Source organism: Streptomyces sp. NRRL F-5650 (assembly GCF_000721365.1).
In the GTDB taxonomy this organism is placed as follows: domain Bacteria; phylum Actinomycetota; class Actinomycetes; order Streptomycetales; family Streptomycetaceae; genus Streptomyces; species Streptomyces ardesiacus.
On sequence record NZ_JOGV01000007.1, the window covers coordinates 111,882 to 168,901 of the forward strand.

Below are 57,020 nucleotides of genomic sequence, written 5' to 3' on the forward strand. Positions count from 1 at the left end.
GCCGCGTGTGGTGCCGTAGGACTCCGCGAGGTCGAGTTCGACGAGCCGCTGTCCCGGCACCAGGTCCCCGGAGCGCAGGGCCTGCCTGATGGCGTTCGCCACATACTCGCGGCCGACAGCGCCCGTAAGCTTGTCCGTCACTCCGTCGACCTCTTCCTCGTCTTCCGTCATCCGTTCCCGGCGGCTCTCGCTGGAAGAACCCTAGTGCGCGGCGCGGAGACGACAGCACCCGGGATCCCAGCAGGTGAGCATTTTCGTCGAAACATCTTGTCAACAATCTTGTTGATGATTTAGCTTCTCGTGCACCGGCCCACGCCGCTCACCCAGACCGATCCAACGATGCTCACCCAGACCGATCCACAGCGAAGGAGCGACCATGCCCGCCGTCGCAGCCGCCCGGGCCCCCGAGGTCACCCGACGCGGCTCCCAGACCGCGATCCCCTGCCTGTTCATGCGAGGCGGCACGTCGCGCGGGCCCCTCTTCGACGCGCGGCTGCTGCCCGCCGACCCCGCCCGCCGGGACGCCGTCCTGCTGGCGGCGCTGGGCTCGCCCGACCCACGGCAGATCGACGGCATCGGCGGGGCACACCCCCTGACCAGCAAGACCGGTCTGGTGCGCCCGAGCACGCAGGCCGGGATCGACCTGGAGTGGACCTTCGCGCAGGTGCAGCCCGACGGGGACACCGTCGACACGTCGGCCAACTGCGGCAACATGCTCGCCGCCGTGCTGCCCTTCGCCGTCGAGACCGGCATGGTCGTACCGGCCGGGGACCGCACGACGGCACGGGTGCTGACCCGCAACACCGGCATGGTCGCCGAGATCACCGTCGCCACACCGGCCGGCCCGTCCGGGATCCGGCACGTCGCCTACGAAGGCGCCGCCCGCATCGACGGTGTCCCCGGCACCGCCGCCCCGGTCGAGATCGGCTTCGTGGACACCGCCGGTTCCGTCGCGGGCGCCCTGCTGCCCACCGGACACGTCCGCGACACCGTGGAAGCGCCGGGGCTCGGCCCCGTGGACGTCACCCTGATCGACAACGGCCAGCCGCTGGTGATCGTCGAGGCCGCCCGCCTGGGCGCGACCGGCTACGAGTCCCCGGACGACATCGACACCGACGAAGCGCTCAAGGCCCGCGTGGAGGCGCTGCGCCTGGTGTGCGCAAAGGCGATGGGCCTGGGCGACGTCGGCGAGCGCAACTACCCGAAGATGACCCTGGTCGCGCCGCCCCGCGACGGCGGCACCCTCAGCACCCGCAGCCTCATCCCCCGGGTCTGCCACCGGTCCATCGGCGTGCTGGCCGCCGTCACCGCCGCCACCGCCTGCGTCATCGAGGGGACGGTCGCCCGGGACGTGGCGGGCGGGGTGTCCGGCGCCGAGCCCACCGTCTCCGTCGAGCACCCGTCCGGTGAGTTCAGCGTCACGCTGGGCCTCGACCCCGCCGACCCGCAGCGGGTGACACGCTCGGCGCTGCTGCGCACCGCCCGGCTGCTCATGGCCGGCGACCTGCTCGTCCCCCGATCCGTCTGGGACCCCACTCCCACCTCTCAGGAGAAGCACGCGTGATCATCGACATCCACGGTCACTACACCACGGCCCCCGCCCCCCTCGGGCAGTGGCGTGACGCGCAGACGGCCGCGCTCACCGACCCGCTGCGGGCGCCGGATCCGGCGGGACCGGTGATCGGCGACGACGAGATCCGTGAGTCGATCGAGAGCAACCAACTGCGGCTGATGGACGAACGCGGCATCGACGTGACCGTCTTCTCCCCCCGGGCCTCGTTCATGGCGCACCACATCGGCGACTTCGCGACCTCCGCCGCCTGGGCGCGAATCTGCAACGACCTGTGCCACCGCGTGTCCGAGCTGTACCCGGACCGCTTCGTCCCCGGGGCGATGCTGCCGCAGTCCCCCGGCGCGGACCCGGCCACCGTGATCCCGGAGATCGAACGGGCGGTACTGGAGCTGGGCGCGGTCACCGTCAACCTCAACCCGGACCCGAGCGGGGGTCACTGGACCGCTCCCGCGCTGACCGACCGGTCCTGGTACCCGGTGTGGGAGAAGCTCGTCGAGCTGGACGTGCCGGCCATGGTGCACGTCTCCACCAGCTGCAACCCCGCCTTCCACACCACCGGGGCCCACTACCTCAACGCCGACACCACTGCGTTCATGCAGTTGCTGGAGGGCGACCTGTTCGCCGACTTCCCGAACCTGCGACTGGTGATCCCGCACGGCGGCGGCGCGGTCCCGTACCACTGGGGCCGGTTCCGGGGCCTGGCGCAGGCGCTCGGCCGTCCCGAGCCGGAGGAGTCGCTGCTGCGCAACGTCTTCTTCGACACCTGCGTCTACCACCAGCCCGGCATCGATCTGCTGTTGGAGGTGATACCCGTGAAGAACGTCCTCTTCGCCTCCGAGATGGTGGGCGCGGTGCGCGGCATCGACCCGCGCACCGGCCACCACTTCGACGACACCCGCCGCTACGTCGAGAAGGCGGGCCTCGCCCCCGAAGACCTCGCGGCCGTGCAGGAGCACAACGCCCGTCGGATCTACCCCCGCCTCGACGCCCGTCTGACCGCCCAGGGCCGCTGACCCGCCCGTCCCCGCGGGGCCGGAAGCCCTCTCGAAAGCAAGGAGCCGCACCATGCACCACCTCGGAGTCGTCCACCGGACCGTCGACCGTGCCGACCCGGCCGCCGTGGAGGCCCTGTCACGGTTCGGGGTCGCGACCGTGCACGAGGCGATGGGCCGCCTCGGCCTGATGCGCCCCTGCATACGGCCGGTGTACGAGGGCGCGAAGCTGTGCGGGACCGCGGTCACCGTGCTGCTCCAGCCCGGCGACAACTGGATGCTGCACGTCGCCGCCGAGCAGGTCCGCGACGGCGACGTGGTGGTCGCCGGCTGCACCACGGAGAGCGAGGACGGCTTCTTCGGTGAGCTGCTCGCCACCTCGCTGCGAGCCCGGGGCGCCCGGGGCCTGGTGATCGACGGGGGCTGCCGCGACGTGGACGACCTGCGCAGGATGGACTTCCCCGTCTTCTCCCGGGCCGTCAACGCCAAGGGCACCGTCAAGGCCACCCTCGGTTCGGTGAACGTGCCCGTCGTCGTCGCCAACGCCCTGGTCAATCCAGGTGACGTGATCGTCGCCGACACCGACGGGGTGGTGGTCGTGCCCGCCGCCCGGGCCGCCGAGGTCGCCGAGGCGTCCGCGCGGCGCGAGGCGGCGGAAGAGGGCAAGCGTGAGCGGTTCCGCGCCGGCGAGCTGGGCCTCGACCTGTACGGGATGCGCGGCCCGCTGGCCGAGCTCGGCCTCACCTACGTCGACTGAGATCGAGGAGCACCTCCATGACCGACCGGAACCCCACGGTCACCCCCGGCTGGCTCGACTGGTACCGCGGCCCGGCCAGACCCGCCTTCGTCCTGCCGCCGGGAGCGGTCGACGCCCACTGCCACGTCTTCGGCCCCGCCGCCGAGTTCCCCTTCGCCCCCGAGCGGAAGTACACACCGGTCGACGCCTCCAAGCACGACCTGTTCGCACTGCGCGACCACCTGGGCGTCAGCCGCAACGTGATCGTGCAGGCCACCTGCCACGGCGCGGACAACAGCGCCCTGGTGGACGCCCTGCGAACGGCCGGCTCGCGCGCCCGGGGCGTGGCGACGGTCCGCCCCGACGTCACCGACGCCGAACTGCGGCGGTTGCACGACGCCGGGGTGCGCGGAGTGCGTTTCAACTTCGTCCGGCGCCTGGTGGACGCGGCTCCGCGGCAGGCCCTGGAGGCAGTGGCCCGCCGGGTGGCGCCGCTGGGCTGGCACGTCGTCCTCTACTTCGAGGCGGCGGACCTGCCGGACCTGGAATCGTTCTTCGCCTCCCTGCCGGTACCGCTGGTCATCGACCACATGGGCCGTCCCGACGTCACCCGCGGCGCGGACGGACCCGAGTTCGCGCGCTTCCTGCGGTTCGTGGAGGCGAACGACGTGTGGGTGAAGGTGTCCTGCCCCGAGCGGCTGACGGTCTCGGGACCGCCCGCGCTCGACGGGGAGCGGCACGCCTACCGGGACGTGGTGCCGTTCGCACGCAAGGTCGTCGAGGAGTTCACCGACCGGACGCTGTGGGGCACCGACTGGCCGCATCCCAACCTGAAGGACCACATGCCCGACGACGGCCTGCTCGTCGACCACATCCCGCACCTCGCGACCACCGCCGAGCGGCAGCGGGCGCTGCTGGTCGACAATCCCCTGCGTCTGTACTGGCCCGAAGAGACCCGCTGACGTCCCCCTCGGCCCGGTGAGACGGGTCCTCCCTTCCCTGGAGCGTGCAGTGCAGCACATCCGCACCACCAACGCGGCGAACCGGCTCGACCGGCTGCCGATCACCAAGTTCCATCGGCGGACCATCCTCGCGGTGGCCTTCGCGTACTTCTTCGAGTTCGCGGACATCAACACCTTCGCCATCACGGCGCCGGTGGTGCGCGAACAGTGGGGCGCCGACGTCGACCACGTCGCCTACGTCACCTCACTGTCCTTCGTGGGCATGTTCGTCGGCGCCGTCGTGGCCGGTGGACTGGCCGACCGACTGGGCCGCAAACGCACCCTGACCCTGACCACCCTCTGGTTCACGGTGTGGTCGTTCGCCTGCGTCTTCGCCTGGAACATCTGGTCCCTCGGACTGTTCCGCGTGCTGACGTCGGCGGGCCTGTCCGCGATGACCGTCGTCGCCGTCGTCTACATCAGCGAGCTGTTCCCCAGCGCCAGACGCGGGAAGTTCCAGGCGTACGCCATCGTCATCGGCATCTGCGGCACGCCCGTCACCAACCTCATCGCCTCCGCCGTGGTGCCGATGTCCGACTGGTCCTGGCGGCTGGTCTACCTGTGGGGTTCGCTGGGCGCGCTCTTCCTGTTCCTCGTGCGCCGCCTCGAGGAGTCTCCGCTGTGGCTGGAGACACGCGGCCGGCACGAGGAGGCGGAGGCGACGCTGGCCCGCATCGAGGCCCACGCGGTGGCCGAGCACGGCCCGCTGTCCGAGCCGCAGCGGCCCAAGCCCAAGGGCCCCGTGGCCAAGCCGGGCCTGGGCATGCTCAAGGACAAGAAGTTCCTGTACCCGACGATCCTGTTGTCGGTCCTGTGGATCACCCAGACCATCGGATTCTTCGGCTACTCGAGCTGGGCGCCGACCCTGCTGGCCGCCGAGGGCGTCAGCGTGGAGAACTCGATCTTCTACATCGCGCTGACGACGGTGGGCGCGCCGCTGGGCTCGTTCCTCGCGGCGCTGGTCACCGACCGCTTCGAGCGCAAGTGGTGCCTGGTGGTGTTCGGCCTGGTCATCGCCGCGTCCGGCCTGCTGTACGGGCTGACGTTCACCCCGGTACTGATCGTCGTCTTCGGCTTCCTGGTCAACCTGTTCGAGCGGGGCTACACCGCCCTGGCGTACGCGTACGCCCCCGAGCTGTACAGCACCGAGGGCCGCTCGCTGGGCACCAGCATCGCCTACGGTCTGGGACGGCTGTCGAACGCGGCGGGCCCGCTGCTGATCGCCGGTGTGTACAACGGCGTCGGCTACCAGGCGGTCTTCATGGTCATCGCGGGAACCTGGACGCTCGGCGCACTGGTCCTGGCGGTCTTCGGACCGGCGACCCGGCGGCGCCGGCTGGCGGCGGAGGCGGCCGCGCAGCCCCGGCCGCACTCCGTCACCGCCGCCCCCTGAGGGCGACCCACGCACGACGGGCGGGCCGGAACGAACGTCTCCGGCCCGCCCGTCGTGCGTGGGGTCCTCCACCCCGCCGGCAGCCGCCCGTCGGGCCGGTGCCGGGTCCCGGTCCCGGTCAGCTCGGGGCGTCGTGTCCGGACAGGGTGCCTTCGAGTACGTCGCGGAGTTGCGAGCGGGCGGTGATGCCCAGCCTGGGGAAGACCCGGTAGAGGTGGGAGCCGATCGTGCGCGGCGAGAGGAACAGTTTCTCCCCGATCTCGCGGTTCGTCAGCCCTCGGGCCGCGAGCTGGACGATCTGCTGCTGCTGAGGGCTGAGTTCGGTGAAGGCACTGGGCACGACGTCGGTCGCTTCGACGCCGGCGGCGCGCAGTTCTGCCTGTGCCCGCTGGGCCCACGGCCGCGCCCCGAGGCGCTGGAACGTTTCCAGCGCGGCGCTCAGCAGCGGGCGGGCCTCGGCGACACGGCGCCGGCGTCGGAGCCATTCCCCGTAGTCGAGCCGGGTCTGCGCCCGTTCGAACGGCCACTGCTCGCCCGCGGACCGCGCGAGCGCCGCCTGGAAGAACGGCTCCGCGTGCTCGGGATCCGCCAGCAGGGCGCGGCCCCGGTCGATCAGAGCGGCCACCCGCGCCGACATGCCCGTACCGAGACGCTTCGCCGACCGTTCCAGCAGATGTGCGGCATGCTCCCGCCGTCCTCTGCGGACGGCTGCCGCCGCGAGATCGGCCAGGACGGTGTAGGAGACGTGGTAGTGGACCGGATCGCCGTCGTCGGTGAACGCGGAGCGGAGCTGTGTGTACGCGGTCTCGTAGTCGCCCTCGGCCACGGCCGCCATCCCCAGGGCCCGACGTGCGAAGACGGCGACAGAGCGGCTCTCCAGCGGGTCGACGAGGGACAGGGCCCGCTCGGCGAGCCGGCGTGCGGCGGGCGCGTCGCCGAGCAGTGCGACCACCGTGGCGTCGAGTACCTGGGCACACGCCTCCGCATGGTCGAGCCCGGCCGACGACGCCATGGCCGCGATGCCGGCCGCCACCGAGCGGGCCTCGGCCCATCGGCCCTGCTCCAGACGGGCCCAGCCGGCCGCGCATCCCAGTCCGTCCGGGAGCGGGCCGTGCGCCTGCCACTGGGCGAAGGCCTCGTCGAAGGTCTGGGCGGCGAGGGTGGTCTGGTCGAGCAGCCAGGCGACGATGGCGAGCGCGGTCAGATGCTGGGCGTCGCCCTTGGCCCCGGCGATGAGCCCAGGCATCACCGGTGCGAGCTGTGCTCCCGCGCCACCGGGGTCGCAGACGGCCATGACCCAGGCGTGCAGCGCCGTTCCGGCGGCGTTGTCGGGCATGCCGGAGAGCAGGCTCTGGATCTGTCGCCGCTGGGACTCCTCGCCCGAGTAGTAGCGGACCACCGCTGCTGCGGCCAGCGCGTCGAGTACGAGGGGTGACCGGGTGTCCGCCGCCTCGTCGGCGACGCGCATGAGCAGGCTGAAGGCCGCTGTGTGATGGGGGCCGAGAGACATGAGCCGGCCGGTGGCCAGCGTGGCTCTGCCCCGCAGTGCCGGGTCGTCGGTGCACTCGCGGACTGCGGCGGCCAGGTGCTCCACCCAGCCGAGCTGGCCGGTGAAGACGGCGTTCGTGGCGGCTTCGGTGAGCAGACGCGCGCGGTCCTCGCGGTGCGGGCTGAGTTCCGCGGCGCGCTCCTGGGCCGCGGCGGCGGCCGCATAGCCACCTCGGCGCCGGGCCCGGTTGGCCGTCTGCTGCAGGGCGGCCGATACCTCCTGGTCGGGGCGTACCGTCGCGGCGGCCAGATGCCAGGCGCGGCGGTCGGGCTCCGTGCGCAGCAGTTCCGCGAGAGCCAGGTGGGCCCGGCGGCGTTCCTCGAAGGACGCGCCGTGGTAGACGGCGGCGCGGACGAGCGGGTGACGGAAGGCGATCCGGGTTCCGTCCTGGCGGACGAGACCGGCACGGTCGGCCGGCTCCCAAGCCTTGTCGTCCGCCTCGGGCAGCCCCACGGCGGCTGCCCGCGTGTCCGAGGTGTCGGCGGCCGCGAGGAGCAGCAGGACGCGACGGGTCGGTTCCGGCAGGTCGGCCGCGTGTCCTGCGAAGATCCGCTCCAGCCGGTCGGTTACCGGCAGCGGGCCCGACACGCTGCTGCCCAGGGGGTTGCGGATCGCGGTGGCGTGGGCGAGTTCCACCAGGGCCAGCGGGTTGCCGGCCGCTTCCTCGAGGATCCGCGCGCGGGTCCGGCCCGTGGGGGGTGTGGGCTGCCGGTCGAGCAGCCGGTTGGCTGCCGCACCGTCCAGCGGGCCGAGTTCGAGGCGCTCGTACCCGTCGTCGAAGCCGGGCAGTGCGGCCGCGGTGCGGACTCCGAGCAGCAGGGTGACGGGCTCGCTGTCCATGCGGCGTGCCACGAAGGAGAGCACGTCCAGGGTCGCGCGGTCGATCCACTGGGCGTCGTCGACCACGATCAGCAGCGGGTCGGTCTCCGCGAGGTCCGCCAACAAGGTCAGAACCGCCAGACCCACGAGCATCCCGTCGGGTGCCTCGGCACACTCGTCGAGGCCCAGGACCGCGCGGAGCGCGGAGCGCTGCCGCGACGGCAGCCCCGCCGCCCCGCCGAGAACCGGGCGCAGCATCTGGTGAAGACCCGCGAACCCGAGGTGCGCCTCGGACACGCTCCCCACCGCCCGCAGCACCCGGTCACCCGCACTTCGTGCGCGAGCGGCCGCGATGCCGAGGAGTGTGCTCTTTCCGGCGCCGGGGTCGCCCGTGAGGATCAACACGTCACTGCGGGTCCGATCGGCGCAGACCCGCCGGACTACTTCTGCGGTCTCGCTCTCCCTGCCCACCGGCGCCGGACCGGAATTGCGCTTCGAGTGCTGCTCCCCGCGAGCCCTTCCATCGTATTCCACGAGTGCTCCAGGGAATTGGGATACCGGAGATGCTAAGGGCTGTCCCGTGACAGGACAAGTGCGGGCGTCGTCGCCTGGTCAGGGGTGTACGCACAGGTGCAGTCATGTGACGGATACCGCACACACCGCGGCTGCTCGTACGGTTGAACAAAATCCGCCCAATTCCAAGGAAATGCAAAGCAATGCAAGGTAATGCCATGGAACAGATCGCCCTCGGCAATGTGTCAGTCGCCCGGGTGTGGGAATACTACGGTTCCGTCGAAATGACGCCCGACACCTTCTTCCCGGAAATTCCGAAGGGATTCTGGGAGGACGGTTCCGACTGGCTCGCCCCACATTTTCTGGATTCCGAGACCAACATGGTGAATTCGGCGATCCAGACCTGGCTGCTGCGCAGCGAGGGCAAGACGATCCTGGTCGACACCGGCGTGGGCAACCACAAGGACCGTCCCTACGCCCCGGTCTGGAACCGCCTGGAAACGGACTTCCTGGCCAACCTCGCCCGGGCCGGTGTCCAGCCGGAGGACGTGGACATCGTGATCAACACGCATCTGCACATCGACCACGTCGGCTGGAACACCTACCTGGACGGGCGGAATTGGGTGCCGACGTTCCCCAACGCCACCTACCTGATGCCGAAGGACGACTTCGACTTCTGGAACCCCGAGAACGGCCACCGGCCGCTGCTCGGCCGCGGCAACCAGAACGTCTTCGAGGACAGCGTGGCCCCCGTGCACCGGGCCGGCCTGACGCGGCTGTGGGAGAACAACCACCGGATCGACGCGAACCTGCGCCTGGACGCCGCTCCCGGGCACACCCCCGGCTCCTCCGTGCTGACCCTCACCTCCGGAACGGACCGCGCGGTGTTCGTCGGCGACATGCTGCACAGCCCGGCGCAGATCCTGCAGCCTGATGCCAACAGCTGCTTCTGCGAGAACCCCGCCGAAGCCCGTGCCACCCGCCGCAAGGTGCTGGGCTGGGCCGCCGACAACAACGCGCTCGTGATCCCGGCGCATCTGGGCGGCCACGGCGCCACCGAAGTCGTACGCGAGGGAAGCGCCTTCGCCGTGAGGGGCTGGGCGCCCTTCGCCCCGTACGCCGAGCAGGGCTGAAGCCCGCGGAAAGGCACCCGAGATGAACCACCACCCCGAACCCGTCGTGACCACCGCGCAGGGAGCCGTCCGCGGTCTGCGCCAGGAGGACGGCACCGCCGCCTTCCTGAACATCCCCTATGCCGCCCCGCCCCTGGGCGCCGGCCGGTTCGCGCCGCCCGAGCCGCACGAGCCGTGGGACGGCGTACGGGACGCCACCGTCCCCGGACCCAACGCGCCGCAGTCCGAGCGCAGGCTCGGCAGCATCGACATGGCCCCCTACTTCGGCACCGGCTGGAGCCGCGGCGAGGACTACCTCACCGTCAACGTCTGGACGCCCGCCGTCGCGCGGAGCGACCTGCCGGTCATGGTGTTCGTGCACGGCGGCGGCTTCGTCGCCGGATCGACGCGGTCCGCGATGTACGACGGTTCCGCCTTCGCCCGTGACGGCGTCGTCCTCGTCACGCTCAACTACCGGCTCGGCATCGCCGGATTCCTGGACCTGCCCGGCGCACCGGCCAACCGAGGTCTGCTCGACGTCGTCGCCGCGCTGCGCTGGGTGAGGCATAACATCGCCGGGTTCGGCGGCGACCCGGACAACGTGACGCTCTTCGGCCAGTCGGCCGGGGCCACCGTGGTCGGCGGCGTCCTCGCCACCGCGGAGGCCGCCGGCCTGTTCCGCCGGGCGATCGTGCAGAGCGGCAGCGGACTGGGCGCGTTCAGCACCGAGCAGGCCGCCCGCGTCACCGCCGCGGCAGCCGCGGCCCTGGGCGTAGCGCCGCACGTGGACGCCTTCGCGGAGATCTCCGACGAGCGCCTGGTGGCGGCCGCCTCCGAGCTCGCGGGCATCGACCTGCAGACCGCCACCCACCGCGACCCGCTGATCGGCCTGAGCCCCTTCGGTCTGGTCCTGGACACCCAGCCCGCCGAAGCCGTCGCCGCGGGCCTCGCCGCCGACATCGACCTGCTCATCGGCACCAACACCGAAGAGGGCAACCTCTACCTGGTCCCGGTGGGCAAGTACGCCGCCTCGACCGCGGCCGACGTCGACGACGCGGCGGCGCGCTCGCACCCGGACCCGGCGCGGCTCGTCGAGACCTACCGCAGGTCCCGCCCCGAGGCATCCTTCGCGGAACTGCGCTCGGCCATCATGGCCGACGCCCTGTTCGGCGCGGGTACCCGCGCTCTGGCCGGCGCCCATGCCGCCCATGCAGGGTCCGCCACCCACGCGTACGAGTTCGCCTGGCGCTCCCGGGCCCTGGACGGAGAACTCGGCGCCACCCACGCCGTCGAGCTGCCCTTCGTCTTCGACCTCGCGGACCGGCCCGAGCTGAGAGGCCCCGCCGCCCTGCTCGGCCCCGATGAGCCCCCGGCGGATCTCGCGGACCGCGTGCACGAGACCTGGATCCGGTTCGCCGCCACCGGTGACCCGGGCTGGGACCCCTACGACACCGACCGCAGGGCCACGATGCACATCGACGCCGAGTGGACCCAGATCGACGACCCCCGCAGCCAGGAAAGGCAGGCCTGGCACTGACACTCGTAGGCTCTCAGTCCTCACGGGTACCCGCCGTCGCACCGCAGCGGCTTGCTGCACGCCTCCGGCCCGGGTCCTCCGTCTCAACCAGCGGCGGGGGACCGGCCGATGCCCCATCGTGATGCGCGGGTGCACAACCCCGTGCCGGTGCCGGCTGTCTGTAGGACGCCGGAGGGATCAGCCTTCGGCGCCATCGCGTACGGAGAGTGGGGATCAGGTGGGGAAGCAGGTCTGGAGAGCCGTCGTGGCCGGTGGTGCGGCGGCGGCGTTCACGGCCCTGGCCGCGGTGCCGGCCGGGGCGGCCGAGGGCGGGGTCTCGTTCACCCGTGTCCAGGTGAACCGCGGCAAGCCGGTCGTCATCGGGGTGTCGAACGAGGTCGCGGTGCCCGCCTCCTTCCGGATGGCGACCACGCGCCAGTGGAAGTGGCCGGCGGTGTTCCTGTACCGCGGTGGTGCGGCGGGTGAGCGGCTGTGGCACGCCATCGAAACGAGCGACTGCGTCAAGGTGGGCTCGGGAGTCTGCGACTTCAACGAGACGATGTACTTCGACCCCAGCGAGTGGGCGATGCGCAACAGCGAGGCCGGGGCCTGGAAGGTCGGGGCCGAGGTGTTCTTCAAGGGCGGTGGCGGCGACACCGACGACGAGGGTCTGACGGTGTACGTCAAGCGCAACTCCCACCTGACCGTCGACGCCTCGCCCGAACCGGTGTCCAAGGGACGGACCGTCACCGTCACCGGGAAGGTCACGCGCGCCAACTGGGAGACCAGGAAGTACGCAGCCTACGGAGGCCGCCTGGTGAGCCTTCAGTTCAAGCCTGCCGGCAGCGCCTCCTACACCACGGTGAAGAAGGTGTACGCGAACGGTTCGGGCGTTGTCCGGACGACCGTGAAGGCGTCCAAGACGGGTATGTGGCGCTGGGTGTACTACGGCAACACCACCACCGGGCCGTCGACGTCGCCCGGGGACAACGTCGTGGTGAAGTGATGTCCGCGGTGCTGCCGCGGTCGCCGGGAGGCTGACGGGGGCAGCACCGGCGGCACCGGCTGCGACGGTCAAGGCGTCGGGTCCGCCACGTTTCCGGGGCCCGACGCCTTGCGTTCCCGCACGGCGACCACATGGTCCCTGGTCGCCTTCCGAGCGTGTGAGCACACCTCACGCACCAGTGGATCCGTCGATCTGCTCACGGATGAGGTCGGCATGGCCGTTGTGACGTGCGTATTCCTCGATCATGTGCACCATGATCCAGCGCAGGGAGACTCGCTGGTCGCCGACGTGACCTGCTTCCTGTTCGGACAGGCGGCCGGAGTCGTCCAGTCCTGCGTCGGCGATCAGCTCACGGCCGCGGGAGACCTCGGCCTGCCAGGCGGTCGCCGCCTCGTCGATCCCGCGTTCGGGCTGGAGGGCGAAGCCGTCGCGGTTGCTCTCCCCAAAGACCGGTGGCACGACCTGACCTGCGAACACGCGCTGGAACCAGTTGCGTTCCACCTCGGCCATGTGCTGCACGAGGCCGAGCAGTGTCATCGACGACGGCGAGGCCGGAGCAAGCCGTACTCGGTCATCTCCGAGGCCCGAGTACTTCAGGGCGAGAGTCGCGCGATGGAAGTCCAGCCAAGCTTCCAGCATGGTCCGCTCGTCGGCCTGCGCGGGAGGAATCGGCCGCCCGTCCGGTGTCGTATGCATGAGTACACCCTGGCAGCAGCAGCCGTTCCTCACACGACCCGTTGCGCTTCTGCCGCAGGGGGCGGCCCGATGGGGACGTCGCACTCGAAGGAAGGTCGATCCCGTACCGCCGCGATCCGCCGCGGCCACCGCGGTGGGATGCGGCGGTGGGCTCTGCGGTGCACATGCATGCCACCCGGCGGACAGTGCGGAGGGCCCTGGATGGCCAGTGCCGGGCGCCCCGCTACAACTACAACGGGCCCGGCACGGTGCCGGGCCCGTTGTCATGCCGTGCTGCGACATCCGGCGAGGAGGAGGGCGACCATGCGCTTGGCGTCGGCCTGATCGTAGTCGGGGCCGGTGATGCAGAGGTTTCCGATGGCGCGCATGAGCCTGTAGGCGGTGATGCCGGGGCGGATCTCGTCGGCGGCGGCGCAGGCCTCCAGCAGCGTCGCGCAGGCCGGGACCAGGGTGTCGAGCATGAGGGCGTGGAGGTTCTCCAGACCTGCGTCTCCGGACCCCAGTGCCGCGCCGAGGCCGTGCTTGGTCACCAGGAACTCCACGAACGCGTCTGTCCACAGGGTCAGCGCGGTGAATGGCGAGGCGGACTCCTCGAGGAGCCGGGGGGCGAGAGCGGCGCAGGCGTCGATCTGGTGCCGATAGACGGCGGTGACGAGGTCTGCGCGGGTCGGGAAGTTCCGGTAGACCGTGCCGACACCGACGCCGGCGCGTTCGGCGATGTCACGGACGGGCGCCTGGACGCCCTGCTCGACGAAGACCGCCGCAGCAGCCTCCAGTACGCCGCTGCGAGTGCGCTGCGCCTGTGCTTGGCGTACCCCGACCGACTCCGGCACCGATGGCTCCCTTTGCTCGCGGAACAATGTTCCGCTAAGTTGGCGGAACGTCGCTCCGCCAAAGTATGGCAGAGCCGTTCAGCGTAGAAAGCACAGGTCTCCCATGTCTTCCCGTGCCCTCGACCACCAGATCGTCTCGATCAAGCCCATTCCCGTTCCCGCACCCGGCCGCGGCATCGACCTGCAGGTGAAGGTCACCGCCCCCTGGTCGGGCCAGGATCTGCCCGTGATCGTCTTCTCCCACGGCAACGCGTGGTCCATGGACGGGTACGAGCCGCTCGTCGACCGGTGGGCCGCCGCCGGATTCGTCGTGGTGCAGCCCACCCACCTGGACTCCCGCCGCAACGCCATCGGCTGGGACGACCCGCGCTTCGCCACCATCTGGCGCGTCCGGATAGCCGATCTCCACGCGATCCTCGACAACCTCGGAGACGTCCTGGCCCGGACCGGCCTGGAGACCCGCGTCGACCGTGAGCGCGTCGCCGTGGTGGGTCACTCCTGGGGCGCCCAGACCGCAGGCGCCGTCCTCGGCGCCCGCGTACTCGACGCCGACGGTGTTCCCGGCGAGGACTTCTCCCACTCCGCGGTGTCCGCCGGCGCGCTGATCGCCGCGACCGGAACCGGCGACACCCTCACCCCGTTCGCCGCCGAGAACCTGCCGTTCATGAAGCCGGACTTCTCCACCATGGCAACCCCGGCCCTGGTCGTCGCGGGAGGCAAGGACCAGTCGCAGCTCTCCACCCGGGGGCCGGAGTGGTTCACCGACGCCTACCACTTCAGCCCGGCGCCCAAGAGTCTGCTCACCATCGCCGAGGCCGAGCACACCATGGGCGGCATCGCCGGCGAGAGGGTCGCCGAGACCACCGACGAGGATCCCGCCCGCGTCGTCCTCGTCGCCGACGCGGTCTCCGCCTACCTCCGCGCGGCCCTGGGTCTCGACGACACCGAGTGGACCGCCCTCGGCAGCACCGCCGAGGACGGCGACGGTACGTGGAGCATCGCCGGCAAATGAGCCCAGACCGGTCCGACAGTCACCCCTGTCCGACCGGCGAGGGCGCGGCGGTGCCCGGGCCGCTCCCGCGCCTCTGCTCACACCTCGGTCCGCGCCGGGTCGCGCAGCGGCCACTGCAGTTCTCCCAGTCGGGCAGTGGCTGAAGGCCGGCGGCGTCATCAGGGCGCACCAGCACTGTGCTTGGGCAGCCGACCGGATGACGAAGCCTTCTTCGCGGCAGACCGAAGGTCCGCGCGACCGGGACAGGAGACGCGCCGGGCTCGGTGAGCTCCGGCGTGATCGCGGTGCCGCACTCGGAACAGAGAAGGACCGCGGTCCCCGGCTTGGGCCCGGTGCGGGGGAGGAGCGCATACGGCCGCACGGGTACGCCGACGGCTGCGGGACGCATCCACGGTGTGCAGCGGCCGGGCCGGCCGCAGTTCGGTGACGGGTGAACGGCCCCGCCGCGCTCGCCGGACTCTCCCCTCGGCGCGCACCAGTCGTGGGTGACGGTGCCAGTGCTGGCGGTCCAGGTGGCGAGGTGCAGCGGCCCCCACGCTCGCGGACGAGCAGCAAGGCGGGGTGGTCGTCGGACGCGGGGCCGAAGCCGAGCGCCCGCAGTCTGCCGTGCGGCCCGTCACCGGGGAGGACCGCGGCCTCGGTGCCGTCGGAGGTGAGGAGGGTGACGGCGCCGGGCGCGTCGGCGGTGCGGGTGAGGGCGAGGAGGTCGCCGTGAACAAACCAGTGGGCACCGGTTCCGGCCCGTCCGCTCAGTCGATCCGGACGCTCTCTCCCGGGGCCAGCCGACGGTAGCGGGCCGGGACCCCTGGGCCCCGTTGACCGAGGAAGCCCTCGACCATCGTCGTGCCGACGTCGTTGAGGGCGCCGTCGTGCACGGCGTAGGCATCGTGCGGAGCGACCTCGCGTACGTAGTCGATCAGGTCCCCGACGGTCGACCAGGGGGCGTGCACGGGCAGCAGCAGCGTGCCGACCGGGGTGTCGGGGACGGTCAGGGCGTCGCCGGGGTGGAACAGGGACTCGTCCACCAGGAAACCGATGTTGGGGATGCGCGGAACGTCCGGGTGGATGACCGCGTGCCAGGTCCCGTGTACCCGGATGTCGAAACCCGCGACGCTGAAGGCGTCCCCGTCCCCTGTGGTGGCGACCTGTGCGCCGAGGCCGTCCAGGCGCTTCGCGACGGAGGCGTTGGTCCAGATGCGCAAACCCGGACGCGCTGCCGCCGTCCGGCGCAGCACCTCCTCCGAGAAGTGGTCGAAGTGCTCGTGCGTGACGAGTACGGCGTCGGCGTCGTCCAACGCCCTGGGGTCGGTCAGGCCGCCCGGATCGATGACCAGGTGGCGCCCGTCCTTCTCCAGCCGCACACACGCATGACCGAACTTGGTGAGTTCCACGACCGCGACGTCCTTCCGTCTTCACTGACAATTATCTGTACAACTTAACTGTACAACTAGACGATGGAAATACGGCTAGGATGCCTCCATGGACGAAGACGTGCTGGCCGAGGAGTTGCGACGGTCGATCGGGGAGCTGGTCCGGGCGGTGCGAGCCGCGGACACCATGCCTCCCGGCGAGGCCGCAATCCTCGGATTCCTCGACCGTGACGGCCCCTTGACGACGGCCGACCTCGCCCGCCTGCGCGGCGTCACGCACCAGTCGGCCGCCAAGTCGGTCAAGGACCTCACCGCCGACGGACTGGTCCGCGGTGAGCGGCACCCCGACGACGGCCGCAAGTTCCTGCTGCGCCTCACTGACGACGGCCGCTCCCGCCTCCAGCGGGAACGCGCCCTGCGCGCGGGCGCCCTCGGCGCCGCCATCCGCGAGATCTTCGACCCCGAGGAAAGGCGCCGGCTGAGCGAGTCGGTCGCCCTGCTGTCCCGCCTGACGGCCCACCTCGCCCGGCACTGACCGTTCAAGTGAGCGCGAGGCGGGCGAGAGGCCCGCCCCGCCATTCTCCGCGTCCGCCCCCCCGGCGCCCGAACACGGCGCCTCGTTCCAGCGGTTCCCGAGACCGACGACCCCCAACTGACCTCCACCGACCAGCAGCGCCTTCTTGCAACTCCTGGGCCCGAAGTCGGCGCCCCCTCCGGGCCGTTCCTGCCCCTCGGCCCCGGCAACGGCGTGACGCTCGACTTCTACGGGAAGCGGGACGAACCGATTCACTCGCAGCACTACGCCTTCCTCGTCCCGGCCCGGGACTTCGACGCGGGACGTGAGTCCGCAGGACCGCATGCCGCTACGGAAGGTGCAACCCCGTACGCACGGCCCCGCGTCAATGAGCCCCTTCCAACCTCGGTCTGTGCATGCCCCGGTAGCCCTTGTCGGCCCGGCAATCCACCCCGGCCCCCGACGGGGCACCGATGATGCCGGGGGGTTCGCGCGGCCTCGATGTCGTGGACAGATCCCAGCAGCGCGGGTGAGGCGCACAGGGTGGGTGCGGGTGTGGGCTGAATCCGGTCGAGCTCGCGGCTCAGGACCGGCTCGGACTCCTTCCGGTGCGCCCAGCCGCGTTCAGCGAGGAGCCGTGTCGCCCGGGGGCTCCGCGCCCAGGAGCGTGAGCAGCCCGGGGAATCTCTTGTCGATCTCCGCGCGTCGTAGTCGGATGCCCTTGCGGTTGCCGTAGTCGACCTCGTCAATGAGACCTGCCTCGCGCAGGACTCGGAAGTGGTGGGTCTGGGTCTGCTTCGAGATCGGCAGATTGAACGAGTTGCAGCCCCGCTCGCTGTCGCTGCGGTCGGCGGTCAACTCGGTCATCACCGAACGCACCGCTCTGTGCTGCCGCTCCCTCAGCCCCGGCCGGCACTCGCCGGGGACCTGGTCGTCGACACTCCGGGAGGTCATCGTCATGAAGAAGCCCGAGGTGCTGATAGTCGGTGCCGGAATCGCAGGGCCCGCACTCGCGTACTGGCTCTCCCGGAACGGACCCCGGCCGACGGTCGTCGACACACGCCCGGCACCTGCGCTCCGGTGGTAGCGCGATCGTGGTGAAGGGGCCCGCGATCCCGGCGGCAGGCCGGCCCACGGCTCGGCCGGCTCCCGCAGTCCTTCCGCCGGCGCGATCAGCCCCTGGGAGCCGTCGGTGCGCACGCCCATCGGCACCAACACGGCGGAGCGGGCCTGACCCAGGCGGACTTGGGAGTGCGCGCCGTCCGCCCACACGGACGACGTAGCCGGATGCGGTCAGGTCCCGGTTCCGGCAGACGGCGTGATCCGCCTGCCTGCCGGGTCGGCCGGGTGACAGTGGCCGGTGACAGCCCGGCAGTCGAGCCGAGGAACTGCGGCAGGCCCTCCGTCGCCAGTGCCGGAGATCCTCAGTTCTCGGACACCTCAGTGATGCCGCGCTCAGGGCTGAGCCCCTCCACAGTGAGGTGGAAGACGCGGTCGGCCTGGGTTTCCGGGTCTTCGTGGTGTTCGGTGGCCAGGGCGATGCCGACGGCGAGGGTCAGCAGGTCGTGAAAGGTGACGTGCGGTGCAACCGCTTTGTCGCGAATGGCCCGCTGGAGCAGGGGAGTTCCCGCTGCTGCGATCTGGTTGCCGCAGGAGTGCGGAGAGGGTTCCTCGGTGGGAGGCTCGTAGCTGAGGGTGTTGGCGAATCCGCGGGCTGAGACGGCGTAGAGGACGAGGGCGCGGAGCCACTCCAGCAGGGCGGTGCGGCTGTCCTCGGTCGCACTCAGCCGGTGGGCGCGCTCGCACAGGCCCTCGATGCGCTCCTGGAAGACGGCTTCGAGCAGGGCGCGGCGGGTGGGGAAGTGGCGGCGCACAGTGGCAGAACCGACGCCTGCGGTGCGGGCGATCTGTTCCTGGGATGCCTCGGCGCCGTGTGCGGCGACCTCGGCTTCGGCGGCGGCGAGGATGCGCTGGTAGTTGCGTCGGGCGTCTGAGCGCTGACCGGTCATGATCTCCTCATTGCTAAACGGCGGGCCCCGCCATATCTTAGCGGCAGGCAAAAAGGCGGGGCCCCCCCCTTTTTGTTCGGCCCCCGCGGGGGAGGACAGACGCGCCTCAACAACACTGACCGTTTTGTGTCCGGCCCGTGAGGAGCAGCAATGACGCCCATCAACAGCGATACCGTTCTGGTCACCGGAGCCACCGGCCGGCAAGGCGGGGCCGCGGCCCGCGCACTCCTGGCCGCCGAGGTGCCGGTACGTGCACTCGTGCGCGATCCGCGGTCGGAGTCCGCCCAGGCGATCGAGGCGCTGGGTGCCGAGCTGGTGCGGGCGGATCTCTCCGACCGGGCCTCCCTCGGTCCGGCACTTGAGGGGGTCCGCGCGGTGTTCTCGGTGCAGACGCCGCCCATGACCGGGACCGGCGTGGACTTCGCGGGCGAGCTCGCCCAGGCCGGCAACCTCGTGGACGCGGCGAAGGCTGAGGGAGTACGGCAGTTCGTGCAGTCCTCGACCAGTGGAGTCGGTGAGCACAGCCGGGCCCCCGGCTGGGCGGAGGGCCGCTGGGCGGCGATGGGCGACTACTTCCGCACCAAGCAGGCGATCATGGAGGCGGTGCGGGGAGCAGGTTTTGCCCGCTGGACGGTGATCAAGCCCGCCTTCTTCATGGAGAACCTGCCCCTGCTGGCGCCCAGGGGGCCGCGCGGCGGACTGTTGACGGTGCTGAAGCCGCAGACCGAACTGGCCCTGGTGGCCGTGCGGGACATCGGCACGGCTGCGGCGCATGCCCTTCGCGACCCTGACCGGTTCCACCAGGTGGAACTGGAACTGGCCGGTGACCTGCGCACCATGGAACAGATCGCGCAGACCTTGTCCGCCGCCTGGGGCGTGCCCGTGACCGCGCCCTCCATGAGCCTGGAAGAGGCCCTCGACGCGGGTATGCCGGCGTGGGGAGCCGGACACGAGTGGAACAACGCGGTTCTCCAGCCCGCCCGGCCCGGGTTCGCCCGGGAGCTGGGCATCCCGGTCACCACCTTCGCCGAGTGGGCGGGTGAGCAGCCGGCACCCGTGTCCGACTAGGGCGTGTCCGACGCTGCGACGCCCGGCAGCGTCCGCCGGCGTGGACCGGGGCGAGAAGCTGGACTGGCTCCGCCCCGGCGCCCCCAGCACGGTGGTTGCCGAATTTGCCGGGCACCCATTGGCCGGACTGCCGTTCCTCACTCCCGAGACGGTGACGGTCGGCCGCCTGCTCGCCTGCCCCAACCACTGCCGGGTCGAAACCAGCGGTGACGGCAGGCCTGCCTGTACGACAGCCGGCGTGCTCCGGCTCAGGCCGTCGCCCGGTCAGTGACCACCCTGGAAACGCTCAATGGTCCATCCAGGAAAACCAGGCTCGCCCCTCAAGAACCGGCAGAGTGAAGAGTCTGCTGCGAAACATCGCCGACCCCGCGTTCGGCGGTGAGCGGGACGCGGGGCAGTTGCTCGAAGACCCCGGCCTGCCGCCACCGGTCCGGGCGCCACCAACAGGTGTGCCCTGAACCGAACCCCAGCTCCGGGGGCAGGTGTTGCCAGGCGGTGTCGTGGTGCAGGACGTACAGGACGCCCTGCAGGCACCCTCGATCCGCCACTGGCCGTGAGTCCGGCGACTTCTTTGGCCGGGGGTGAGGCTAGCGAGGTGCCGCGAGTACGTCCTGGAGCACGCTCGCGAGCGTGACGCGGGCCAGTTCGTGTCTCACCGTCTCCTCGATGCCCTCGTAGATGCTCTGCATCGCCGGCTGGATGCCGTGACCCACCACGCAACCCTGGTTCGGGGTGGCGCGGTGCATTGCGAACAGCGGGCCGGGCTCCACTGCCTCGTACACGTCGAGCAGGGTCATCGACCCCAGATCGCGTGCCAGCGACCAGCCCGCACCCACGCCTCGGCGGGACTCCACGAGCCCGGCCCTGCGCAGCTCGCCCAGCAGCCGTCTGATCACCACCGGGTTGGTGTTCACGCTGGTCGCGATCTGCTCGGAGGTGGCGACCTCGTGGCCCTGGCGCTGGTAGAGGCCGATCCAGGCCAGCGCGTGGGCGGCGATGGTCAGCTTGCTGTTGGCGCTCATGGGCTCCTCCTCTCGGCCGCAACGCCTCATTCTACTGCAGTCGTAACAGCTATGGTTGCAACAGGCTGTCGTAACAATTACTGTTGCGACAGTCGGTAGGGATCAACCAACGAGGTGAGAAGATTGAGCAAGCCACTCACGGGCAAAGTCGCCCTGGTCACCGGGGGATCGCGCGGACTGGGAGCCGCGACCGTACGACTGCTGGCCGAGCAGGGCGCCGACGTCGCCTTCACCTACGTCAGCTCCGAGAAGCAGGCGCAGGCCGTCGTCGACGAGGTGCACGCCAAGGGAGCCAAGGCCGTCGCCTTCAAGTCCGACCAGGCGGACACGAGCCGGGCGCCGGCGCTGATCGACGACGTGGTCGCGCACTTCGGCGGCCTGGACATCCTCGTCAACAACGCGGCGATCTCGGTGGAGCAGGGCCGTACGGTGGACGACCCGGACGCCGACATCGCCGCACTGGACCGGATGCACGCCACCAACTACCTCGGCGTGATCGCCGTCATCCGGGCCGCCTCCCGAGTCCTGCGCACGGGCGGCCGCATCATCACGGTGAGTTCCGGACTGGGCTCCAGGGTCGGCGTCCCGGGCGTTGCCGACTACTCGGCGACCAAGTCAGGCATCGAGAGGTACACCATGGGGGCCGCACGTGACCTCGGGCCCCGCGACATCACGGCCAACGTCGTGGAAGCCGGGCTGATGGACAGCGGCATGCAACCACCGAACCCCGACACCCTCAAGACCCTGCTCAGCTCGCTGTCCCTGCAACGCATGGGGCACCCCGACGAAATCGCCGCGGCGATCGCCTTCCTGGCGAGCCCCGCCGCGTCCTACGTCACGGGCGCGGTGCTGGACGCCCACGGCGGCTACAACGCCTGACCCCGACCACCTGCCCCGTGCCCCGTGCCCCGTGCCCCGTGCCCCGAAGAGGATCGCGTCTTCGGGGCACGCACCGCCAACGACCCGCGTGTGCGTGGACGCGCCCCGACCAGCCCAGATCGTGATCGTGTGACGAGCCGACAGAGACCGCCACCGAACCGGTCGGTCTGCTCCCGGAAGAGCTGGCAGTAGCCCCGGCGTGTACGCCCGATGACGTGAGCGCGCTCCTGTGCCGACGGCGTCGGTGCCAGGCGTACGACGCCGAAGCCCGCCAGACGATGCCTCAGCGCCGGCCTCGCCGGCACGCGGCCCGGCAGTGGCGGTCGGCTGCCGCCAGGCCGCGTGCGGGGGCTACGAGAGTGTCGGGATCAGGCCCAGGCGCTGCACTTGACCACCTTGTTGCTGCTGTTCACGGTGCAGGCGCGGAGCTTGAGGTCCTTGACGTTCACCCCGGTCTTGGAATGGGCGCTGCTGGACTTGGAGTCGCCGTTTCCGCCCTCGGCCTTGCCGAAGATGCGGGTGGTCCACTCCCAGGTCGAGCCGTTCTGCCAGTTGTAGCCGACCTCCATGCGGACGGAGTAGCCGTCGGCGGCACGGTCCCAGACGGTGCCGGAGAGGCTGACCTTGTACCCCGTCCATTCGATTCCCACGGCGGCAAAGGCGCCAAGGGTCGGGTCGGTCTGGGCGTAGCGGGTGTTGGCGTAGGCGATGTAGCCGTTGTCCCAGTGGTCGGGGCGTTCCTCGGCCGACGCGGAGGCAGTGGACAGTCCCAGGCACAGCGCTGCGCCGGCGCCTGCGATCGCGGTGGTTCTGGCCAGGCGAGAGGTCATTTCTTTGCCTTCCGTGTGCTCGTGGAGAAGTGGGCGGAAGCGGTCAGATGTCGAGGAGGCGGGCCTTGTAGAGGATCGGTTTGGTCGCGGTGCCTGACTTGGCCTCGACCTTCTGGTGAGTGGCGTCCCAGAGGAAGCGGACGAACTCGTCGCCGTAGGAGTTGCCGAGGGAGTCGGAGGTCCAGATGCCGACGCCGGAACGGTCGCGGGAGAAGGACTTCGGGGACTTGGCCGGTATGTGCCATTGGATCGTGGGGATACCGCCGGCCTTGTTGATCTGGATGATCTCGTCGGAGCTCGTCGCCCAGAGGTACTGCGGCTCCATGAGGTCGGGCTGCAGGTCGTGCCCGTTCTCGAAGACCTGATTGCGTACTTCAAGCGTCTGCTTCGGGTCGCTCGGGTGCGGGATCGTGTGCAGGCGGGTGGTTTCCCGGTAGCCGCTCACCGTGTACGGCCGCAGCTTGTCGCCGCCGTAGATCCAGACCCACTTCCTGGAGGCGTCCCAGACAACCCCGTGCGCTTGACGGAATGCCCGGTCGGCATCGGGGATGCCGGTGACCTTCTGGAGGGTGCCGGCCCCTGTTTTGCCGGGTGCGAGGAACAACTCGTACTGCCCGCCTGCTCGCTTGCCGGCCGGCGGCTTGTCCAGATCGTCCAGTCCTCTGGTACCCACGACGATGACGACATCCTGGTTGGGGAGGTACTCCAGGGAGTGCGGAAAGATCGTCAGATCGTTCCTCCAGCCGAGCGCCGCGGCGTCGCTCTGCCGGTGGATCGTCACGGCCCCCTTGTCCGGGTTGCCGCCGCAGACCAGGAAGGCTGGTTCGCTGGAACCCTGGAACGTGCGGACCTTGATTTCCAGCGGATCCCAGCCACCCGTTTCGAACTTGGCCCAGGGCTTGGTGAAGACATTGTTCTGGATGTCTGCGGTGTGATAGTTCGTGATGACCTGATTTGCCTTGTCGAGCAGAGCGACGTTGAAGCCAGCACGGGATGTACGGGCGGCCTGCGGTCTGAGGATCGCTCCCCGTGCCGGCGCGGCCAACACGCCCAGCGAGAGGGCCGACGCCCCGGCCGCCACGGTTCCCCGCAGTAACTGCCGACGGTTCAAACTCATACTTCCCCTTCCTCCCGGCGCGCCGCGCAGGCGCGCCTACGCCATCACGCACGCAGGACCGTTGCGCCCTGAACCAGCCCCGTGGCCACAGTTCATGAGCTGGCGTCTCCCGCGCGAGGACCTGCGCAGTGGTTCTGATCCGTTGCCTTCCAGAGGTGGGTACGTCCAGGGGCCGGCTGCCCGGTATGCCCGCCCCGACGTCACCTGGTGCCGCACCACGCTACGAAGGGTGCGGGTGGCTGTCGTCCCACCAAGAGTTGAGGCGTGTACCGCAGGAGGTTGACATCACTAGGAAGCCGGCAAGCGCGAACCGACGGCCCCCGACCCCACGTGGTCATGCGCGGGTGGGGTTGGCGCGGACGTGGTCACCGATCACCTCAGGCGCGCCGCCTGGCCGTCCGTCCTCCACTGCGGCATCCCCGGCCTGGAGACACCCTGGGCACCGGCGGCACGAGCGTCTCCCGGGCGCTGCCGCCGGGCCTCGCCTCGCTCGTCGACAACCTGGCCGCCAGCCCCGCCAGCCCTGCCGCGCAGCGACTCGTTCACCAGGCGACCGTCGCCAACGCCGGCGGCTTCGGCATCATCCATACCGCAACCCACCGAGCCGCGCGCCGTCCCGCACCTATGGCGTCGTGGGCCTGCAGCCTGCCTGCGCCGGTACGAGGCCGCCGCTCGCCGCTGCGGCATCCCGTGGTCGAGGTCGCCGGAGGCGTTCTCGTGCGGCGTCAGTGTTGGGCGGAGCAGTGCAACGAGTGGAGTACGGGCGGCGCGAGTGTGTTCGGATGGTCGGTGTCGTGCATCAGGTGGTCGATCCCCGGCAGTACCACCCGGCCCGGTCCACCGGCGTGCGCGTGACGCAGGGCGGCTGTCAGGGCGTTCGTCGTGTCACAAGGGAGCAGGACGTCCTGCGTGCCGCGCGTCAGCAGCACTCTGGTTCCCGGCCGGAGTGCGGCGGCGGTGGCCGGTGGGTAGACGGCGTCGTCGCTTTGCACGAACCGGGCGTTCGGTCCCTGGAACGCCTCGAAGAGCCGGGCGATCGGGGAGGGCAGATCGGCGGTGCGGACCGGTCGGCGGTCGCGCAGGGCGGTGACGGCGGCATCGACCGCCGCGTTGATGGTGCGTTGCTGCTCCGGCGTGAACTGGCCCTGTCGGGTCGCTTCGGCGATCTGAGCTCTGAGCTGGAGCGCGACGAGGTCCAGCATGTGGATTGCCTGTGGCTGCAGAAGCGCCAGGCCGGCCGGGCGCGGGTGGACGGTGCCGCCCAGCAGCAGTCCCGTCATCGCACCCTCGCCGCGTCCAACGACAAGCAGCGTGTGCGGATCGGTCTCCGGCTGGTTGCACAACGACGCGTAGGCGGCCTGTACCTGGCGGACGAACGCCGGGTAGTGCACTTCCTCCGGGCGATCCTGGTACGCGCCGAGTCCGGTGCGGCCGGTGGCGTACTTGTCGAACCGCAGCGTGACGACTCCATCCTTGCCCAGCGCATCGGCCAACTGCGCCAGGGTGTGCGGTAAGGACGCGGGCGGCTGGTTGCCGTCGCGGTCGGTGGGACCGCTGCCGGGCAGCAGCAGTGCTGCCCGCAGCCGTTGTCCGGCGCGATGCTCGGGAACGTGCAGGGTGCCGTACGCGGTCGTACCGTCGGCCGTGAAGGCGACCTCGCGATCGGCGGCAGACAGCAGCACGGGCGTTGCCTCGGCCGGAGTGACGGTGACGACGGCCAGCGTCATCACGGCCGCTGCCACGTGGCGAAACACTGGCCTACCTCCCTCCAGCGAGGAGGCCCTCGATCACGACGACGAGGTCGTCGCCTTCGATACGTATCAGTGCCAAGCCGGTTTCCTCTTCAGGTGCGCGGGCTGAGGCTTTGGGCCAGTCCGGTGGCGGCGTTCTCGGGGTTGCGGCGCAGGACGATGCCCAGCGCGGCGGCCGTGAGGGCGGTGGCCAGGTCGGAGGGGAGGCCGAGCGCGTCGGCGACCGCCTGGTCGACGGCCGCCAACGCGGCCGTCACCTCGGTGGCGACCTCTTCGTCCACCGGTGCGCGTTCGACCGCCGCGAGGAGAAGCAGGCCGAGGTCGGCCGAGGTGACGAGCCGCAGAGCGGCCGCGACGTCCGGTACGCCGGCCAGGGCCTCGAGCAACGGGCCGACGTCCTCGGCGAGATGGCGGCGCAGAGCGGTCAGGTAGAGGCCGCGTTTGCTTCCGAACGTCTTGTACAGGCTGTTGCGGTGCACGCCGAGGTGACTGACGAGGTCGTCAACGGACACGCCGTCATACGCGCGTCCCCCGAACAGAGTCACAGCGGCGCGCACCACTTCGTCTTCGTCGAATGCCCTTGGCCTGCCCAAGGTCAGGAGAGTAGGCATTTAAGGAACGATCAATCAAGAACGACCGTTCCTTTATCTCCTCGCCTCGCCCTCAGGAGGTGGGGTCTTCCACCTCCTGAGGGCCGGCCACAAGGCTGCGGTGCCGCGTCAGGCAGCCTGGGGGATTTTCCCCTTGTCCGGTGGATGGTGTACGCCTTGGGGCCCGCCGAAGCCTGCTCGACCGCCCTTGTCGGCGGTGTCCTGTGTCCGTCGCGCCACCCGCACCATGGATCCGGCCTGCTGGAAACCTCGACCGCCCACTGGAGCGGATCGTCGAACTCGAGCTTCGGGGTCCGCCACCGGTGCGGGTGCACGCGAGTGACCGCCGATCGGCGGGCAGGGCCACGCCCGGGCGGAGCGCCACGGGGCCCGCCGCCTGCACGCCGAAGGCGGGGGAGTGCGCCTCGGACCCTGTGGGATCCGCGCCGCCAGGACGCGCCCCCCACCCCTTCCGTCGGGAGTCCGACACCACGCCGGGTCGCTGACGGGAGGGGCGGGCCGGTCCGCCGACGTCGCAGCAGACCGCGGGCCGTGCAGGGTGTTCACACGGACGGTGGCGGGGTGTACTCGAACCAGTCGAAGGCGACCGTGCCCTCGGTGGCGTACATGCCGATGACACGTCCGGTGAAGCCGCAGGCGACCTCGGTGGACAGGTAGCGCCCGTCCAGTTCGGCGAGCGGCCGAGTGTCCGGGGAGTCAGGATCGTCGGACCAGAAGGCGATGGTGTCCGGCCCCGTGGTCCCGCCGTCGGTGAGTTCGGCGGACGCGGGGACGAGGCCCGCCGTCCGGATCGTCACGGTGAGGCGCAGTGGCCCGGCCGGGACCGGCCGGCGGGCGACGGTCTGGCGCAGCGGCCCGATCCGGGCGGCGACACGGACTTCCCCGTCCCCGGCCTCCACCTCGTAGTGGTGGGCCTCGTCGAGGCGTACGCAGAGACCGCCGCGTCCTGCGTCCGGGTCGATCAGGGCGGTGACGCGGCAGTCGTGTTGCTGCTGGCGCCGCCCGACGAACGTGTACCCGGGGCGGTCGAGGGTGGGGCCGGTGGCCCTGAGGAGCAGCCAGCCGGGCCGTTCCGTGAGCGACCAGGAGCTTTCCTGGCGGGCGAACGGTGAAATCCAGCGCGGTGCGAGGGCGGGCGCGTCGAAGTCGTCACGGGAGGGCGGGGGCGGCAGGGGGTGCCAGGCACCGCCTGGGGCCGCATGCGTCACTGGTACAGGTGCGGGGGCGGGCCATCCGTCCCGGTCCCACTCCACCGGGGTCAGGAACGTCTCGCGGCCGAGTACGTGCACGTCGGGCGTGAAGCCGCGGGGGCGGACACCGAGCAGCACCATCCACCAAGTGCCGTCGGGAGCCTCGACCAGGTCGGCGTGGCCCGTGTTCTGGATGGGGCGGGCGGTGCCGCTGTGGGACAGCAGGGGGTTGGCGGGTGCGCCTTCCCAGGGGCCGCGTGGCGAGCGGCTGCGGGCCACGGACACGCTGTGGCCGCGCTCCGTGCCGCCTTCCGCGATCAGCAGGTACCACCAGTCGCCGATGCGGTAGAGGTGCGGCGCCTCGGGGAACTTGAGACCGCTGCCCGACCACGTGGCGAAGGGCTTCTCCAGCACCTCGCCCCTTGCTGGGTCGATCCTGGCCATGTTGATGCCCCCTTCGGGGCCGGAGAAGGCAGACCAACAGGTGCCGTCCTCCTCCCATGCCAGGTCGGGATCGATCCCGGGCAGGTCGATCCACACGGGGTCGCTCCACGGCCCTTCCGGCCGCTCGGCCCAGACGATGAAGTTGCCGCCGCCGTCGATGTTGGTGTTGATGACCCAGTAGCGGCCGTCGTGGTGACGGATCGTCGGGGCGTAGAGGCCTCCGGACGCCTTGGCGCCGGGGATGGGGAGCGGCAGTTGCCCCGGCCGGTCGAGCACGTTGCCGATCTGCTCCCAGTGCACGAGGTCCTTGCTGTGGAAGAGCGGAAGCCCGGGAAAGTACTCGAAGCTGGAGCAGACCAGGTAGTAGTCGTCACCGACCCGGCATACGCTCGGGTCTGGATGGAAACCACTGATCACCGGATTGTCATACATGCGCACGGGAGCGCCTTCCCTTCGAACCGCCGGGTTCCGGGAGTCTAACGAGCTCACCCGCCACGCCCAGGGGACCCAGGCGGGGAACGGCGGCGCAGGTGCCTGACCTTCCGGCGGAGTTCACCACAGAGCTGCGGCGCCGTCGGCGTCCGGGTGGTGGGCTGGGTGCGTCGTCGGACGACGGCCCAGGCTCTTGCCCAGCGGTCGCGGATCGTGCTGGAGTGCGCCGAGGGACACTCGATCATGGAGGTGTCCCGCCGGTTACGGGTCACTCCGGACACGGTCCGCACCTGGCGGCGCCGCTTCCTGGAACGAGGGCTGGACGGCCTGTGTGACGACCCGCGGCCCGGCGTCCCGCGGAAGATCACCGACGCGGACGTCGAGCGCGTCATCGTCAAGACGCTCGAAAAACCCCGAAGAACGCCACCCGCTGGTGGACCAGATCGATGGCGGCCGCCACGGGAATGTCGCAGTCGACGATCTCGCGGATCTGGCGGGCGTTCGCCCTGGCCCCGCACCGCTGACAAACGTACAAGCTGTCCACCGACCCGCTGTTCATCGACAAGGTCCGCGACGTCGTCGGCCTCTTCCTCGATCCGCCGGAGAAGGTCTTGGTGCTCCGCGTGGACGGGAAGTCGCAGATCCAGGCATTGGACCGGTCTCAGCCGGTCCTGCCGATAATGCCAGGCATTCCTGAACGCCGCAGTCACGACTACGTCCGGGCCGGCACAAGACGCTCGTCGCCGCCCTTGAAGTCGCCACCGGCAAGGTCATCGGCTCCCCGCACCGCCGCCACCGAGCGGCAGAGATCAAGAACAAGCCCTCGAACGAGACATCCGGTCCTGGCTCGCCGACTGGAACGAGCACCCCAGGCCCTTCGTCTGGACGAAGACCGCCGACGAGATCCTTGACAAAATCGCCGCCTACTGCCGACGAATCTCTGACTCAGATCACTGGGCCTTGTTTGGGAAGTAGCTCGTCGTATGCGGAGCGCGCCGTCGCCCTCATCGTGCGATGTACTCATGAAGAGAGGATCATGGAATGGATTCTGAGTATCTCGATCAAGCGAGGAGCGAGGAGCCGTCCCATGGCACATCCCACCCAGCCCCCTTCGCGAGCTCTCGTACTCGGCGGGGGAGGCGTGACAGGCATCGCCTGGGAAGTCGGCGTCCTTGCAGGACTCAGCTCCCGGGGCATCGACTGGAGCAGAGCCGCCTCGGTGATCGGAACCTCGGCGGGTTCCTTCGTCGGAACCGCCGTCGCCAGCGGCTACGACCTGGAGCGCCTCTTCGCCTCCCAACTGGCCCCGGACGAAAACGAGGTGGACGCCAAGGCATCAGAGGCCACGATGGCCGCCTGGTGGGCGGCCCTCGCCGAGGGCGGCGACGATCCGCACAAGGTCGGCGCGGCGATGGGACGCATCTCCAAGGCGAACCCCGAGCCCGTGTCCTCAGCCACCCGACGGCAAGTCGTCGCCTCACGTCTGGTCACCACCGACTGGCCCGCCAGCTTGAAGGTCACCGCGATCGACGCCGATACGGGCGAGCTGCATCTGTTCGACGAGCACGCGGGCGTCTCGCTGACCGACGCTGTTTCCGCCAGCGGTGCGGTCCCCGGCGTCTGGCCTCTCGAACACTTCTTGGGCCGTTCCTGGGTGGACGGCGGCATGGTCTCCACCACCAACGCACGCCTGGCCGCCGGCCACGACAAGATCGTCATCCTGGCGCCGATGCCGGACGGCTACGGACAGATTCCCGGTGCTGCCGCGGATGCCGAAGCCTTGGCCGAGCAGGCCGAGGTATGTCTCATCGTGCCGGGCGAACAGAGCGTCGAAGCCATCGGCCCCAACCCCTACGATCCCCAGCGCCGCAAGGCCGCAGCATAAGCCGGCCGAGCCCAGGCCGAGTCCCTGGCCGACAAGGTCGCGCTGGTGTGGTGAGAAGCCGCGCCACCCGCAGAGGGAACGGCTGTAGCCACTCGCCGAACGCAGCGATCAGAACGGTGGCTTGGAAGCGGACCGCGACTTTGTCGAACCGAGTGGCGGCCGCCCGGTTGCGCTTGAGCCGGTTGATCCCGCACTCGACCGCGTGCCGGGCTTTGTAGTCCTAGCGGTCGAAGGCAGGAGGCCGCCCGTCGGCCGTCCCGCGCCGTTTGCGGTTGGCGGCCTGGTCGGCAGGCTCCGGGATCGTGCAGGGGATTCCCCGCTTTCGAAGTGGATCTTCGTGGTGAAGCCTCCCCGGTACCGGCCCAAGTCATGGTCCTCGGGTTCGGCGCGGGTACCGCCCGGTGGCTCGTTCTGGGCATGGCCGTCACGGCGGGCGCCCGCAGAGTGCTGATGGGCCCGACAGATCGTGGAATCGACGTTGACCTCCCACGTGATCAACCCGGCCGCGTCCGCCCGGACCTGCAGTCCGGTCAGCAGTTCGCACCAGGTGCCATCCCGCTGCCAGCGGCGGAAGAGTCCGTAGACCGTCTGCCACGGTCCGTACTCCTGCGGCAGATCCCTCCACGAAGCCCCCGTCCGCACCCGCCACCGAATCCCATCGATCAGTCTCCGCCGACCCAACGGCGGCCGCCCCAACACCGCAACCGGCAGCAACGGCTCCAGCACCGCCCACTGTTCGTCAGAGAGATCCCCTCGCTCCACACCGAGATCATCACAATGCGGAACGAGGGACAGGATCGACTCTCCAAAACACGGCCTAGCTGCGGTGGCCGAGATCGCCGTCGTCAAGCCCGGCACAGCAGCTCGCCCGTATTCGTTGTGTTGCGGGTTGCGGGTTGCGGGTTGCGGGTTTACTCGTTCTCCTTGAAGACTCGGGAGACCACGCAGGCGCCACCGCCGTTCCAGCACAGCACCATGTCATGGGCGGTGTTGCCGCGGACGTCGAAATTGCCGCCGTCGCAGCCGCTGTCACCGCCGTCGTCCCAGCTCTTGAGAGTGACGATCTTGCCGGTGAGGTGGTTGAGGGCCCTTAGATATCCGGTGACGCCATGACCGTCGGCCCTGGTGTCGCAGACCGTGAAGCGGTCCCCGTCGTCAATGAACCTCATCTCGCCACGATCGTAGGGCAGCTCGACACCGACGTTCGCAGCCGACGCCGGAGCCGCCGCGAAACCGATCGTCACAGCAGTCGCTGCACCGATCAGGGCCCCACGTTTTAAGATTCTCTTAGCCATTTGATTCCCCCAGTTTCGGACTTTTGCCCCAGGCGCCGCGGGTTCCGCTCGGCGTCCGAGACCAGGCTCATCTGCTCATGGCATCCGCGGGGATCGGATTGGAATCGACAGAAATGGCCGGTACCGGTGGCGTATGTGTCTGAATCCAGCGGGGCTGCTACCGCGTGCGATCTGGTGAACGAGTTCGTCACCCCCCTCGACGACGACAGCGAGCCGGAGTTCCTGCCCGTAGTCTCCGAGCCCGCCCGCGCCAAGCTGAACGCCATTGCCGCCCGCAAAACTCGCCCGCCCAATCAGTCAGCCCTGCCGCTGGCGTAGCTGCGCGCGTGGTGGGAGGCCATCACCCCAGGTCAGCCGGTGCCCGAACGCGCGGACACAGCCACCGGGCGGCTCCTGGAGATGCGCTCCGCCGCCGCCTGGCACAGCCGCAGCGTCGACAAAGGCGAGTGTGACGAGGTCAGCCGCGACCCGCAGGGCTGGGGAGTTCCAGCAGCTCGCCGCCAGCCACCGCGCCCAGTCCGCCAACCTCCGGGTCCGGCAGACGACGGCACGCTGTGCCCTCCGGCAGGAGGAGGCAGAGCGGTCTGCGCAACACCGGCAGACCGCCGTCGTGAACCCGCAGCCGACGCAGTCCATTGGGTAGAGCAGGAGGTAGCTGGGGGCTCCAATGCCTGCCGGGATTCCTCCCTGCCCCATGACCGGCAGGCCCAGGGTGGCAACCCCGTAGACGCGGGGACGACGAGATCGGCAAGGGCCTTCTGCGTAAGGTGGCGGAGCAACCCCCGTACCCGCGGGGAGGGCCCCACTTCAGCCTGTTCCTTTTCTTCCGGTCTCGAAGGGTGTCTCGAACTGGGTCGCTCACCTGGGGTTCGCCGGACATGAGGGCGGCCCGGCCTTCGTCTGATCCTGTGCTCCGGCCAAGGTGCGCGTGACCAAGACGAAGGCCGTGAGGGTGAGTCTGCTGCCTGATGCTGTCCGGAGGGAAGCGTTCGCGGAAGCGTCGCGCTTCCGGGGCGAGTTCTACGGGTGTCTGACCGCTCGGCGCGACGAGTTGTTCGAACTCACCGGCGCTGTGCCGTGTGCGCAGGGGCGGTGAAGTCCCTGGTGGATCTGACGTTGCTGCCCGGGCATCGTCCTGCGCTCGGGTGCGCTCGGTGGCCGCCATGAGCTGGACGAGGGTCAGTCCGGCGGGACGGGCCTCCAGGAGGGCGGACAAGATCGCTGCGGCGTGGACGTGAGCAGGAACGCCCCGCCCCACGGCTACTCCTCAGAGCCTTCAGCAGCTTTGCGAGCCGCTCGTCGAGGCCGACCTCGCCGCGGGTGACGCGTTCTCGATCCAGTCGGCCGACGCTCGTACCCTGGAAAGGCCGTGCAGGACCGTCTCGCGTTCGGGGTCGTCGAACGGCGTCCCGCGCAGCTTCGGCACGATTCGCCCGGCGGTAACGACGAACTGCGTGCAGGCCACGACCAGGTCCATGAACTGGGCGTTGTGCTCCATCCGCGCGAGTTGCGGCAGCGGCCCCGCCGCGTCCTGCACGAACGCGGCCGACCTGGTCGTCCGCTGCCAGGTCATGGATGGCGTCCACTTTTTCCTGGATGCTCTCGGGGTATCCACCTTCCAGCCCACGATCCGCTTCGCGCTGTCGTGCGTCCACCGCGTCGGACCCCCGCGCGGATGGGCCGGAGGACTGGCGACCGCCTCGAACCGCTCCTCCTCGTCCGGGATCGACGCGAGAAGCTTGTGGATCGTGTGCGAGACGTCTGCGCGGCGGTGCTCCTCCGGCCAGCGCGAGGCCACCCACCGGTAGTTCCGCACCGTCGTGCAGGCGAGGCCGACGTCCTCGGCGAACATCCGCAGGGCCTCGCTGACGGTGAACAACTCCTCGCTCCCCGGCGGGTTCACCCCGCCGGGGGCGCGCATCGGGTCAATTTCCCCGGCCGCGTCCCCCAGCCGCCACTGGACGGAGCTCATCTGCGCGACCCGGTGCCGTCCCAGCTTCACCAGCTCGTCATAGTGCTGCCCGGTCACACTGCCGACCATCCCGGTCATCCGGACACCACCCCTACGAGCCTCCGGGTACGACACCCGACCGGTGCCGTCAACTCGCCCTGTAAACCCTCCATGTCGCACGATCCGACCGCCTCGCCCCCGGCGGGAAGAGCGTACGGACCCGGCGCCCGAAGCGGTCCCGCAGCCCGGCGGCGTGCGGGCTCATTCCCCGTCCGCCTGCGCGCGCCGCGTGTGCCAGGCCCGTTTGCGGCAGACGGGAGAGCAGTAGACTGCCGTCGGCATCACCGGCATCCCGCACCCCCGGCACAACCGCGGCCCGCCCGGCGTTGGCTCTGACGGCGACCAGCCGCAGCCGGAGCGCCTTGTCATCCCCCAAGTGGTCACCGTGGGACGAGTCCCGATGACTGCCCAGCCGTTGTGCGCGACAGTCAGCAATACGGTGGCTGATTGGTGAGCGAGGCGGCCACTCGCGTCCACACGCCGAACAGCCGATAGAGGCTGGGCAGGGTGCCCTGCGCCTGGACGGTCCGTGTGTCTACCAAGGTGACCCCGGGAATGCCCAGGAGCGTGGAGGCGACGGAGGCCGACTGCCAGCGGACTGTGAGAACGGACAGGTCCGCAGGGACTGCTGACACCTTCGGCACCGTGGAGAGTCTGGCAGCGACCGCTTTCTCGATTTCCGCACGTGCTTCGTCCGCTGGTCGTAGATCTGCCGCGAACCGATTCCGCGCGTACTTCACGGCCACGGTCGTCACCGAGGCGTCCCAGTCCGTCATCTCGTTGCATGCGCAGTCGTCACCGGTGAGGACCGCCACCGGAACGCCGATGGCGGCCGCAGTGGCGTGGGCCAGGCCGATCTCGCCCACGGGCCGGCCGTCCAGCCACATGTCTTCGATCTCGTGCCCCATGAAGCTGTGGCTCAGTACGCCGAGCGCGCCGGCCCGCGAGTGGTAGCCGACGCAGATCACGGCGTCGTGCTCGGGGACAAGACCTTCGAGCATCAGCATCTGCTTGGGCTTGCCGCGGATGAGGCGGGCCGCCGGATGCAACGACTCGGGCACGATGTTGCGCATCGGACCGTGTGCATCGTTGACGGTGATCTCTGTGGCACCGGCTGCGACGGCGCCGCGGACGGCGGCGTTGACATCCTCCGCGATCATCAGCCGTCCACGCTCGTAGTCCCGGCCGCCGGGCTGGACATCCTCGGCATCCACGAGCCCGGTGATGCCTTCCATATCCACACTGATGTAGATCCGCACTGCACAGTCTCCTCAAGCTTGATCGCTTAGGAGATGTCCGCCGCTCCTCCTCTGGGTCCGGCACCAGCTTGCGACCCATTACTTTCGGCCTGGACGATACGGCTCTTCCAGCTCCCGACCTGCACTGAAGTGATATTCGATGTGTCAGCAAGGTTCAGACGCAGCTTCTCAGCTTGTTCTTTATCTTCGGTGGTCTGGCCGGGTAAGACGGTCCCATGGAGGCGTCCAGATCTTCGATGAGCTTTCGGAGTTCGCGGGCTCCGCGAGGTGACATTGCTCGGATCACGCCGTCGAGTAGGGCACGGCCATCGAGAGGGTTGCCGCAGCAGTACCAGTGCACGTTGCCGAACTCGTCGTCGTGCCAGAGTTCGCGTGCGGGGCGGTGGACGTAGTCCTTCCACAGGCGCAATGCCGCGCTGGTGTCACCCGGCTGGAGATAGTTCCGAGTGCGTTCAAGGCGAACTATCTCGGCCAACGCTCGCGAGGAGAGGCGGTCGATGGCCGGCCTTGAGTGCTGTGACTGCTGTCGGTCCGGGATACTGGCCCGGATGCGTCCTGGCCGTCTACGCGGCATGGACCTTTCGGCTGGTCGTCATGCCGTACATGGTGCCACGAGCTCGAACAGTCCCTCGAACGGATTCGCTCGCCTGAGGGTTCACCGGACGTGGGGGCGGCCTTCGTCTGATCATGTGCTCCGACCAAGGTGCACGTGAACACGACGAAGGCCGTGAGGTGAGCCTGCCTGAGGCTGTCCGGAGGGAAGCGTTCGTGGAAGCGTCACGCTTCCGGGGCGAGTTTTACGAGTGTCTGACTGCCCGGCGGGATGAGTTGTTCGAACTGGCCGACGCCGTGCTGTGTGCGGACGGTGCGGTGAGGTCCCCGGTGGACCTGACGCTGTTGCCCGAGCATCGTCGTGGGCACGGAGCGATGTGCGGCGGCCTGAACCACGGCCGGATCGACGTCGGCCGGCTGCGGGCCGTGCTGGCCGGACTGTCACTGCCGCGTTTCGACGGCGGGCGCCTGGTCCTGGCGGTCGATGTGTCGCCGTGGCTCCGGTCGGACGCGCCGTGCTCGGCGGATCGGCTGTTCTGCCACGTCTACGGGCGTGCGAAGACGGCCTCGCAGTTCATTCCGGGCTGGCCCTACTCCTTCGTCGCAGTGCTGGAGCCGGGTGCCACATCCTGGACCGCGATCCTGGACGCGGTCCGGCTGGGACCTGCCGACGACGCGACCGCGGTCACCGCCGCCCAGCTGAGAGGAGTGGTTGAGCGGCTCATCGCCGCTGGTCAGTGGCAGGACGGGGACCCGCACATTGTGGTCGTGAGCGATGCCGGATACGACGTCACCCGCCTGGCCTGGGTTCTACGCGACCTGCCGGTCGAGCTGGTGGGCCGGGTCCGCTCCGACCGTGTGATGCGGCTGCCGAAGCCGCCGCGGAAGCACGGCGTCAACGGCCGCCCGACCAAGCACGGACCGGAGTTCCGCTTCACGAAGCCGGAGACCTGGCCCGAGCCCGCGATCACCACGGTCACCGACACCACCAATTACGGCAAGGCCGAGACCCAGGCGTGGGACCGGGTTCACCCCCGGCTCACCCACCGCTCTTCCTGGCTCGACCACGACGGTGAACTCCCAGTGGTCGAGGGGACGTTACTGCGGCTGAAGGTCGAGCATCTGTCGAAGGACCGGGATGCCCCGCCGGTGTGGTTGTGGTCCTCCAAGACCGGTGCCACCCCGGACGACGTGGACCGCTTCTGGCAGGCATTCCTCCGCCGCTTCGACCTGGAACACACCTTCCGGTTCGCGAAGCAGACCCTGGGCTGGACCACCCCGAAACTCCGTACTCCCGAGGCCGCGGACCGTTGGACCTGGATCGTGATCGTGGCTCATACCCAGCTCCGGCTCGCCCGGCCTCTGGCGGCGGACCTCCGCCGGCCCTGGGAGAAGCCCGCCGCATCCGACCGGCTCACCCCGGCCCGGGTCCGCCGGGGGTTCAGGAACATCCGCGCTCACCTCGCCTGCCCGGCCCGTGTTCCCAAACCCCGAGGCTCCGGCCCTGGACGGCCACCCGGCGTCAAGAACAGACACCGGGCACCCCGCTACGACGTCGGCAAGACCGTCAAACGCCCCGAAACTCTCAAGGCCATCGGCAAGCCCGGAAGATCTTGGTAGATAAAGAACAAGCTCAGTGGTTACTGTGACCGTTCGCCGAACGGTTCCTTCCGGCGCCTCCAGGCCCTCACCCCGCACCGTGGCGAGCAGAACACCGCGTCGGAGCGGCGGTCGACGGCTGCTACCCAGCGGGCTCCGCCGCCGAAGGCCGTGTCCTTGCTCATGTTTCGGGGGCGACTGCCTGTGCTGACCCCCGTGGTGCGGGCAGCCGGTGCGTATGAGAACGGCTGGCAGTACATCCTGATGTCCAGGCCACGCGGCGAGAACTTTGCCCACTCCTGGGAGCACGTGCCCCAGGAGCATCGTGAACGGCTCGTCGTCGAGATCGGCTAGGCCCTAGCGTCGTTGCACTCTCTCAGTCCCGAACCGCTGCGGGACGCCCTCGGCCCCGAGGACTGGGGCACCTTTCTGGATCGCCGAACAGCCGGGGCTGTGGAACGGCAGCGCGTCCATGGACTGTCAGCGGCCTGGCTGGAACAGATTCCGGACTTCCTCGCGTCTGCTCCGTTGCCACGGGCCCCACAACCTTCCCTGCTGCATACCGAGGTCATGCAGCAGCACTTCCTGGTCGATCCCGACGGATGGCGCATGACCGGGCTGTTCGACTTCGAACAAGCGATGATTGGTGACCGCGCCTACGACCTCGTCGGTGTCGGCCTGTTCGTCACCTATGGAAATGCAGCCCTGTTGGCTCGGCTCACCGAGGTGTACGGAAACAGCTTCGAGCCGTGTCAATGAACTGATGGCCTACACGTTGGTACACATGTGCGGCAACCTTCCCTGGTACATGAGAGAACTGCCCGCACCTGCCGAAGAATCTCTTCCTTCACTTGCAGAGGCTTGGTTCAGCATGGTGTGAGAGACGAGGCGAACCCCCAGTTCCCGGGGATCCGCTCGGCGTGCGGGTGACGATCCCGGTCATGAAGTTGATCATCTGGCGCAGTTCGGTTCGGCCGGACGTCGGCTTCAACCCCACTCCGCGGCGGGGACCAGACGGCTACCACCTGCGTACAGGCGCCTGAATAGGCCGCCTGCACGTCTCAACAGCGCGTCAGGTAATCGGCGGAAGGGTGCATCACTGAGTTGCCGCCAACTTGAACTCGCAGGTCAAAGGGCTGGTGTGACCGGTCCTCCGGGTACTCGTGCTGGGCGTGTGTGGGAGCCCACGGAGAAGACCATCCGTCAACGGTTGACTTCGAGGTTCGTCAGGACGAGCAGAGCGCGCAGAAGTCGGGTGGCTTGGACGGGATCAGTACGGAGCTTCGTGAGGATCCGCCAGTTCTTGAGGTCGGCGAAGCCGTGCTCGACCGGTGCACGTCCGACGGCGAGGACTCGGTTGGCTTCCTTCTCGCCCGGGGTGAGCTTGTGGGTGCGGCTGGCGGTATAGCTGGTGACGATCACAGGGGTGAGGATGTCGTTGTCCAGGCCGCGGAAGCCGAGGTCGGCCAGCGCCCCGAGGCCGGCGGCGCGCAGGTGGGCCAGGATCTGATCGTGGCGGGCGGCGGTGTTGTCGTGGGTGCGGACGGGCCGGGCAGCCGATATCCAGATCAGATGCCCGTTCTCATCGGTCATGGCGAGGAAGTGAAGGCCATGGCTTCGGTGCTTGCCGGAGTAGTTCCGCCGGTCGGTCTTGCCGGTGCGGCGCCTGGTGCGGATGAGGGTGCCGTCGATCAGGACTACCTCCCCGCCCTGCTTGGCGACCTTCCTCAGGGCGCGGTCCAGCCGCGGGGCCTGGGCGGCGAGCAGTCCGATCAGCTCGTCGCGCCAGCGGCGGACGGTGGACTCGGACACGTTGTTGCCGCCGGCCCTGCCGGCCAGACGCTGGTCGTGGCGCAGCACGGCAAGGACGATCACCGCGATCCGTCCAGGCGGCAGGATCCGTAACCTGGACCGTATCGCCTTCAGATGGCGCCGCAGCAGACCGGCAAGGTGGTTGACAGTGTTCGTGGACACTGCAGACGGCACTGGTAGACAAGCGGACAGGTGTGCTCTTTGGTTCGTGTCACACAACTCCAACGTCCGCCAGCGGAACGTCGGTTACGCCCGCACTGCGCTGCGGTGGGCGTCGTGGCCTTATGAATTCGGACTTGGTTGATCTTCCCGCTTTCGCATGCGGTGATCCCGGCAGTGGGTCATGACAGGAGATCGAGGGTTGCTCCTGCCCCCACTGCATCCGCCCGCTGCAAGGCCAGCCAGCACAGGGCCAGGTCTTGCCAGGGCAGGCCGACCGGGGCATAAGCGGTGATTTCTTGGTTGTGGGAGCGGGCGAGGGCCTCACCGCGGATGACCGCTCCGAGGGAGGCGGCAGCCGTAGAGGAGGGCAACCTGGCGTTGGCGAGGGCGCCGTGCGCTGCGACGAGTGTGGCGTCGTCGACGATCAGGCGGGCGGAAAGGAGAACTTCGGGGGCGACTTCCTGCTTTCCGGGTTCGTCGGCACCGAGCGTGGTCAAGTGCTGTCCGGGCAGTAGGTCCTCCAGATATAGCAGGGGCTCGCGCGACCAGGTGGCCAGCACTACCACGTCCGCCGCGGCGGCTACCTCCGTCGGCGTGGACGCCACGGTGCCACTGTGCCGCTGCGCGAAGGCAGCCGCCCGCTGCGCGTCGGTGTCGTGGACGACGAGCCGGTCCCATGAGCGCAGCGTGCGAAGTCCACGGACGGTGAGTTCGGCCTGGGCTCCGGCTCCGATCACGCCGACCGTATGGGCACCGTCGTCGGCCGGTCGGGCGATCAAATCGGTGGCCAGAGCCGCGGCAAGGCCGGTGCGCCAAGCCGTGATGGTGGCGGAGTCGATCAAGGCCAGCAATTCGCCGTCGGTACCGCTGTGGAGGCAGATCACGCCCCGGAGGGACGGGGTCGCGCCGGGAAACTTCGCGTTGACCTTGACTGTGTAGGCAGCTGTCCCGGGAAGCAGCCCGGGCAGCAGGGCCGTCGCGGTGCCAGGGAAGGGAAGGTCGGTGCGCACCCGCTGACCTGGCAGAAGACTCTGCACAGAGGCGGCAAACCCTTCTCGCAGTACCTGAATACAATCTGATGGGTTCAGCAGTTCCAACAGGTCCGTGCGGGTCAAGATCCGGGTCATGCGCGTCAGAATCTCACGCCATTCCGCTGCGGTCGGTGCAGGGGACGGCAGCACGCCTGGTCACAGGCGGGTCGTGAACCGGCCGTCGGGCAGTTTGCGGAGCCGGCCGCGGTCGGCCAGTCTGACCAGCTTCCCTCGAAGCGGTTCCAGCTTGGCCCGCACGCTGACGTCCACACCCACCACTTCGCCGCCCTGTCGGGCCATGAGTGGTCCGGCAGCCTGTCCTACGGCGGCAAGGATGCGCTGGTAATCCGTCGGGAGCGCAGCGTCCTCCACACCTGGTGCGCGGTGCGGGATCAGCATCACCCCTTGTCCGCCCACCTGCCCAGGGGCCGGCACGGCTGTGGCACGCTCGTCGGCGAGCTGCTCGCCCATCCGCTCAAGAACCCTTCCGGCGACGGCGAGTTCGTCCCGCTCGGCCCGCACCTCGTCCAATTCTGCCCGCCGCGCGGTGGTCTGTTCCAGCAGCTCTGGATCCAGCATGCACCGGATCGTAGAAGACTGTTCGGCCGCAGCGAGTCGGAACCGGCAAATCGACCGATCGGCCAAAAGATCCACTCCGCAGGCTGCCGCCCACGACCAGCGCGAGCACTCCAATGAGCAGTCACACCAGCCCTTTGACCTGGGGTTTCAGGTTGGCGGAGGCTCACTGTTGTCCTGCCGTAGCTGCGTGCCGCTCGGTCCAGCGCGCACCCGTTGCGTCACCGCGGCCTTGCAGTGTCGTCCCTGTTCATCACGCGCATCCGGAAGCGCATGCGGTCAGGGCTGCCGTGATCTTGGGAGTCGAGGAATGCTACCGGTCCGCCCGGCGAGTCGAAAGTCTGGCGGTCGCGCGGGGTGAGCGGAATGTCGGGATATCCATCGGCGCGGGCGAGCAGGCCGTCACCGGCTGTGCTGATCTCGATGGTGGCGGCGTGCGAGACGTACCGGCCGACGTAGCGGGACAGGTCGGCCGGCGCGGGCTGGGGCTCAGGACCGGACACCGGCCCTGGCGCGTCGAGCAGTGCGTTGACGGCGTTGGCCCCTTGGTCGGAGTTGGTGAGCACGACGACGGCGGTCTTGGTGGTGGGGTCGGCGGCGATCAGGCTGGACTGGCCGGGGTTGGCGCCGCCGACGCGCACGCTGGACTGGGCGGCGTTGGCCCAGATCATCCAGCCGAGCCCGGCCCCGCGCATGGTGGCCACGCCTCCCGGGGCCGGCGCATGCAACGTCCGCATGACGTCCGTGCCGGGCGTGCGCAGGTGCGCCAGGGTGAAGCGGCCGAGGTCGGCGGCGGTGGACACCACGGTGCCGCCGGCCGGGTCGAGGCCGCGCGTGCACATGGGATGGTTGATCCGCCGGGGCAGCGCGGCCAGTTCGCCGCCGCGGACCGCATGACCGCGGGCAGTGCCCAGATCATGTCCGGCGTCCACACCAGTAACGAATCTGGTCTCCCACATGCCCGCCGCGTCGAGCACTTCCTCGCGCAGCGCCTCCCGCCACGTCCGGCCCAGCACGACCTCGACGAGTCGGCCGGCGAGGACGACACCGCCGTTGCAGTAGGAGAACGTCTCGCCGGGCGAGAACAGTGAACCCACGCCCCGCAGCATCTCCGTGTAGCGCGCGATGGCATCGTCGTCGTTCCCGGTGTCGACGAAGATGTCGCCGGCATCCAACCCGGTGGAGTGCGACAGCAGGTGACGCACGAGGACACCGTCCCAGGGGCCGGGGACGAACCGGGTGAGAGGGTCGTCCAGGCCGAGGCGGCCATCGAGGACGCAGCGCATCACCAGGTGGGCCGTGAGCAGTTTGGTGATCGAGCCGATCCGGAACCCGGTGCCGACGGTCACCGGCTCGCCGGTCTCCGCATCGGCCACGCCCGCCGCGCCGACGTCCAGCGACCCGTCGACGACGCCGGCGACCTGCACGCCCGCCACCGACGGCAACGCCGCCAACCGTTCCGCCGCCTCCTGCGGGTCGGAGGCCAGGGCAGCAATGGGGTTCGAGACGCCGTTGTTGAGAGCGTTCAATGCAGGGTTCACCACAGAAATCCCAACATGAGGAGGACGAAGACGGCCGGCAGGAGCCGCTGCCAGACCGCAAGGAGACGGGGGCCGGAGCGCCACGACTGGTCGGGCGACCTGCGTTGGCGGTCGACCACGGCGGTCAGCCTTCGAGGGCCAGGCCGAGGTGCTCCTCCAGCCGTGCAATGCGCCGAGTCAGAGGTTCGAGTTCAGCGCGGAGGACACCGGCAAGCTCCGGCGGCGCGCTGGCGGACGCCGCAGTCGGCTGACCCTGCCCGCCTTCGGCTCGCAGGTGGACGTAGCCCGCCAGCGCGGCGGTGATGGTGCGGCGCACGGGCTTGGGATCGGCTCCCAGCGCCCGCAGTACCTGTCCGGCGACTCCGTCGGGCTCGACGGCTAGACCGAGCAGCAGGTGTTCGCACCCGATGTAGTTGTGACCGAGGGCAGTTGCCTCTGTGACCGCCAGCTCCAGAGCGTTGGCCGCGGGCCCGTCGAGCCGGCGAGGATCACTGTCCGGTGGGGCCGTTGCCTGTACTTCGCACTGGCGGCGCGACAGGTCGCGTGCGACTTGCTCCGGCTCGACCTCCATGGCGCGAAGCACGTGGAGGGCAAGATTGGTGCCCTCCTCCAGCATGGCGCCCAGCAGATGCTCGGTGCTCATCCTTGGAGAGCCGGCGTCCCGTGCACGCTCCACTGCCAGATGGAGAACGGCTCGCGTCCTCGGGGAGAAATGCGCCAGCGCCCCTGTCGGCCCGTCATCGAGACCGGCCAAGGCCGTCTCCCGGATGGCGGTCGCCCGGCGTACGGCTTGCTCCAGGGCCCTTTGGCACACCGCCGACACCGGTACGCCGGTCTGCTTGACGGCCTCGGCCAGATCGTCGGGCAGGTAGACATTGATCTTCGGCATAACCCCAATATAACTCCAATATAACCCCCTAGGGGTTGGGTGATGCAGCGGTAGGTCACTCCGCACCGGCCGCCGCCGAACAGTCCACCTGCCCCGCTTGCGAAGCACCCGCCGGAAGCACCTTCGGTCAAAGTCCAGTGGCAATCGATCAGGATCCTTTGTCAGGGTCAGTGGGTGAAACGGAGACGATGCGCTGGACGCCGGCCGCCGGAACGAGGAACCGCGATGACTGCCCCTACGCCTGTGCCGCCCATCACCGAGCCGGATACCTCAGCCCGTACGTGCCCCGGCGACCAGATCGGCCCGTGTGCCGCATGCCGCCAGCCCACCCACAAGTACGGCTCCGGGGCTCGCTCACCGCTGTGCGAGTACTGCGACCCAAAGCCTTAGAGGTCGTTTTAACCTGGATTACCCGTTTATCCGGCGGTTTTCAGGCCCCCGGGTTGTGGTGCTCGTGCTGCTGGAGATGTGGAGTGAGTTTTGCTGGTCAGGTGGGGTGACAGGTGAGGCGGGAAGTGACTTGTGCCTGTCTCATCCCAGGACGCCCGGCCTTCGCGGATGCGCGCTTCCGTTGGTGTCGCTGTGCGCCTGGGCGCACTCGGTCCGCGGCGGTACGCCGGAAGCATGCCGACGCGACGCCCGTACAGCTCGATGAGCAGGGCGATGAGGGAGTGTCCGGACAGGACGGTCTGGACTCGGCCCTCCTTGATGTCCTCCACCGAGGGCGGGGTGCGGAAGTGGCTGTGGTCGACGGCCAGGGCGGCGAGCCACTCCCAGGTGTCGCGGTGCGCGATCAGTTCGGCGGAGGCCACACCGGCGGCCTTCAGCAGCAGGACGCCGTGGGCGACCTGCGGATCCTCCGCGTCGGCGGAGGCCTGCGGCGTGGCAGCAGAGGGCTGGCCAGCCGAGGTGCCGGTGCCCTGGTAGGCGGCCTCGATGGCGCGCTTCAGCAGGAGGTCCTGGTCCTCGCCGGACTCGGGCTGCGGCCGGTGCCCGGTGTTCTCCATGGTTCCCCCCTGGGAGTCGGTGTCGGTTGAGACGGACGGATGACCTTCGGCGCCGGCAGACAAGCCGTGGCCGGCCTCAGGTTCGGGCGGCTGCGCAGTCCCCTCGGGACGGGCCTGCGTACCCTCGCCGGACGTGTCACCTTTCCCCTCAGGCGGCGCGAAGGGACGCAGAAGGTCGACAAGGTCCAGGAGCTGCCGGAGCTCACCCCGCATGTCATTCAGGTCGCTGATCATCCGGTCCTGACGGCGACGGACCTCCCGGTTTTCCTCCCGCAATCCGGTGACGCCCGCCTGGAGCTGCTCCAGGATCTTCAGGCGGCTCTGCGTGACGTCACCGTGCAGTGCGGTCAGCCCGACCGTCGGGTCATCGAGACGATCGAGACGTGCGAGTTGCTGTCGTATCGCCTCCAGTTCCTTCATGGCGTCGCCGAACGCTTCTTTCCACCCCACGTGACCCCCTGATTACTCCGAGCATGCGACCGCCCATACCTCCCCACCGAGACCTGAGGTGACGCGACGGTTTCCAGCCCTTCCCCGGCCAGGACCCCTCTTACTACCTCTGCTCGCTATTCGTGCGCGATACGTACGGTAGAAGTACGCGAGATTTACGCTTCGTGGGGTAGAGTGTCGGTCAGGAGGTGTTCCATGTCCGAGTTGTTCGATGCAGTCGACGCGCTGGTCGCGTCCCGCTCTCCGCTGCCACCGGCGGAGGAGCGCAAACGGCTGCGGGTCGCGCACGGTCTGACGCTGGACGAAGTCGCCGGCGCACTGAAGGTGCGGCGGGCCACGGTGTCCGGCTGGGAGTCGGTGAAGAAGCCGACCGAGCCGCGCGGCCCGGAGCGTGAGGCGTACGCCCGGCTGCTGAGGCAGCTCGCGGAGCTCTACCCCGCCTCGGGGGAGTCGACCGCCCCGGTGCCAGCCACGTTCACCGGTGCGCCCGCCGCGGCGGAACCGCGGACTCTGTCCACAGGGGAGGCGTCCGAGGCTGCGGTCATGACTGCAACCGAGAACACCCAGGCCCCTGCCCCTGTCGCCGCTGCTCCGGCGGCCGCGCCGCGTCCGGCACGCACCACCAGGACGTCGTCGACGTCGCGCCGCCCGGGTGCGAAGAAGGCGGCCCCGGCCGGAACCCCGGCGGGCGGCACCGACCCTCGGTTCGAGAACGGCCCGCTCGCGGTCGTCGACGTCGAGGACGGGAAGGTGCTGGCGTACTGCACCGGCGGCCTGGTCCTGGACGTGCCCGCCAAGAGCATCCCGGCCCTGGTCGACTGGACGCTGCGCGAGGCCAAGCTCGGTCAGCCGAAGCTCGCCGGTCCAGGCAAGGACGCCGACCCGCTGATCGTGCTCACCGAAGCCGCCCTGGAGCGCTACGGCCTGCCCGTCACGCTCACGGAGGAGGAGAAGCACGCCGGGCGGATTCCGGAAGACCACAAGGTCATCAAGCAGCTCGCGCGCGCGGAGTGGAAGCTGACCAAGCGCGGCTTCGGACCGTGGGCACGGATCTACCGCCCCGCCACCGGCTCGGAGCGGGCCTGCGTGCAGCTCTGCATCCCCTCCTGGAACGCGCTCGACACGCGGCACTGGGGTGAGGCCGGGCAGCTCCCGCCGGCCGAACTCGCCCGCGTCCTGGGCGTGTACGCCTCCCGGGTCATGACACCGCGCGGATCGACCGCCGTGACCGGCCTGGAGCTGATGACCGCCCTGCACCCGCCGACGCGCGCCTCCGAGCCGGACGCCGACGGCAAGCGGCACTCCGAGCACAACCCCGGCTCGCTGGGCAAGGACGCCATCGACCCGATGAACTGGCCGCCGTGCGAGGTCCCCGACGGGCACCCCGTCCTCAAGGACCTTCCGCGGTTCCACGTGCGCGGCCCGGCGGAGAAGCTGTTCGAGGAGGCGTACGACTGGGCGCGGCCGATGACGGATGCGGAGTGCACCCTGCGCTTCTTGGTCGGCATCGACGTGAACATGGCGTTCGCGGCCGGCGCCAACGGCCTGAACGTCGGCCTCGGTGAGGCGACGCACATCAAGGCCCCCGCGTTCGACCCCAGGCTGCCCGGCTCGTGGCTGGTCGACCTCTCCCACGTCGACCTGTCCCGCGTGAAGGTCGGCAAGGAGTGGGTGGAGCTGGACGGCAGCCTGCTGCCCTCCCCGTTCACGCCGAAGGGCGAGCGCCCGGAAGGACCGGCCTGGTACGCGACGCCGACCGTGGCGTACGCGGTGGAGTTGGGCTACGAGATGCGCCCGCTTGAGGCGTGGGTGCGCTACGACAACGGCCGCTACCTGGATGGCTGGTACAACCGGCTCCGTGACGCCTACCTCGCCGCGATGGCCGACCTCGGCGTCCACGCGGACATGGAGCCGGCCGACTTCCTCGCCGCGATGGACGGCTACAAGGCCCGTGACCCGGAGCTGGCGATCGTCGTCTCGGCGATCAAGGCGACGGTCAAGGGCGGACTGGGCAAGCTGCGCGAGCGCCCGCGCGGGGAGGGCTGGCGGCCGGGCGAGCCGTGGCGCGCCCTGTCCCGCCCGACGTGGCGGCCGGACATCCGCGCGGCGGTCATCTCCCGCACCCGGATCAACCTGCACCGCAAGATCGTCAAGCACGCCGCGTTCACCGGCCAGTACCCCGTCGCGATCCTGTCGGACTGCGTCGTCTACGCCGCCGACGGCACGTCGCCGCTGGACTTCCTGCCCTACCGGGAGGGCAAGCCGCTGCCCGGCGGGTTCAAGCTCGGCATCAACCCCGGCCTGGTCAAGCACGAGGGCACCCAGACCGTCCTGTGGGGCGAGGAAGTCCGCGAGCGGTTCAACGCGCCGGAGCTCAACCTCGCCCGATACATCAAGGACGGCACCGTCACCGACGTCGACAACGGAGAGTAGGAGAGGGCGACGATGAGCCTGTTCGGGGACGGCCTGGAGGCCGCGGTGCAGAAGGCGTTCACCCGCCCCGCACCCAAGAGCGCGGGTGCGCAGATGCGGTACCTGGTCAAGCAGCTCAAGGGCACGAATGCGGTCGCCCAGATGCTGCGCATCTCCCAGCGCACCGTCGAGCGGTACGTGAAGGACCAGATCAAGAAGCCCCGCCCCGACCTCGCCGCGCGCCTGGAGCGCGAGGTGAAGAAGCGGTGGCAGCCGCAGATCCGGGCCAAGGCCCGGCAGAAGGCGGCTACCACCGGCGGCATCGTCATCGACACCCGCGCCCGCATGGGCTACACCGCGCCGATCGGGTCGACGGACCAGGACCGCATCCGGCACCTGACCGTCGCCCTGCCTCCGCAGTACGCCGCCCGCCTCTTCGACGCGCAGGAGGCCGGCGCCACCGACCAGCAGCTCCAGGAGATCGCGGCCGAAGCGCTCAAGGAGGTGTACTTCCAGGACGGCGGCCGCCGCGCCGGCTCCCTGGAGGAGGTGCGCTTCACGGACATCGAGCACCTCGAGTTCGAGCTGTAGCAGCCGCACCCCGAACAGCCCGCGAGCCCGGACCGCATCGGTCCGGGCTCGCTCGCGTATCCGCGGGGGTCGGTGACCGTCAGCTCTGAAGGTGTCCTGTCGCACTGAAGCTGTCGGATTCACACTGTGTCGCATGCGGTGCGTGTCGGTTCTCATCCAATCGAGACATCCGCTCGGGCTGGAGTGCCGGCGTCGGCTCATATCCGGTGGACTACGCTGTGCGGCTATGAATACCGGGACGGCCTTGCGCCACACACGGATCGGTGACCCGGTGCTCTTCTGAGCGCCGTACGGGCCGGTTTGGGCCCGCTGTTTGACCGAGGCTCCTGCGCTGCTGCGCGGGCTCCGCCTCCGTCGTGTTGATCACAGACTCTGCACATCAACCACGACAGGAGCATTCATGCCCACCAAGACGCTTCGGATTCCCACCGCGGACGGCCAGGCCGACGCCTTCGCCGCCTTCCCCGACCACAGTGAGCGGCACCCAGGGGTGCTGATGTACGCGGACGGCTTCGGCATCCGGCCCGTGCTGCGGGAGATGGCCCGCGAACTGGCCGGGCACGGCTACTACGTACTCGTCCCCAACTTCTTCTACCGCCACGGCCCGGCACCGCTGGTGGAACTTCCCGATTACATCGGAGAAGAGGTCCGGCCCGCGGTCTTCGCCCAGCTGATGCCCTTGATCGAGGCGCACACCGCCGAACGTGTCCTGAGCGACGCCGACGCCTACCTCAGGTTCCTCACCACCCAGCCCGAGGTCGGCGCCGGACCGGTCGCGGTGACCGGCTATTGCATAGGTGGCCTCTACGCCATGCGCACCGCCGCGGCCCACACCGACCATGTGGCGGCCGTCGCCGCGTTCCATGGCCCCGTGGGTGTCGATGGGGCCAGCCTCTTCTCCAAGCTCACCGCCCAGGTCCACCTCGGCCACGCCGAAGGCGACATGACACCTGAGGCCCTCGGCGAGCTCAACCAGGCCCTGGACGCGGCAGGTGTGGACTACACCTCCGAGATCTACCCCGACACCATCCACGGCTTCACCATGTCCGACACCGATGCTTTCAGCGCCTCCGGGCTGAAGCGCCACTGGGATCGCCTGCTCCCCCTCCTGGACCGAACCCTGGCCAACAGTTGAGGCTCCAGCCCGGAAATCAAGGCTGAGACAGCCGAGACCAACAGGTGGCATGGCGGGCCACACCGATGTCTCCATGGCCGTGGCCCGCCTCTATCGCCAACGAGACTTCCGTAAAAGCCAGGTCGCTTGAGAACCCCGAACCTCCGCAGTCGCAAACGACCTGGCATCCCAGCTCGTCAGCGGCCCACCATCTGACAGCCGCAGTGCGACAGGACAGAAGGGGATGCGCTGCGAGCCACTCGTGCGGGTGAGACGCCGTGTCGCCGCACCAGGGTGCTCCGCCTGGCCGGAACACTGGCCAGGTCAGAGGCCCACGCATCGAAGGATCCCACCATGGCGGAAGAACTGTATGCGACGTTGAAGACCAACAAGGGTGACATCGAGATCCGGCTGCTGCCGAACCACGCCCCCAAGACTGTCAAGAACTTCGTCGAACTCGCCAAGGGCGAGCGGCAGTGGATCGACCCGAACACGGGTGAGCCGAGCGATGCACCGCTGTACGACGGCACGGTCTTCCACAGGGTCATCCAGGGCTTCATGATCCAGGGCGGCGACCCTATGGGCAACGGGACCGGCGGCCCCGGCTACAAGTTCGGCGACGAGATCCACCCGAACCTGGCCTTCACCAAGCCCTACCTGCTGGCCATGGCCAACTCCGGGCCCGGCACCAACGGCTCCCAGTTCTTCATCACCGTCGGACCAACCACGTGGCTCAACGGCAAACACACCATCTTCGGTGAGGTCACCGACGCCGCCAGCCAGAGAGTCGTCGACGCCATCGCCAACGTCGAGACCGCCCGCAATGACCGCCCCCTCGAGGACATCGTGATCGAGAAGGTCGTCATCGATACCCACTGACACCCCCACCAACGATGCGGCTCGCTTGTCGAAGCCGACAGCCGAACGTGCCGTCGCTACGCCCGGGGCAAGGCGGTGGCGCACATGGTGGTCCCGACCTTGCCCCGCCCGGGCGCTGCGGGATAGGAAACGGGGAAACAGTGCAGGTGCCCCAGAGGGTGACAGCGTGGAGCCGGTGACAACTGTCGTGCTTTCGACGCCGCTGATGACAAGCAGTGTGCCGACCTGGTGACAACCACCGTGCCTCACCATCCCGACATTGCAGGCCAATGCCCCCGACGGTGACAACTATCAGGCTTCGGCACAGTCGGATGCTCATGCACGCGTGCGTGTTCAACGCCGCCCTCGCGTCGGCGGTTACGGTTCGCCGAAGCCGTGCTCGAAGCCCTTGAGGACGGGGTCCAGTTCCGCAGCCGCGCTACACAGCGAGCACAACCGGACCCCCGGCTGCTCGGCTGCGTCCAGCGCCCGGTCCAGCGGCAACACCGGCGCTCCGGCCGGCGCCTCTTCACAGTCCACGGCGTGCACGACACCGCCCCCGCGGCCGCCGGCCTTCGCCAGCACCCAGCCTGATGGCCGCCGCGGCCCCAGCGCTTCCTGGACTGGCGAGGGCGGCTTCAAGTACTCGGTGGGCACGGCGTCGTACGAGGCGCCGTCCACGGGCCGCACGTGGTCCGGAGCGCGGACCCAGACGCGGTACTCGGCAGGCTCCACCGAGTCCCCGTACTGGTGAAGCAGCAGTATTCGAGAGCTGCGGTATTCGTGGCTCGATGGCTGGTATTAAGTCGGCCGCTGCCATGCCTGGGCTATCTCCGAAGGCACTGCATGTCGGCGCACGCCTGAGGTTTCACTGCTCCGGCGCCCGAGGTGGATGGCTGTTCGGCCAACTCTGGCGCTGACGTCTCGCAGGGCGCGCTGCTGCACTCGGGTGCTCGCTGCGTCGAGCCCAAGGGAGATCATGAAGACCGCCGCCGCGTCACCGGAGATCATCAGCACACCGTTGAGGATCGGGGCTTTCCGCCGGTTCGCGTCGGCTAGTCTCATCTCGGCGACCGGGTCTGCGATTGCCCCTCTCGCACTGGCCTACTCCGTCATTCAGCAGGGTGGAGGAGCTGGATCTCTCGGCCTGGTCCTCGCCACGAACACCGTCCCCACGATCGTGTTTCTGCTCATGGGCGGCCTCTTCGCCGACCGCTTGTCCCGAAGCCGGCTCCTCTTCGTCGGGAACTTACTGGCCGCAGGTGCACAGGGTGCCCTGGCCGTCACCGTGGTCACGGGACATGCGACGACTGCGTCGATTGCGGCGTGCGGCTTCGTCTCGGGAACGGCGGCGTCGTTCATCGTTCCAGCCACGCAAGGTGCCGTCGCGCAGATCGTTCCCGAAGAGCACCTGCAGCAGGCCAACGCGCTGCTTAGGCTCCCGAGCAACGCAGTGAGGGTGCTGGGGCCGGTCGCTGGCGGATTCGTCGTCGCCGCGAGCGGCGCGGCTTGGGCACTGGCCTGGGACGCGTTCACGTTCGCCGTCGCGGCTGTCCTGCTTCTTGGCCTGCGCCTGGAAACCCCGCCCACTACGCCCGCCGGCGTCCTGGCCGATCTGCGGGCAGGCTGGACAGGCTTTTGGTCCCGTACCTGGCTGTGGACCTATACCGCCGCCGGCACAGTCCTCGTCGCCGCCTGGTTGGCGGGCTTCCAGCTTCTTGGCCCCCTTGTTGCCGCGCGGCAGTACGCCGGAGCACGTGACTGGGGTCTGATCCAGGCCGCCTTTGCCTCCGGCCTACTGGCGGGAACCCTCGTATGCCTTCGCTGGAAGCCGTACCGGCTGCTCACCGTCGCGGTGATCACGGCCGGCGCCCTCGCGCTCCCACTGGCGGCCATGGCCTGCAGTCTGTCTCTGCCACTCGTTCTGGTGGCCGCCTTGTTGGCAGGTATCGGACTCGATGTCGCGATCGTTGCCTGGAACACCGCATTCCAACAGCATGTGCCCCAGGTCGAACAGGGCCGCATGAGTGCGTTCAACGGCGTCGGGGAACGCCTGGCCATCCCCCTCGGCTACCTCATCACCGCCCTCGCCGCCCACTCGTGGAACAGCCAGGCAGTCCTCCTGGCCTGCGCCGCAATGATCACGGTCGCGACCGTTCTCAACCTCTGCGTCCCGGACGTATACCGTGTCAACCGGCTCACCCCGAGCCATCAGTCGAGAGCATCGCATGACGATCGCGAGGTAGAGCAGGCGTAGCGGACGTTCCGACTGGTGGAGGAGCAGTTCCGAGGGTCGCTATTCGTCGGAGACCATGCGGGCTGAGAGGTAGGCACTCCAGTCGTCTTTGGCATAGTTCGCCCATCTCTGAGCTGTGTTGGGGTGTATGCCGAAGAGGTCAGCGACCACGATGGGCGGAAGGTCGGTAACCGCCTCGATCATGGCCGTGTTGCGGGCGGAGAGGACTGGCAGCCCGAACTGGTTCAACAGGTTATGTGTGCCGACCACGTTCCGCTCCCTGGGCGGCGTCAACGCCTACCAGCTCGCGGCCTGGTTACCCGCACTTGTGGACGTACTCATCGTCGAGGACCGGCGCCGAGGTCGATGACGACTTGTCCTTCAGCCTGGCCTGGCCGCACCGGGCACCGACCCGGGCCGAACTGTTGGAAGGACTCGGCACCTCGGCGCGATACCTCATAGGTGCCGTCCGTGAGTATCCCGATGGATGGGGCCTTGCCTTCGACCCCAAGGATATGAATGCCTCGCAGCAGGAGCTCAACGGGGACCACTGGAACGACTGGCTCTCCAGCGCCTGCCCAGCCTTGCTTGTCCGCGGCAGCCGGAGCACAGAGCTCAGCGCGGAGCACGCGAAGGACATGGCGACGCGGCGCCCCCATACCCAGCTCATGGAACTTCCCGCCGGACACACCGTCCACGAGACCGTCCCAGACGAGTTCGCCGTAGCTGTCAACGAGTTCCTCGGTTCGCTGTGAACCTACCCGAATGAGACCTTCATCCGGTAACCCTCTGTAACGGACCACAAAACCTGAGCCAGAACCCGTTCTCGTGAACAAAGCCAACCGGGGCACTGGCCTGATCATCCCTCACCGCCGTGGCCCCGGCCGGGCCGAACTACCAAGTTGGAAAGAGGAACACAACGCCTCTCACCGCAAGGTCAGGGCCCGCGTCGAGCACGCCTTCGCCCGGATGAAGAGCTGGAAGATCCTCCGTGACTGCCGCTTGAAGGGCCACGGCGTTCACCACGCCATGCTCGGCATCGCCCGCCTCCACAATGTCACCATCACCGGCTGAACCGAGCAGGCAGGTCAGCAAGCACGACCGTGATCAATTGCGGGACAACGCTTAGCAGCGCCCGGGTCGGCAACTGTTACGCCCACTTCATGCCCAGCTTCCGCAGTGCGTCCAGCTGTTCCGCAGTGAGCTTGTCCCGCCTCGATTTGGTGTTGGAGACCCATACGCCCAGTTGCGACCTCTCGGCTTGGGGTCGGTAGTGGTGAGAGTCGGTGGTGCTGGTCTGGTGGTGTGCTGTGTGGGCGCTGGTCAGTGAGGTGTTGGGGCGGGATCGGCACTGTCATGAGGTGAGAGATTGATGGGTGGGATCGCTGTCGTGGGGCTTTATCGCATGGCATCTGATGCTGTCTCAGGTTCGTGAGTCCTTATGCGCTGACGTGGGCTGGGCAGGTGTGATCGTGGGGTGGATCAGGGTGTAGGAGCCGGCCGTGGGGCTGTGCTGCCGAGGGGGTTGGTGGTGCGTCGTCTGCTGGAGAGGCAGCAGGCGGGGGAGCTGTCGACGCGGCATGTGCGTGCGGTCGCTGAGACGGTGGGTGTTTCGGAGCGTACGGTCTGGCGCTGGCTGGAGCAGGCGAAGGCGACGGGGCGGGCGGAGGCGCCGGTCCGGCAGGGATACGCGGTGTCGGACGAGGTGTGGGAGCTGCTGGGTGAGGCGGGGGCAATGTCTCGGAGCTGAGGCGTCGGCTGGTGGCTGCCGGCGGTGAGGTGCCAATTCCGTCGATGTCGACGTTGAGCCGGGTGATCCGCAGGGACCGACGGGCGGGGCGGGCTTTGCTGACCGGGCGGGAGCCTGAGGTGGCCGGGCCGCGCAGGCCGGATCCCCTCAGCGAGCTGGGCCTGAACGTGGTGGCCGAGAAGGGCGTCGGTGGGCAGGTGTTTCTGCGGGAGCAGAAGCACCTGGCGCAGGTCCCGGTCCTGGTCCCGGATGCCCAGGTGGTGCACACGCCTGCCGTTCGGTCGGTGCTGCGGACGGTCGCGCACGCGGCCGCGGTCGGGGCGGTGGTGTGTCTGTACGGCGACGCCGGCCAGGGCAAGACGGTCGCGTTGCAGTACGCCCTTTCCCAGTTGCCGCACCCGGCCCGGGTCCGTCGGGTCCATGTCGGTGTGCACCCGACGGTTCCGGAATTGCGCCGGGTTCTCGCGGATGCCCTGGAGCTGGGCAGGCGTCTGCCGCGTGGGGCGGGGGAGGCCGACCTGATGCTGGTGAACGCGTTGAGGCAGCCCCGCGTGCTGGTACTGGACGAGGCACAGCGCCTCCCGGGGCCGGCGCTGGAGTTTCTGCGCGGGCTGTGGGACCACCCGGACACGGACACGGCACTCGTGCTGGCGGGCGCGGGCAGCGAACGGGCGCTGCGCCGGGTGCCCGCGCTGGCCTCTCGGGTGCTGACCTGGGAATTGGTGCCGCGCCTCAGCCCGCGCGAGGTGGCAACCGTCATGGCTGCCTTCCACCCGCTATGGGAGGACGTCAGCGAGGACGATGTCGTGTGGGTGGACGAGCATGTGGGCCACGGCAATTTCCGGACCTGGGCGAAGCTGACCTCGCACCTGACCGCCGAGCTCTACGGCAGGAGCCGTGCGGTGGTGGACCGCCGGATGCTGGAGCGGGCCTGCGCACGGCTCATGGGGCCGCTGTGACCGGCGCGGCGGCCGGGCCGGAAGAGGGAACTCCCCGCTCCGGCGTGCGCGGGGACGGTCCGGACACGCGGGGAGGTCTTCCTTCTTCCTCCTTGTCGGCGCTGCGCGGCCCTGCCGTGCGCCGGCTGCTCGCCCTGCGGCAGGAACAGGAACTGACGACCCGACATGTACGGATGATGGCTCAGTCGTTGGAAGTGACCGAGCGCACGGTGTGGCGGTGGCTGGCCGCTGCCGAGCATGACGAGTCCGCGGCCGCGGAGCCCGGGGCGCGGGCCCAGACCCGGGACCGCTTCACTGTCACCCCGGAAGTACGCCACCTGCTCGCGTTGTGGAAGGGCAACGTCGCGGCGGTGCATCGTGAGCTGACGGCCCGCGCTGCCCGCCAGTCCCCTCCGGCGGCTCCGCCGCCGTCGCTGCCCACCTTGCACCGCGCGATCCAGCGGGATCTGACGCCGGGGGAGCGGGCCGGGCTCGCGGGAGGAGAGCGCGCGGCGCGCAAGCATGATGTGTTCCTGGCCCGGCCGCGCCCCTGGCGGAACAAGGTGTGGGAGACCGACCACGTACAGGCCCCGGTTCTGGTCGAGGTCGACGGCAAGCCCCGCAGGCCGTGGATCACCTGGTTCACCGACTGCGCCACCAACGCGATCACCGGCGTCGCGGTCACGTCTGGGCCTCCGTCGCGGGAGTCGGTGCTGGCCGCGCTGCGCTCCGCGGTCCTGCGCGAGGACCCCTACGGCCCGTTCGGCGGGCTGCCCGAGAAAGTGCGGGTGGACCGCGGCAAAGACTTCCTGTCGAGGACGGTGACCGCCGCGTTCGATCTCCTCGACGTCACCGTGGAGGACCTGCCCGCCTACACCCCTCACCTCAAGGGCACGGTGGAGGGCCTGAACCGGGCGGTGGAGAGCATGTTCCTGGCCGCGCTGCCCGGCTACGCCCGCCAGCCACGCCCGGGCAAACGGGCTTCCCGGCCGAAGAAGGACGAGGTGCTGCTCGGCTTCGAGGACTTCACCGCTCGGCTGCTGGAGTGGACACGGTGGTGGAACACCGAGCACTGCCCCGCACCGCTACGGGGCAAGACCCCACTCCAGACATGGCAGGACGATTCCACTCCGCTGCGGGACGTGCCAGCCACGGACCTGTGGACGTTCACTCTCGAAGACGCCGGCACCCGCACGTTGACCACCCGCGGTATCCGCTTCAGGAAACGTGACTACGTGGGGGCGTGGATGACCGGTCAGGCCGGGATCCTGGTCCGGGTCCGTTTCATGCCCCACCACGACCACCGCATCGAGGTCGACGACGCCGCCACCGGCCGCTACCTCGGTCCTGCGGACCTGGCTGACCAGGCAACCGAAGAACAACTCCGCGCCGTACGGCGGGCACGGTCTGCCCGTGCCCGCCGTCTGAAGAAGGATCTCGAAGCTTCCCAGCGGGAGCGTTACGCCGCCGTCACCCAGGCCGAGGCACCTCAGCGGCTCGGCGCGCTGACCACCGCGCAGGCCGAGGCCGAACTCGCCTAGAATGCCGACTCCGACCTCGCGCAGCTCGCGATGCCAGACCTCATCCCGCACGCCGCGCCCCCGGCCGACTGGCGCACTCCGGCTTCCCTGGCCGCGCTGACCACGCCAGGCCCGCCCGTCCGGCAGCCGTATGGACGTGACGGTGCTTCCGCCCCGGACGGCCGCGATGGGCGGGCCGCACCTCCCACCACCGATGAAGACGGAGACACCTCGTGACCGCGGCCACCTACCAGTACGTCGACCTGCCCGACGCCTCCGTGGTCACCACCCGCGCCCTGCTCACCGCCCGGGAGAACATCACCGACACCGTCGCCGCCCGCGCCATGATGTGCATCCACGGCGGCGCCGGCTTCGGCAAGACCCTCGCCGTCAACACCTGCCTGCGCGAACTCGAACCCGGCGAGGACGTCCGCAAGATCACCTTCCGTGCCCGGCCCACCGCCCGCGCAGTGCGCTACGAACTGTTCACCGCCCTCGACCTGGCCGACGAGCCACCGCGCCACCCCAGCGAATTCGACCGCCTGCTGAAAACGGCCCTGGCCGAACGCCCCCGCACCTTCCTCGTCGACGAGGCCCAGTGGCTCAACGGTGAGGCCTTCGAATACTTCCGCTACCTCTGGGACGAACCCTCAACCCAGCTCGCCATCATTTTCGTCGGTGGCGCGGGCTGCCACACCGTACTGCGCCGCGAACCGATGCTCTCCTCCCGTGTCTTCATCTGGCAGCAGTTCACCCGCCTCACACCCAACGAGGTCCTCGAGGTCATCCCTCTGTTCCACTCCATCTGGGCCGACGCCGACCCCGAGGATATCGCCTTCGCCGACAGCCACGCCGCGCACGGCAACTTCCGCGCCTGGGCCCAGCTGACCGCCCACACCCGCACCGCCCTGGCCCGCACCGGCCGCCCCCGCGTCGACCAGGAGCTGCTGCGCTGGGCCTTCAGCCGCCTCGCCTGACCACACCACCCATGCCTCCTATCCCGCCGCTGCCGTCCGTCACCGTGGTCATCGACCGTCACGACGATGCGCTCCACACGCACACCGCCCTGGCCGCCCACCACCCGTCGTCCGGCCGGATCACCCTGCACCCCGGCCCGGGCACCACCAGCGAAACCGGCCTCGCCCACGACCTACTCGCCGCCCTGGGCAAACCGCCTCTGCTCCCAGGCCGCTTTCTCGGCGGCCGCCAGCCCGCCTGGGAAGCCGCCACTGCCTGGCTGACCGCCCTGCCCGTCACCCGGCTGACCGTCCTGCGCGCTCACCGCCTCACCGCCCGCCGCACGATGCGCCTCCTGCAACTACAGGCCCGCACCAGTATCCACCTCACCCTGGTCTGCCACCGCCCTCACCTTCCCGCCGCTCTGCACCAGGCCCTACGGACGGCCGACTACTCCCTCACCGCCGACATCGAAGCTGCCCGCCGCCACTACTACGGCACGCCTACCGCCGAACCCCCGCCCCCAGGCGAGACCGCCGCGCCGGCCAGCCGGTGGCTCACCCTGCCGGCACTTGACCGCCTTGTCT

General features: G+C 69.5%; 49 protein-coding genes and 8 pseudogenes (2 of these 57 cut by a window edge). 31 read left to right on the forward strand and 26 right to left on the reverse strand.

Annotated elements, in window-relative coordinates; genetic code table 11:
* Positions 1 to 141, reverse strand: the 5' end (the start) of a protein-coding gene (locus IG88_RS0109440; protein WP_031037386.1) for a GntR family transcriptional regulator. It extends 531 nt beyond the left edge of the window; 141 of the gene's 672 nt are visible here — the first part of the coding sequence; it begins with the start codon at positions 139 to 141; the stop codon falls past the left edge of the window.
* Positions 142 to 376: 235 nt separating this feature from the next.
* Between IG88_RS0109440 and IG88_RS0109445 the strand changes: the two genes are divergently transcribed.
* From IG88_RS0109445 to IG88_RS0109465, 5 genes are read left to right on the forward strand one after another with little or no spacing between them, the layout of a single operon-like run.
* The gene (locus tag IG88_RS0109445) at positions 377 to 1,564 is read left to right on the forward strand and encodes a 4-oxalomesaconate tautomerase (protein ID WP_031037387.1); all 1,188 of its coding nucleotides are present in this window, start codon (positions 377 to 379) and stop codon (positions 1,562 to 1,564) included.
* Positions 1,561 to 2,586: an amidohydrolase family protein gene (locus tag IG88_RS0109450; protein ID WP_031037389.1), complete on the forward strand. Its 1,026-nt coding sequence runs from the start codon at positions 1,561 to 1,563 to the stop codon at positions 2,584 to 2,586. Before IG88_RS0109445 ends, IG88_RS0109450 begins: the two co-directional genes overlap by 4 nt.
* Before the next feature lie 52 nt (positions 2,587 to 2,638).
* A complete protein-coding gene (ligK, locus tag IG88_RS0109455; RefSeq protein ID WP_031037390.1) occupies positions 2,639 to 3,322 on the forward strand; it encodes a 4-carboxy-4-hydroxy-2-oxoadipate aldolase/oxaloacetate decarboxylase in 684 nt (227 codons plus the stop codon).
* A gap of 17 nt (positions 3,323 to 3,339) precedes the next feature.
* Entirely contained in the window at positions 3,340 to 4,263 is a 924-nt protein-coding gene (locus IG88_RS0109460) for an amidohydrolase family protein (protein WP_031037392.1), read from the forward strand.
* A gap of 49 nt (positions 4,264 to 4,312) precedes the next feature.
* Positions 4,313 to 5,695, forward strand: coding sequence for an MFS transporter (locus tag IG88_RS0109465; protein ID WP_031037394.1), 1,383 nt, complete (start codon positions 4,313 to 4,315; stop codon positions 5,693 to 5,695).
* Between the two features lie 118 nt (positions 5,696 to 5,813).
* On the opposite strand, the gene IG88_RS0109470 is transcribed toward IG88_RS0109465, so the two are convergent.
* A complete protein-coding gene (locus IG88_RS0109470) occupies positions 5,814 to 8,597 on the reverse strand; it encodes a helix-turn-helix transcriptional regulator (protein ID WP_037835636.1) in 2,784 nt (927 codons plus the stop codon).
* Between the two features lie 197 nt (positions 8,598 to 8,794).
* On the opposite strand from IG88_RS0109470, the gene IG88_RS0109475 reads away from it, so the two are divergent.
* The 3 genes from IG88_RS0109475 to IG88_RS0109485 all read left to right on the forward strand — a co-directional run bounded on the left by IG88_RS0109475 (position 8,795) and on the right by IG88_RS0109485 (position 12,210).
* The gene (locus tag IG88_RS0109475; RefSeq protein ID WP_031037399.1) at positions 8,795 to 9,709 is read left to right on the forward strand and encodes an MBL fold metallo-hydrolase; all 915 of its coding nucleotides are present in this window, start codon (positions 8,795 to 8,797) and stop codon (positions 9,707 to 9,709) included.
* Positions 9,710 to 9,731: 22 nt separating this feature from the next.
* Positions 9,732 to 11,225 carry a carboxylesterase/lipase family protein gene (locus tag IG88_RS0109480; protein WP_031037403.1) on the forward strand — a complete coding sequence of 498 codons (1,494 nt, stop codon included), beginning with the start codon at positions 9,732 to 9,734 and terminating at the stop codon, positions 11,223 to 11,225.
* A 217-nt stretch (positions 11,226 to 11,442) separates the two neighbouring features.
* Entirely contained in the window at positions 11,443 to 12,210 is a 768-nt protein-coding gene (locus IG88_RS0109485; RefSeq protein WP_031037405.1) for a hypothetical protein, read from the forward strand.
* Positions 12,211 to 12,378: 168 nt separating this feature from the next.
* On the opposite strand, the gene IG88_RS0109490 is transcribed toward IG88_RS0109485, so the two are convergent.
* Entirely contained in the window at positions 12,379 to 12,906 is a 528-nt protein-coding gene (locus IG88_RS0109490) for a DinB family protein (RefSeq protein WP_031037406.1), read from the reverse strand.
* Positions 12,907 to 13,169: 263 nt separating this feature from the next.
* Entirely contained in the window at positions 13,170 to 13,739 is a 570-nt protein-coding gene (locus tag IG88_RS0109495) for a TetR/AcrR family transcriptional regulator (RefSeq protein WP_031037408.1), read from the reverse strand.
* A 103-nt stretch (positions 13,740 to 13,842) separates the two neighbouring features.
* On the opposite strand from IG88_RS0109495, the gene IG88_RS0109500 reads away from it, so the two are divergent.
* The gene (locus IG88_RS0109500) at positions 13,843 to 14,751 is read left to right on the forward strand and encodes an alpha/beta hydrolase family protein (RefSeq protein WP_031037410.1); all 909 of its coding nucleotides are present in this window, start codon (positions 13,843 to 13,845) and stop codon (positions 14,749 to 14,751) included.
* Positions 14,752 to 15,500: 749 nt separating this feature from the next.
* On the opposite strand, the gene IG88_RS0109510 is transcribed toward IG88_RS0109500, so the two are convergent.
* A complete protein-coding gene (locus IG88_RS0109510; RefSeq protein WP_031037415.1) occupies positions 15,501 to 16,142 on the reverse strand; it encodes an MBL fold metallo-hydrolase in 642 nt (213 codons plus the stop codon).
* An 88-nt stretch (positions 16,143 to 16,230) separates the two neighbouring features.
* Between IG88_RS0109510 and IG88_RS0109515 the strand changes: the two genes are divergently transcribed.
* Positions 16,231 to 16,656, forward strand: a complete 426-nt coding sequence (locus IG88_RS0109515) for a MarR family winged helix-turn-helix transcriptional regulator (RefSeq protein WP_031037418.1) — start codon at positions 16,231 to 16,233, stop codon at positions 16,654 to 16,656.
* Positions 16,657 to 17,259: 603 nt separating this feature from the next.
* Here IG88_RS0109515 and IG88_RS0109520 read toward each other — a convergent pair.
* On the reverse strand, positions 17,260 to 17,589 hold the full coding sequence (locus tag IG88_RS0109520) for a helix-turn-helix domain-containing protein (protein ID WP_234332089.1): 330 nt from the start codon (positions 17,587 to 17,589) through the stop codon (positions 17,260 to 17,262).
* A gap of 4 nt (positions 17,590 to 17,593) precedes the next feature.
* Between IG88_RS0109520 and IG88_RS42460 the strand changes: the two are divergent.
* Positions 17,594 to 17,765 (forward strand): annotated as a pseudogene (locus IG88_RS42460) (NAD(P)-binding protein); the annotation flags it as partial.
* A gap of 294 nt (positions 17,766 to 18,059) precedes the next feature.
* Here the strand turns inward: IG88_RS42460 and IG88_RS0109525 are convergent.
* Positions 18,060 to 18,644: a TetR/AcrR family transcriptional regulator gene (locus tag IG88_RS0109525; RefSeq protein ID WP_031037424.1), complete on the reverse strand. Its 585-nt coding sequence runs from the start codon at positions 18,642 to 18,644 to the stop codon at positions 18,060 to 18,062.
* A 150-nt stretch (positions 18,645 to 18,794) separates the two neighbouring features.
* Between IG88_RS0109525 and IG88_RS0109530 the strand changes: the two genes are divergently transcribed.
* Positions 18,795 to 19,712, forward strand: a complete 918-nt coding sequence (locus IG88_RS0109530) for an NmrA family NAD(P)-binding protein (RefSeq protein ID WP_031037426.1) — start codon at positions 18,795 to 18,797, stop codon at positions 19,710 to 19,712.
* A gap of 320 nt (positions 19,713 to 20,032) precedes the next feature.
* Here the strand turns inward: IG88_RS0109530 and IG88_RS45275 are convergent.
* Together IG88_RS45275 and IG88_RS0109540 are read right to left on the reverse strand one after the other, a co-directional pair.
* Positions 20,033 to 20,275: pseudogene (locus tag IG88_RS45275) on the reverse strand (transposase); the annotation flags it as partial.
* A gap of 24 nt (positions 20,276 to 20,299) precedes the next feature.
* Positions 20,300 to 20,734, reverse strand: coding sequence for an Rrf2 family transcriptional regulator (locus IG88_RS0109540; protein ID WP_031037432.1), 435 nt, complete (start codon positions 20,732 to 20,734; stop codon positions 20,300 to 20,302).
* A gap of 114 nt (positions 20,735 to 20,848) precedes the next feature.
* Between IG88_RS0109540 and IG88_RS0109545 the strand changes: the two genes are divergently transcribed.
* Complete coding sequence (locus tag IG88_RS0109545) at positions 20,849 to 21,613, forward strand: SDR family NAD(P)-dependent oxidoreductase (RefSeq protein ID WP_234332091.1); 765 nt, start codon at positions 20,849 to 20,851, stop codon at positions 21,611 to 21,613.
* A 368-nt stretch (positions 21,614 to 21,981) separates the two neighbouring features.
* Here the strand turns inward: IG88_RS0109545 and IG88_RS0109550 are convergent, their stop codons facing one another.
* From IG88_RS0109550 to IG88_RS0109575, 5 genes are all read right to left on the reverse strand, one after another.
* Positions 21,982 to 22,443 (reverse strand): hypothetical protein, encoded by a 462-nt coding sequence (locus IG88_RS0109550; protein ID WP_031037436.1) that lies wholly within the window; start codon positions 22,441 to 22,443, stop codon positions 21,982 to 21,984.
* A gap of 43 nt (positions 22,444 to 22,486) precedes the next feature.
* On the reverse strand, positions 22,487 to 23,560 hold the full coding sequence (locus IG88_RS0109555) for a hypothetical protein (protein WP_158853866.1): 1,074 nt from the start codon (positions 23,558 to 23,560) through the stop codon (positions 22,487 to 22,489).
* Between the two features lie 725 nt (positions 23,561 to 24,285).
* Positions 24,286 to 25,314, reverse strand: coding sequence for a hypothetical protein (locus tag IG88_RS0109565; protein ID WP_031037442.1), 1,029 nt, complete (start codon positions 25,312 to 25,314; stop codon positions 24,286 to 24,288).
* 89 nt (positions 25,315 to 25,403) lie between these two features.
* Positions 25,404 to 25,904, reverse strand: a complete 501-nt coding sequence (locus IG88_RS0109570; RefSeq protein ID WP_031037443.1) for a TetR/AcrR family transcriptional regulator — start codon at positions 25,902 to 25,904, stop codon at positions 25,404 to 25,406.
* Between the two features lie 560 nt (positions 25,905 to 26,464).
* On the reverse strand, positions 26,465 to 27,988 hold the full coding sequence (locus IG88_RS0109575) for a glycoside hydrolase family 43 protein (protein ID WP_031037447.1): 1,524 nt from the start codon (positions 27,986 to 27,988) through the stop codon (positions 26,465 to 26,467).
* A gap of 102 nt (positions 27,989 to 28,090) precedes the next feature.
* On the opposite strand from IG88_RS0109575, the pseudogene IG88_RS41025 reads away from it, so the two are divergent.
* A pseudogene (locus IG88_RS41025) lies at positions 28,091 to 28,963 on the forward strand (IS630 family transposase).
* Positions 28,964 to 29,075: 112 nt separating this feature from the next.
* Positions 29,076 to 29,873, forward strand: a complete 798-nt coding sequence (locus IG88_RS0109585; protein WP_031037449.1) for a patatin-like phospholipase family protein — start codon at positions 29,076 to 29,078, stop codon at positions 29,871 to 29,873.
* Here IG88_RS0109585 and IG88_RS41030 read toward each other — a convergent pair.
* Positions 29,794 to 30,635, reverse strand: a pseudogene (locus IG88_RS41030) (IS5 family transposase). The gene IG88_RS0109585 and the pseudogene IG88_RS41030 sit on opposite strands and share 80 nt — an antisense overlap.
* Positions 30,636 to 30,784: 149 nt before the next feature.
* On the reverse strand, positions 30,785 to 31,042 hold the full coding sequence (locus IG88_RS38515) for a hypothetical protein (RefSeq protein WP_224222560.1): 258 nt from the start codon (positions 31,040 to 31,042) through the stop codon (positions 30,785 to 30,787).
* 300 nt (positions 31,043 to 31,342) lie between these two features.
* Here IG88_RS38515 and IG88_RS43310 point away from each other — a divergent pair, with 300 nt between their 5' ends.
* Positions 31,343 to 31,486: a hypothetical protein gene (locus IG88_RS43310; protein WP_158853869.1), complete on the forward strand. Its 144-nt coding sequence runs from the start codon at positions 31,343 to 31,345 to the stop codon at positions 31,484 to 31,486.
* 634 nt (positions 31,487 to 32,120) lie between these two features.
* A pseudogene (locus IG88_RS42465) lies at positions 32,121 to 32,314 on the forward strand (transposase); the annotation flags it as partial.
* Positions 32,315 to 32,444: 130 nt separating this feature from the next.
* Here IG88_RS42465 and IG88_RS44205 read toward each other — a convergent pair.
* Both IG88_RS44205 and IG88_RS0109615 read right to left on the reverse strand, forming a co-directional pair.
* Entirely contained in the window at positions 32,445 to 33,197 is a 753-nt protein-coding gene (locus tag IG88_RS44205) for a DUF6192 family protein (protein ID WP_234332095.1), read from the reverse strand.
* 410 nt (positions 33,198 to 33,607) lie between these two features.
* Positions 33,608 to 34,438 carry a M55 family metallopeptidase gene (locus tag IG88_RS0109615; protein ID WP_031037458.1) on the reverse strand — a complete coding sequence of 277 codons (831 nt, stop codon included), beginning with the start codon at positions 34,436 to 34,438 and terminating at the stop codon, positions 33,608 to 33,610.
* A gap of 687 nt (positions 34,439 to 35,125) precedes the next feature.
* On the opposite strand from IG88_RS0109615, the gene IG88_RS0109620 reads away from it, so the two are divergent.
* Both IG88_RS0109620 and IG88_RS44210 read left to right on the forward strand, forming a co-directional pair.
* Positions 35,126 to 36,610, forward strand: coding sequence for an NF041680 family putative transposase (locus IG88_RS0109620; protein WP_031037460.1), 1,485 nt, complete (start codon positions 35,126 to 35,128; stop codon positions 36,608 to 36,610).
* A gap of 345 nt (positions 36,611 to 36,955) precedes the next feature.
* A complete protein-coding gene (locus IG88_RS44210) occupies positions 36,956 to 37,348 on the forward strand; it encodes an aminoglycoside phosphotransferase family protein (RefSeq protein WP_234332096.1) in 393 nt (130 codons plus the stop codon).
* A 444-nt stretch (positions 37,349 to 37,792) separates the two neighbouring features.
* Here IG88_RS44210 and IG88_RS0109630 read toward each other — a convergent pair whose 3' ends face one another.
* The 6 genes from IG88_RS0109630 to IG88_RS43315 form a co-directional block, all read right to left on the reverse strand.
* Complete coding sequence (locus tag IG88_RS0109630; protein ID WP_234332098.1) at positions 37,793 to 38,563, reverse strand: transposase family protein; 771 nt, start codon at positions 38,561 to 38,563, stop codon at positions 37,793 to 37,795.
* A gap of 179 nt (positions 38,564 to 38,742) precedes the next feature.
* A complete protein-coding gene (locus tag IG88_RS0109635) occupies positions 38,743 to 39,690 on the reverse strand; it encodes an ornithine cyclodeaminase family protein (protein ID WP_031037466.1) in 948 nt (315 codons plus the stop codon).
* A 60-nt stretch (positions 39,691 to 39,750) separates the two neighbouring features.
* A complete protein-coding gene (locus tag IG88_RS43745; protein ID WP_031037469.1) occupies positions 39,751 to 40,173 on the reverse strand; it encodes a hypothetical protein in 423 nt (140 codons plus the stop codon).
* A gap of 218 nt (positions 40,174 to 40,391) precedes the next feature.
* Positions 40,392 to 41,711, reverse strand: coding sequence for a serine hydrolase domain-containing protein (locus IG88_RS40185; protein WP_158853872.1), 1,320 nt, complete (start codon positions 41,709 to 41,711; stop codon positions 40,392 to 40,394).
* A 124-nt stretch (positions 41,712 to 41,835) separates the two neighbouring features.
* Positions 41,836 to 42,600: a Clp protease N-terminal domain-containing protein gene (locus IG88_RS0109655; protein WP_031037474.1), complete on the reverse strand. Its 765-nt coding sequence runs from the start codon at positions 42,598 to 42,600 to the stop codon at positions 41,836 to 41,838.
* Between the two features lie 416 nt (positions 42,601 to 43,016).
* The gene (locus IG88_RS43315; protein WP_158853875.1) at positions 43,017 to 44,027 is read right to left on the reverse strand and encodes a hypothetical protein; all 1,011 of its coding nucleotides are present in this window, start codon (positions 44,025 to 44,027) and stop codon (positions 43,017 to 43,019) included.
* 225 nt (positions 44,028 to 44,252) lie between these two features.
* On the opposite strand from IG88_RS43315, the gene tap reads away from it, so the two are divergent.
* The 4 genes from tap (at position 44,253) to IG88_RS0109680 (ending at position 49,053) form a co-directional block, all read left to right on the forward strand.
* The gene (gene tap, locus IG88_RS0109665; RefSeq protein WP_031037480.1) at positions 44,253 to 46,490 is read left to right on the forward strand and encodes a telomere-associated protein Tap; all 2,238 of its coding nucleotides are present in this window, start codon (positions 44,253 to 44,255) and stop codon (positions 46,488 to 46,490) included.
* Positions 46,491 to 46,502: 12 nt separating this feature from the next.
* Positions 46,503 to 47,060, forward strand: a complete 558-nt coding sequence (gene tpg, locus IG88_RS0109670) for a telomere-protecting terminal protein Tpg (protein WP_031037483.1) — start codon at positions 46,503 to 46,505, stop codon at positions 47,058 to 47,060.
* A gap of 400 nt (positions 47,061 to 47,460) precedes the next feature.
* Positions 47,461 to 48,195, forward strand: a complete 735-nt coding sequence (locus IG88_RS0109675) for a dienelactone hydrolase family protein (protein WP_031037486.1) — start codon at positions 47,461 to 47,463, stop codon at positions 48,193 to 48,195.
* 333 nt (positions 48,196 to 48,528) lie between these two features.
* On the forward strand, positions 48,529 to 49,053 hold the full coding sequence (locus IG88_RS0109680) for a peptidylprolyl isomerase (protein WP_031037490.1): 525 nt from the start codon (positions 48,529 to 48,531) through the stop codon (positions 49,051 to 49,053).
* A 357-nt stretch (positions 49,054 to 49,410) separates the two neighbouring features.
* On the opposite strand, the pseudogene IG88_RS0109685 reads toward IG88_RS0109680, so the two are convergent.
* Positions 49,411 to 49,776, reverse strand: a pseudogene (locus IG88_RS0109685) (DUF6233 domain-containing protein); the annotation flags it as partial.
* Between the two features lie 235 nt (positions 49,777 to 50,011).
* Between IG88_RS0109685 and IG88_RS0109690 the strand changes: the two are divergent.
* The gene (locus tag IG88_RS0109690; protein ID WP_051851857.1) at positions 50,012 to 51,289 is read left to right on the forward strand and encodes an MFS transporter; all 1,278 of its coding nucleotides are present in this window, start codon (positions 50,012 to 50,014) and stop codon (positions 51,287 to 51,289) included.
* Between the two features lie 39 nt (positions 51,290 to 51,328).
* Here the strand turns inward: IG88_RS0109690 and IG88_RS0109695 are convergent, their stop codons facing one another.
* The gene (locus IG88_RS0109695; protein WP_051851858.1) at positions 51,329 to 51,538 is read right to left on the reverse strand and encodes a hypothetical protein; all 210 of its coding nucleotides are present in this window, start codon (positions 51,536 to 51,538) and stop codon (positions 51,329 to 51,331) included.
* A 104-nt stretch (positions 51,539 to 51,642) separates the two neighbouring features.
* On the opposite strand from IG88_RS0109695, the gene IG88_RS38540 reads away from it, so the two are divergent.
* From IG88_RS38540 to IG88_RS0109725, 7 genes and pseudogenes are all read left to right on the forward strand, one after another.
* On the forward strand, positions 51,643 to 52,023 hold the full coding sequence (locus IG88_RS38540; protein WP_158853878.1) for an alpha/beta fold hydrolase: 381 nt from the start codon (positions 51,643 to 51,645) through the stop codon (positions 52,021 to 52,023).
* Between the two features lie 91 nt (positions 52,024 to 52,114).
* Positions 52,115 to 52,342: pseudogene (locus IG88_RS41045) on the forward strand (transposase family protein); the annotation flags it as partial.
* Positions 52,343 to 52,799: 457 nt separating this feature from the next.
* The gene (locus IG88_RS45280) at positions 52,800 to 53,018 is read left to right on the forward strand and encodes a helix-turn-helix domain-containing protein (protein ID WP_367523414.1); all 219 of its coding nucleotides are present in this window, start codon (positions 52,800 to 52,802) and stop codon (positions 53,016 to 53,018) included.
* A gap of 119 nt (positions 53,019 to 53,137) precedes the next feature.
* A complete protein-coding gene (locus tag IG88_RS38545) occupies positions 53,138 to 53,977 on the forward strand; it encodes an ATP-binding protein (RefSeq protein ID WP_158853881.1) in 840 nt (279 codons plus the stop codon).
* Between the two features lie 116 nt (positions 53,978 to 54,093).
* Positions 54,094 to 55,713, forward strand: a pseudogene (locus IG88_RS38550) (transposase).
* Entirely contained in the window at positions 55,710 to 56,453 is a 744-nt protein-coding gene (locus IG88_RS40610; RefSeq protein WP_031037506.1) for an ATP-binding protein, read from the forward strand. Before IG88_RS38550 ends, IG88_RS40610 begins: the two are co-directional and overlap by 4 nt.
* 11 nt (positions 56,454 to 56,464) lie before the next feature.
* A protein-coding gene (locus IG88_RS0109725) for a hypothetical protein (RefSeq protein ID WP_234332102.1) crosses the window boundary here: on the forward strand, positions 56,465 to 57,020 show its start. 557 nt of this gene lie beyond the right edge of the window; the window shows 556 of its 1,113 coding nt (coding positions 1–556); its start codon is at positions 56,465 to 56,467; its stop codon lies beyond the right edge, outside the window.

Excerpts from the sequence above, each read along its gene's own strand:
- IG88_RS0109445 (WP_031037387.1), top strand. The coding sequence starts at position 377 with ATGCCCGCCGTCGCAGCCGCCCGGGCCCCCGAGGTCACCCGACGCGGC.
- ligK (WP_031037390.1), top strand. The coding sequence starts at position 2,639 with ATGCACCACCTCGGAGTCGTCCACCGGACCGTCGACCGTGCCGACCCG.
- IG88_RS0109460 (WP_031037392.1), top strand. The coding sequence starts at position 3,340 with ATGACCGACCGGAACCCCACGGTCACCCCCGGCTGGCTCGACTGGTAC.
- IG88_RS0109475 (WP_031037399.1), top strand. The coding sequence starts at position 8,795 with ATGGAACAGATCGCCCTCGGCAATGTGTCAGTCGCCCGGGTGTGGGAA.
- IG88_RS0109480 (WP_031037403.1), top strand. The coding sequence starts at position 9,732 with ATGAACCACCACCCCGAACCCGTCGTGACCACCGCGCAGGGAGCCGTC.
- IG88_RS0109490 (WP_031037406.1), bottom strand. The coding sequence starts at position 12,906 with ATGCATACGACACCGGACGGGCGGCCGATTCCTCCCGCGCAGGCCGAC.
- IG88_RS0109500 (WP_031037410.1), top strand. The coding sequence starts at position 13,843 with ATGTCTTCCCGTGCCCTCGACCACCAGATCGTCTCGATCAAGCCCATT.
- IG88_RS0109515 (WP_031037418.1), top strand. The coding sequence starts at position 16,231 with ATGGACGAAGACGTGCTGGCCGAGGAGTTGCGACGGTCGATCGGGGAG.
- IG88_RS0109520 (WP_234332089.1), bottom strand. The coding sequence starts at position 17,589 with ATGACCTCCCGGAGTGTCGACGACCAGGTCCCCGGCGAGTGCCGGCCG.
- IG88_RS0109525 (WP_031037424.1), bottom strand. The coding sequence starts at position 18,644 with ATGACCGGTCAGCGCTCAGACGCCCGACGCAACTACCAGCGCATCCTC.
- IG88_RS0109530 (WP_031037426.1), top strand. The coding sequence starts at position 18,795 with ATGACGCCCATCAACAGCGATACCGTTCTGGTCACCGGAGCCACCGGC.
- IG88_RS0109540 (WP_031037432.1), bottom strand. The coding sequence starts at position 20,734 with ATGAGCGCCAACAGCAAGCTGACCATCGCCGCCCACGCGCTGGCCTGG.
- IG88_RS0109550 (WP_031037436.1), bottom strand. The coding sequence starts at position 22,443 with ATGACCTCTCGCCTGGCCAGAACCACCGCGATCGCAGGCGCCGGCGCA.
- IG88_RS0109555 (WP_158853866.1), bottom strand. The coding sequence starts at position 23,560 with ATGAGTTTGAACCGTCGGCAGTTACTGCGGGGAACCGTGGCGGCCGGG.
- IG88_RS0109575 (WP_031037447.1), bottom strand. The coding sequence starts at position 27,988 with ATGTATGACAATCCGGTGATCAGTGGTTTCCATCCAGACCCGAGCGTA.
- IG88_RS0109585 (WP_031037449.1), top strand. The coding sequence starts at position 29,076 with ATGGCACATCCCACCCAGCCCCCTTCGCGAGCTCTCGTACTCGGCGGG.
- IG88_RS38515 (WP_224222560.1), bottom strand. The coding sequence starts at position 31,042 with ATGAGGTTCATTGACGACGGGGACCGCTTCACGGTCTGCGACACCAGG.
- IG88_RS0109620 (WP_031037460.1), top strand. The coding sequence starts at position 35,126 with ATGTGCTCCGACCAAGGTGCACGTGAACACGACGAAGGCCGTGAGGTG.
- IG88_RS0109635 (WP_031037466.1), bottom strand. The coding sequence starts at position 39,690 with ATGACCCGGATCTTGACCCGCACGGACCTGTTGGAACTGCTGAACCCA.
- IG88_RS43745 (WP_031037469.1), bottom strand. The coding sequence starts at position 40,173 with ATGCTGGATCCAGAGCTGCTGGAACAGACCACCGCGCGGCGGGCAGAA.
- IG88_RS0109655 (WP_031037474.1), bottom strand. The coding sequence starts at position 42,600 with ATGCCGAAGATCAATGTCTACCTGCCCGACGATCTGGCCGAGGCCGTC.
- IG88_RS43315 (WP_158853875.1), bottom strand. The coding sequence starts at position 44,027 with ATGAAGGAACTGGAGGCGATACGACAGCAACTCGCACGTCTCGATCGT.
- tap (WP_031037480.1), top strand. The coding sequence starts at position 44,253 with ATGTCCGAGTTGTTCGATGCAGTCGACGCGCTGGTCGCGTCCCGCTCT.
- tpg (WP_031037483.1), top strand. The coding sequence starts at position 46,503 with ATGAGCCTGTTCGGGGACGGCCTGGAGGCCGCGGTGCAGAAGGCGTTC.
- IG88_RS0109675 (WP_031037486.1), top strand. The coding sequence starts at position 47,461 with ATGCCCACCAAGACGCTTCGGATTCCCACCGCGGACGGCCAGGCCGAC.
- IG88_RS0109680 (WP_031037490.1), top strand. The coding sequence starts at position 48,529 with ATGGCGGAAGAACTGTATGCGACGTTGAAGACCAACAAGGGTGACATC.
- IG88_RS0109690 (WP_051851857.1), top strand. The coding sequence starts at position 50,012 with ATGAAGACCGCCGCCGCGTCACCGGAGATCATCAGCACACCGTTGAGG.